Here is a 48639-nt window from a genome sequence, read left to right as displayed (position 1 = left end):
GATTCTTTTTACTCTTAAAGCGAGGATGCTTGGCTTGTTTTTTAAAGAATCGGCCATAAGCAGTGGAAAGGTTCTTTAAACTGTTCTGCAAGGCAAACTTATCTGGTTCTTTGAGCCATGGTAACGCGTGTTTTAGTTGTGTCAAGGCTTTACTGCAGGTGTTATAGGTTAAGCCCTTACCGGTTTGTTGATACGTCTTTTCCCAAGAATCTAAAAAATGATTATAGACAAACCGGCTGCATCCGATGGATTTATTGATCAGAACGGCTTGTTCTTCCGTAGGGAAAAGCCGAAATTTAAACGCTTTTTGGATGATCACAGCCGTTCCTCCTCGTCTGCAAAAATAGTATCTTTATTATAGCGTGTATGTTCGCTTTTTGTAAAAAAAGAGCGTCCTTACTCATGACTGAAGTCACGAGTGTGCGGACGCAGGAAATCAATCGCCTCATTCTTTAACAAAAGCATTATTTGATGTGCATCAAGCATTCCTTGAGCGGTTAGTCCCCTTGTTCGTTCATTTCGATCATTTTTCGGTGATTCACCATGCCGAACCATATAAACAACTGTTTTCATCTTAGCCTCGCATTTTGTGGTTGACCTAGTTTAGAAATCATACGTTCGACAATCGCTTCGGAGGTCAATAATCCCTCCTGTTTTTCAATTAAGATTTAACCGATTCTTCCTGTTCGGCTTGATACGCGGCAATTGCTTCCATAAACGCTTGTCCGTATTTTTCCAACTTCTGCTGACCGACACCTTTAATCATTAGGAAATCGTGATCGTTCGCCGGGAGTCGCGCACTCATCTCGCGCAATGACTGATCGGAGAAAATGATATATGGCGGAACAAATTCTTTTTGCGCCAGTTCTTTGCGCACCTGTTTCAATGATTCGAAGAGCGCATCGTCCACGGCTAAACGTTCCGCGCGCACGCGTCCTTTTTTGAGGACCTTTGCCTCGCCCTTAAGCACCGGCAGCGACCGTTCGCTCAGGGCAAGGACCGGGAAAGCACCGCCCTGCTGCATCAAATATTGCTCAGCAGTCAGAAAATCGATAAATTCACTGATTTGCTTCTGCGTCTGTTCCTTCATAATGCCATAGGTTGGAAGCTGATTGAGCCGGAATGACAAGACCTTCTGATCCGCCGCACCGGCAAGTACCTTGGCAACCATTGTTTTACCGTACCGCTCACGGAGCCTTTTTACACAGGACAGCACTTTTTGCGCGTCGACGGTCACATCCGATTTGTCGCGTGTGTCCAGACAATTGCCGCAATGTCCGCACGGCTCGGGATTCCGCTCACCAAAATAGCGCAGGATATAGCCTTGAAGACAGGTTTCCGTATGGCAGTAACCGATCATTTGATCCAATTTATGGTACTCTGCCTTCTTCAGTGCGTCATCCATTTCAGACTGATCAATAAAAAACTTCTGCAGCCGAATATCCTGCGGCGCAAACAAAAGAATACAGTCACTTTTTTCGCCGTCACGTCCCGCGCGCCCCGCCTCCTGGTAATAGGCTTCTATGTTGCGCGGCATATTGTAGTGAATCACAAAGCGGACATTCGATTTATTGATCCCCATTCCAAAGGCGTTGGTCGCGACAAGAACCGTCAAGTCATCGTAAAGGAACCGTTCCTGACTGGAGGCGCGCTCCTGTTCAGAAAGACCAGCGTGGTAGCGCCCAACAGCGAGCCCATTCTGCGCGAGCCTGGCGTAAAGCCGATCTACCTCCTTACGCGTCGCCGCATAAACAATCCCCGGCTGATCGCGGTTCGTCTTCAAATAATCAAGCAAAAAGGTATCCGCGTTCTGCCCACGAATCACCTGAAAGTTCAAATTTTCACGTGCAAAACCCGTTGCCACCACTCCGTCAGCCGCAATTCCCAGCAACTGGCGAATATCTGCTGTTACGTTCGGTGTGGCTGTTGCCGTCAGAGCAACAACCGTAGGCTTCTGTTCAAATCGAGTGATCATCGCTGGTATGGATCGATAACTCGGCCGGAAATCATGCCCCCACTGCGAGATGCAGTGCGCCTCATCAATGGCGATGAGTGATACACGCATGCGTTCCAGAGCACGAACAAAATCCGGAACTTCTAATCGTTCCGGCGCAATGTAGACCAGCGTATACTCGCCCCTTGACGAAGCAGCGAGCCGTTCTTTCCCTTCCGAAAAACTCAATGAACTGTTTATGTAAGTTGCGTGAATGCCCGCGTTTTCAAGCGCGTCGACCTGATCCTTCATCAAGGAAATGAGCGGCGAGATCACGAGTGTCACTCCTGAAAAAAGCAGTGCCGGAATCTGATAACAGAGCGATTTTCCGCCACCGGTCGGCATGATGCCGACCGTATCCTGACCATCCATCAACCGAGAGATGATTTGATCCTGCCCTTTTCGAAATTGATCATAGCCAAAATATTTTTTAAGCGCTTGATGAGCTGCGTCGACCATCAATGAAACCACCTTTTCGTCCAATAAAAACTAGTTTAAGTTTATCATAAAAAGAAGCGACAAAAAGACATGTTTGCGCATTGAAGGTCTGACCTATGATTAACTGCACTATAATGAAATGACCCATTTATGTATGATGTGCCCCTTCCGCTTCGCTCACAGCTCAATATCCGCCTGAGCTCGTGTATCCGCACGGAGCACATTGTGCATCATGCGCAGCGCATAATCATTGTCCTCTTCAACGTTCGACGCGCAGCAGTCCTTAGGAACAATAAGCTTGTAATCCCGCATGTACGCATCGTTCGCTGTAAAGAGCACACAAATATTCCCGGCAACGCCGGTAAGAATGAGCGTTTCGGCTCCCAGATCGTGTAAAAGTGCGTGAAGCGGTGTCGCGAAGAATCCGGAATGCTTCGGTTTAATAATGAAATAATCGGAGGAAGCAGGAAGAATTTGACGAACAACTGACGCTCCCGGCCCCTTCATCGCTTCGCTGATCAGGTAATCGCGATCCGATTCCCATCTGCCCGAATTGTCATTGACAAAGATGATGGGGATGGTTGATTGCCGCGCGCGAGCAATCAAATCGGCAAGTGGCCCAACCATTTGTCTCATTTCATTCAGTAAAAGATCCGCTCGACTGAACTGAAGCGGATTGATCATATCAATGATGAGCAATACCTTGTCACTTTTCACAACATCGCCCTCCTCTGCCCATTCATTATTGCCAAACAGGGTAGACGGCATTCGAGCTTGTCCTCATCGAAATTAATGAAACAAAATCCTTCCTGATTCATATGCTGATGTTAGCGAAACATTCAAGAGGAGGAATGGATGATGGACAACAAAGACCATCAAAAACCTGAGCAGCCGGTAAGGAGAAATTTAATGAACGATCTTGACGCGTTTTTCCAGAGCAATCCTTTTGGTGATGTGCTCAAATCGATTGATGATTTCTTCAGCAATCACTCATTCGCCGGATTTCCGGTCAGGCTCTATGACACCAAGAATGAATGGGTGGTTGAAGCTGAGCTGCCTGGAGCTGATCGTAAAAATATTCACATCGAACTCCTTGGCGATAAGGTGAAGATCGCTGTGGAAAATGACCTGGAGATGGAGTCGCAGCATCAAGAAACCGGTGCGTACAGCCATGAACGCCGCTTTGATCATGCCGAACGCGTTGTGACTTTACCGTACACGATTGATCGGTCCCGCACTCAGGCTTCTTACATCAACGGGATTCTTAAAATCCACGGGCCAAAATCTCCAAAAATCGGCCACAATCTTTCCATTAATTAAAAAGAGAATCGGAGAAAATGATATTCCCGGTTCTCTTTTTTTGCTATTTTATTTGAAAGATGCGACGAATCGCTCTAGACGATCCAAACCGTCTTTCAAAAGATCCATTGAGTATGCATAGGACAAGCGCAGGTAGCCTTCACCATAGGAAGAAAAAGCGCTGCCCGGAACCGCCGCGAGACGTTCCTTGTCAAGCAGCCGCAAAGCGAATTCCTCGGATGACAAACCGAATTTTTTAATGGACGGGAACACGTAAAATGCGCCTGACGGGCGTACCACATCAATTCCCATAGCCTCAAGACGGCTGATCACATAATCCAAGCGTTCTTTATACGCTTGCCGCATCGGTTCTGCGTCATCCTTCCCCACAGTTAACGCTTCAATAGCCGCATACTGGGTAATACTTGTGATGCACGAGATGCCGTATTGATGCACTTTAATCAGTTGATCGGCAATCGGCTTGTCCGCCAAAATGTAACCCATACGCCAACCAGTCATCGCATGTGATTTGGACAGCCCATTGATGACCAGTGTTTTTTCCTTCATGCCTGGGAATGTCGCAATTGAAACATGCTGCTGTCCATAGGTGAGTTCACTGTAGATTTCATCTGAGATGACAAATATGGATTTATTTTTTAACACTTTGGCAATTGCTGCGACCTCTGCTTCGCTAAGCACACATCCGGTTGGATTCGATGGGTACGGAATCACAATCGCTTTCGTTTTTTCCGTCAGATGTTCGGCAATTTGCTGCGCAGTCATTTTAAAGTCCGTCTCTCGCGTGTCAATGTAAACAGGAACACCGCCGGCAAGTGTGATTGGTGCGGCGTAACCCGGATAGGCCGGGCCCGGAAGAATAACCTCGTCACCATCCTCGATCAGCGTACGAAAAGCAAGGTCAATGGCTTCGCTTGCGCCAACGGTCGTAATAATTTCCGATTCTGGTCCATAATGCAGATCATATTTTTCTGCAACATAATCAGCGATTGCTTGTCGCAATTCAAGTAAGCCCGCATTCGCCGTATACGTTGTTTTATTTTGGTTGATCGCAGCTTTTCCGGCATCTTTTACATGCTCCGGTGTGGCAAAATCCGGCTGACCGATCGTCAGCGATACTGCCCCCGGATAATCTTTAACTTTATTAAAAAATTTCCGGATGCCGCTGATCTGAATCGCGCGGACTCGTCCGTTCACTAATTGTTCCATAGATGACATAACATTCACACACTCCCCGTAAAATACAGAAAAAGCCCGCGCGTCTTGATTCACGCGAAGGCTTCGGTTTTCCTGACTGTTAATCAGTAACCACTGCTTTTTCTTCTATTTTTGTTTTCTCTTCTGACTCTGCTTTTACTTTTGTTTTTTTGACTTCTTTATTTTCAAATTTAATCTCTTGGGTCCATCCTAATTTATCTTCTATTTTCCCGGTTTGGATGCCCGTCAGTGTGTCATACAGTTTTTGCGACAGCTTGCCTGTTTTTCCATTGGCGACCTTAATCACATGATCTTCCCATTTTAAGAAACCAACGGGTGAAATAACGGCTGCTGTACCCGTGCCGAAAACTTCTTTAAGCTTCTGCTTTTCCGCCTTCTTAAACAATTTATTCACGGAAATTTTCTTTTCCTTGACGGTTACACCCCAATGTTTCAGCAATCCGATTACAGAATCACGGGTTACGCCAGGAAGAATGCTTCCGTTCAGTGCCGGTGTCCAGACCTCATCATCAATTTTGAAGAAAATGTTCATACTGCCGACTTCTTCAATATATTTATGTTCCACACCGTCCAGCCACAGCACCTGATCAAAGCCCAATTCTTCCGACTTGGTCTGTGCCTTCAAACTTGCTGCATAATTTCCCGACGTTTTCGCATAGCCGACGCCGCCTTTTACCGCGCGGACATATTCGTCTTCAACATAGATCTTTACCGGACTCATGGAATTACCAAAGTAGGATCCGACAGGGGACAGAATGATTAACAGTTTGTACGTTGCAGAGGGATGCACGCCGAGTGCAGGATCTGTGCCAATGATGAACGGCCGGATGTAGAGCGATTGCCCGGGTTCGGAAGGAATCCATTTCTCTTCAATTGCGACCAGTTTCTTGATCGCTTTAATCACGAATTTCTCATCAATCTTCGGGATGTTAAGCCGCGCGCATGACTGATTCATCCGTTCCATGTTCTTGTCCGGACGGAACAGCAAGACGCGCTTGTCTTCCGTTCGATATGCTTTTAAGCCTTCAAACACTTCCTGACCATAATGAAAAATTGTTGCGGCAGGATCAAGCGAAATCGGGCCATATGGAACAATTTTCGGATCATGCCATCCTTCTTCCAAAGAATAGTCCATCTCGAACATGTAATCGGTAAAATACTTGCCAAACCCCAGCTCGCCGGCATTAGGCTTCGTTTTCAATTGATCTGCTTTTTGAAACGCGATCGACTGCCCCATGTTTCGAATCCTCCTAAAATTTGTTTTCCTAGTTTGATTATAGCAATCCGTTTCGTAACGCGCTACAATCCCCAGACAAATCGTGCAAAAGCAGCGAGTTCCATACCAAATTTGTTCATTGTTTTTTATTATTGTTTATGTTTGTCTTCATTACTATTCGATGCTTTGTTGGATTTTCTTGAATGCTGTTTATTTATGTAAAAAGGGGTGCAATTAAAGTGTAAAAAAAGTAATTCAAAACCCTTCTCTTGTTGGGCTGATCCTGCTACAATGTTCTGGTTGACTTAGGAACGCACGTGAACACGTGACAACCTTCTTTATTATTCTTTATTTCTGAAAGGAGCGCCATACCATGCGCCAATTTACCTTTGCCTCTTGTGCTCTTTATTTTCTGACCGGACTGACTGCTATTTCAATCGGATCTGTGATGCCTGAACTGTTGAACTATTACCATGTTTCTTACACGATTGGCGGAAGGCTGATTTTCGTTGGCGCGATGGGATTTCTTGCAGGCGTTCTGCTCACTTCATACCTAAATCGCCATTTCCATCCGAAACCGCTCTTAACCATTGCCGCCCTTGTGATCGCCTTTGCCCAGTTCAGCATTCTAATGCTCCCGCCGTTTCCGCTGTTTATGGCTCTCTATTTCATTAACAGTGTTGGATCAGCCTCGATCGGCATTGTTGTCGCTACGATGTTCATTGAGGTATTTATCGGCAGACAAGCGGTTGCGATGAGTTATTTGGAAGTATCATTTGGGCTCGGCGCCTTCACCATGCCGCTGCTTGCAAGCTTCTTTATCGCACACGGCATCTGGCGTTACCTGTTTGTAGTCACCGCTGTACTCGCAGTCGTACTTGCCGTTGTTTGGACACGAATTTCCTACTCGAAACAAATGGTGGATACCAGCGAACCGCTAGATGCTTCCGGTTCAAGCGACGCTCAGCGACCGCTGAGCGCGCACTTGAAATGGATTGTGCTTGGACTGTTCGGTTTCATCGTATTCCTGTACGGCGGATTTGAAGGCAGTTTAAACAATTTCATGTCGTCGATTTTTATGCAGTATCTGAACCAAGCCGCGTATTACGCTTCAATCAGTGTCGGCATATTCTGGGGTGCAATGGTTATTGGGCGCGCGGCAACTGCAATAATCATCCGCAGGCTTACCTACAGTACCTACTTGCTGATGAGTATATGCGGCTCGATTGTTTCACTGCTTTTGTTTATTTTTCTAAAAAACGCATTGATGGGTTATGTCTTTGTCGGCACGCTGGGACTGATGATGTCCGGCATCTATTCCATCACGCTTGTCTATGCGAACTATTCCATTCCGAATAGCGCGCATTTGGTCACACCGGTCATCTCCGGATTGTCCGGACTGGGTGCCGCAATCTTTCCGGCATTTACGGGATTCGCTATCGACCGCTCCGGCATGACCGTAACCCTGTGGTATATCGTTGGCATCGCTATGACCTACCTGATCTTTTTGCTTGTCATTAATCGACTACGCAGCGGACGTCCTTTAAAAATCACCAAGCACTTACGACGCGCGTATTCCGATTTCGCGGCGCGACGCCCCCGTTTTCGTTTTAAATAATAATTATTAATATAAGCCCATTCGGAACGAATCCGCATGGGCTTTTTGGTGTGATGAAATTTCGTCAATCATTGCATCTCTTTGAACAATGAATAAACTAGGCGTATAGAGGTCAGGGGGGAGCGATCAATGAACGAGCAAATGCTGGAGGCAGAATACACATTAATCAACGCGCTGGGCACAATCAGCGCGGCAATCAGCGCAACCCCAAGTGTAGCAGTCCCCGAGCATCTAAAAAATGGACTCGGTATTACCGGCAATACGCTTCAGGCAGCCGGAAGCGCACTAGACGCAACTATAAACGACGGACTGGACGCGATCGGCGGTGGCACCCAAGCCTTTGGCAACTCACTGGTTATCTATGGATTAATCGCCCAATGTTCTGACGAAGAAAATCTCCGCACAATCACGATCGGCAACTCGCTTCAAGCGCTTGGCGGCTCCCTTTCGCTATATTCGGATCTGGAATCAGAAGAGCGGAACCGTGCTGTTGCCCTTTCCATCATCGGCAATCTTCTGCAAATTGCCGGCAACTCGCTCCAGGCTGTTTCTACCATTTTTCAATTGAATCAAACGGTTGCTGAAACAAAATCAGACCAAATTAACACAACAGGAAGCTGGGTGCAAGCCCTAGGCGCATCGCTGTCTTTTTTGGCTGCATTTGATCGAGTAGAGATTGATGGGGATGAGACATTTAGGTGAACCATCTAGGTTGGAAAAATTTAACATGCGAAAAAATTAAACGTTGATCAGCTTACTCTTTTTGTCTGCAACATGCTGAACAATTTTTCAAACACACACGGAACAGCATAAAACAGAATTACTGTAAAAAATCGACTATCTGCATTTCCAACAATAAATAACGCGTACAACGTTATATTTGCAAACACTTCCACGATTGCATAGGTTTTGACCTTTACTAAACGCGACGGTTCAACGTTAGCTAATTCAACCTGAGTGATGATTAACGTTAAACTCGATTTAAAGTTCCCAATAAATATATGTATTAACGCTACGATCTGAATAATTGCCAAGATAATGAATATCAAAATTAAAATATAGTTCAGTACTTCATGCATGAATATCCCTCTCTACCATTTTTCTATTAGCCTTTTACAATTTCCGTTCACTTGATTTTAAATGTAACAGTGTCGGTAGAAAAGCAAGGGCAATAAGGATAATCATAACAATATCCGGAATTCTCGTACCCGTTACACTGTTAAAACAGACCAGTGCAATCGCAAGCAGGACCAACGCCAAGTTAACATATTTTTTTAGAGAATTCCCCTTAAAATCAGGCGTGTAAATGATGAAAACCATCAGAAAGAAAGTTAAAAAAAAGATAACAAACATGCAGATGTCTTCCTCTCAATCTAAATTATCCAATCTTTTCAAAATCACTTTCCATGGCGAATTGGTGTTTTTGAGGTCAATAATTTAAATAACCCGTCATCATCGATGATATTTATTGCTACAACCTTGCCATTACTAGTGGTGTTTATATCCCCAATAATGGTTGCCGCATTTGTTTTGCCATTTTTGGTGTAGTCCACATCGAATTTGAATGTGTACTCTCCGAATTTAGCTTTCCGCACGTTGATCGGCATTGCTGCTTTCAATTGATAACCAGCCATGAATGCAGTTTGCAGCCAAGTGGTTCCTTGATTCGAATTTATGAAATCCTGAAGATACCTTTTCGCGATGAGGGACTTATACTTTCTTTTAAATAGGGAGTCAATGCTTGAGGATCTTTTGTCACCTGTATCTTATACAATTTCTTTTGTTCTTCATCTGGACCGGTGAATATACTTTTCAAAACAGTTCGGATTGTTTCTTCACTTTTACTATTATCATGCCGACTCGTGTCTCCACTTGAACAACCGACAACGAAAATCAATAAAGATGCTAAAATTGCCAATTTGAGTAAAACACTTTTCATGAATTAGATCCTCCTTGCTTTCAGAAAAAGTTAGATATGAAGAAAATTGGTGGATGTAATGGTAAAAAAAGCTGCATGTTGAATCTTAGGTGTGGGCAATAGCAGATGAACAGATCGGATCAAAAAAACATGGTTATCGCAGAAAAGATTTAAGCTGGGGTTCGGTTTATTGCTGTTTTTGTGATGGGTCTTACAGAATATCTTTCTAAATAATAGCATTATAGGCAATAATAAGTAAACTAATCAATGTAAGGTGATTCGATGAGTGAGCAATTGTATTTACACAGTCCTACACTTTATGAACTCGATTATCGGCAAAAAATACTCGCACAGCCGGACACGATGTCATACAACAAAGGCTACGACCTACAGCTTGACAATTATGATCAGAAAACCGGATGCATCGATTTTAAAAAAGACTATTGGGCAGGCTGGCATTCACGATGGTGCGGCCAAGCAACAAAGCGTTATTATGCGTATATCGTTCGAAAAGATGATCAGATGCCTATAGGTGATGCATCCCTGCGCTACGATGAAGAACAACAGGCATACTGTGTCAGTTTAGTTATCGAGGCCAAATATAGAGGTTATGGATATAGTGAAGAAGCGTTACGTTTACTGCTTGATCTGGCATTTAATCAGTTAGATGCAGAAAAGGTATACGATGATTTTCCTAACACAAGAGTACCGGCAGAAAAAGCATTTCACAAAGTGGGTTTCAAAAGAATTTCTAATGACATTGTCGAGCTGACCAAGGATGATTATTGTAGTAAAAATTAATCCAACCGGCACATAAAAAATACAGCTAATTTTTTACCCATGCAGACATTCCGTAATTCACCTACACAATTCATGACAAAGAAGTTTTTTCTGCTCTATAATTAAGGAAAATGACTACTGCGTAGTTGACGTGAGATGCGCAGTAAACCTATAAGAGAAGGAGTTGACCGTCTATTGAAGTTCAACCTAACGAGGGAAAAGTTGAACCGAACACGATCAAAGTCGAACCGAACGCGACCAAAGTCGAACCCAAGAGCGGAGAAGTCGAACCCAAGACCAAAAGTCCAACCTAACGAGTGAAAGTTAAACCCAATTCTTGGAAAATTCAACCTAAGAGAGAAAAAGTAGTAACGAATTCCTAGACTCGTATCGAACCGAAGGAAAATCGTAACGAAAGACCTCAAAATCGTAACGAACTCACAGAAAGTTGTAGCGAATTCCCTAACTCGTAACGAATTTGCTGCGCAGTCTGTCCTTATTGCGCAACAAAAACGTCCTTAGAAAACAACTTTATTATTCAGGAAAGAACCTATTGCTATACATTGGCATGTATCATTGTTGCCAGCGGAAATTGAATCCCTTGAAGATTCAATTTGCTCATTCTACTTTCTTACCTTGAGATATCGTTTCAGTTCTTCATAAAAATTTTCACGCGAGCCAAACATAATAATCACAACAAGTTTCCCATTTCCGTCTTCTTCAAGTCGATATGCGAGCTCGTAGTTTATCCCTTTGTTATACAAATCCAATGATTGATATCCGACTAGATCACCTTTTTTCGACTCACCAATCGATGGATCATGACGAATTGCGTCTACAGCATCTCTGATTTGCTTATAAAAGTGTTTGTCCTGTTTTCTAATTTTTTTTAGTGTTCGTCCAGCCTTTGGCTCAATTCTGACATTTAGCATCGATTTTAGTTATCTTCCTCTTCTTCAGGAAGTTTATCTAAGTATTCGTCCAAAGACATGTCTGGAGTCATGATCGGTACCTTTTTGGCTTCATTTGTTTTATCTTCGAGCATTTGTTTCAGCGCACTTGGAATCTGGCTTTTTAACCGTGAAAATTCTGTAATCAGCTTTTGCCCTGTAAGTCCTTGATGGACAAGATCACTTAATAGTTCTTCGCTGAAATCATATCCTTCGTACGGCTTACTGGGCTTAATAATAATTCGTTTACCTATAGGATCAAATTCCAGCAATGCTTCATTGGAAAGTCCCGCCTTTGCAAAAAGATCAGCCGGAATCGTCAGTTGGTGCTTGCTCGATATTCTAACTCGTCTTGGTTCTACTGAATCCACCATTTTTGACGTATGCTCCTTTGGTGTTGCCGTTGCTTCCATAGTATGCCACTCCCCTTCCCAAAGATACATGTTTTTTACATTTTTACATTTTTACATTTTTACATTTTTACTTTCTATATAAAGTTTAAGCCTTAACATCCTACTCGTCAATCTGAATGGCTAGATCTGCAAAACATCGTTCATGAAAAGTCTCGTCCATCTCTGTATAATAGAGACAACTTGTCGAAATGAGATGTGAGCATGATGAACCCATTAACCGAAGAGGCACACCGCCGCCTGATTGAGACTGCGCGTAAAAAAGAGGCGGCATCCTTGTATTTTCCGGATGCCTCTGTGCTTCATGTCTATTCAGGAATCGTCCAAAAAGAAAATGTATGGATCAGTGGCGACCGGATTGCCTATGTCGGTCCGGATGAACCGCTGATCTCAGAAAAAACAGAGATTTACCATTTAAAAGAGAACCAGGTGATGGTGCCCGCCTATATCGAACCCCATGCTCACCCGTTCCTGCTCTATAACCCGCTCACTTTAGGCACTTATCTGACAGAGAAAGGAACAATGATCTCGGTCAATGACAATAGTTTCGCATCTGGGCATTTAAACGAGGAACAAATGCGTGCCTTTGTTGAAGAACTGGATCAAACAGGACGCCACACATGGCTTTGGTGGGCTTATTTCGAAGAACATCGCCCCGCAACCCGCGCGCTGGAAAAGTGGCTGGATCACCCATATGTAATGCAGGGAGGCGAGCTCAGCCACTGGCTGCCGTTCAAATTGGGTTCTCCTGATTTGTATGAGAAACTTTTCGCAGTCAGGTACTCTGGAAAACGGATGGAAAGCCACCTGCCCGGCTCGTCGGTCACTACATTAAACCTGTTCGCGTCCGCCGGCGTTTCGGCCGACCACGAATCGATGACTGCGCGTGATGTTATCAATCGGCTGAATCTCGGCTACTACACGGCGATTCGTTATTCGTCAATCCGTCCTGATCTTCCGGAGATCATGTGTGGATTAGCGGAACAACCGGGATTTGATTTATCCAAATTAATGTTCACCAATGACGGTGCGTCACTGCCATTTTTAAATCGAGCAACACACGCGTCGATGATCAAGCTCGCGATGAAAAGCGGAATTTCGGCTCCGGACGCGTATCGCATGGCCACCTTGAATCCCGCTGTTTACTACCGCATGGATGACACCATCGGAAGCATCTCCCCAGGAAGAATTGCGGACATCAATATCATCGAACGATTGGATGATCCGGAACCGACAAGCGTGCTCTTTGAAGGAAAATGGCTTGTGCGTGATGGGGAAAAAGTGGCGAAACCAGCAAGCTTTGCATTCGAACCTTATTTCAATCAAGCGAATCTCGCACATTTGCCGGATGAATGTCCCATTCATGAGACGACGTCCACTGGTCTTGAACTCCAGAACAGCGTCATCACCCGCCCGTACAACTTTGACCCGAACAGCGCTTTAGCGGAAAACGAGTGTTATTTAACGTATCTTTGCCGGACAACAGGCGCGCATCTAAGCACGCGAATCAAGAACTTTTCGCATTCCCTCTGCGCACTTGCAAGCACTTATTGCGCCTCCGGGGATATTTTGATTATTGGACGAGACAGAAAGGCAATGGCGCATGCTTACCAAACGATCCGTAATGGGTTCCAGGGTATCACCGCGCAATTTGATGAAAGCGGCGCATTCTCGATTAATCTCGATCTACTTGGTGTCATGAGTAAAAAGTCGATTAACGCACTGAGTTCCGAGGCCGAGCAATTCATCGAACACATGAAAAAGAACGGATTCGCCTTTGACGATCCGTTCTTCTGCCTGTTTTTCCTGACCGAACTGCATCTTCCTTTTATTCGTCTTACGTCAAAAGGAATCATCGAGATCAAATCAAACGAGATTATCGCTCCAACAATTAATAGTTAATTTTTTCCAAATACAGTCCGCAGGCTTCGGCCATGCGGCCTGTTTGTATGCGTTCATTTGACGCAAGAATTTGCGGGATCGCGGCTGCGTCAATCGTGCCGAGTCCGACCTCGATCAATGTACCGACCATTTTCCGCGCCATGTTGTAGAGAAATCCGTCGCCTGTTAATCGAATGTCGATGAATCCATCATACGCATCAATCGTTATCGCAGAAATTGTCCGTGTCATCGACTTTTTCTTTGATTTTGCGTTCGCGTAAGCAGTAAAATCATGTGTACCAATGAATGCTTCACTTGCCTGCTTCATCAGTGCCACATCCAGATTTTCAGCAACATGCATGCTGTATTTTCTCATAAAGGGATTGCTGATCGATCCGTTCCAAATTTTATATAAATAGGTCTTTTCCTTCGCATTATAGCGAGCGTGAAAACGTTCGGGTACACGTGACACGTCAATCACGCTGATATCCTGAGGCAGCTGATGATTCAAGTGCGTATAAATATCTTCCTCAGTCAACAATTTCTTCGTTTTAAAATTAGCAACCTGGCCTAGCGCGTGAACACCGGCATCTGTTCTGCTGCAACCGACGATCTCAACTGGTTCGCCGGCGAGCATCGTAAGTGACTGTTCGATTTTTCCTTGAATCGTATTCTTATCATCGCCTAGCCGTTGCCATCCTTTATAGCGGCCGCCGTCATACTGAATTGTTAATTTATAATTGTTCATGTTTGCTCCCTCTGCGATTTCAATGGTAACCGGCTCTCATGCTCGGTCTTCCGCATTGTCCCCCAATATCAACCTCCTGTCAATTTTCCCCCATTAGCGTCCATTTCTAAGTAAGCTCTTTAATCGGAAAAGCCTATGAGTTGTGCTACAATATGGATGTTACTTTTGTCAAAACGGTGACAAATTAACCTATTTCTGAGAAAGCCAGGTGAACTTATGTCCTCAATTGAGTGGCAAAAAGTGAAAGACTATGAAGATATTCTCTTCGAAACCTATGAAGGAATTGCAAAAATTACAATTAACCGACCGCATGTCCGCAATGCGTTTACACCGAATACAGTTGTTGAAATGATCGATGCATTTGCTTGGGCACGTGATGATGCATCGATCGGCGTCATTATCCTTACCGGTGCCGGTACAAAAGCGTTCTGCTCCGGCGGCGATCAGAAGGTGCGCGGCAACGGCGGTTATGTTGGAAAAGACAATATTCCGCGCCTGAATGTTCTTGATCTGCAGCACTTGATTCGAATCATTCCAAAGCCGGTCATCGCGATGGTTGCCGGCTACGCGATTGGCGGCGGAAATGTGCTCCAGGTCGTGTGCGACTTAACGATCGCTGCGGATAACGCAATCTTTGGCCAAACAGGACCAAAAGTCGGCAGCTTTGACGCAGGCTACGGTGCAGGCTACTTAGCGCGCATTGTCGGTCACAAAAAAGCACGTGAAATTTGGTACTTGTGCCGCCAGTATAACGCGCAGCAGGCTTTGGACATGGGACTTGTCAACACGGTTGTGCCTCTCGACCAGCTTGAAGAAGAAACCGTTAAATGGGCGAGCGAAATGCTGTCGAAGAGTGCCACAGCACTCCGATTCCTCAAAGCGTCGTTTAATGCGGATACGGACGGACTCGCGGGTCTCCAACAATTCGGCGGAGACGCGACGCTGCTTTATTACACGACTGACGAAGCGAAAGAAGGACGCGACGCCTTTAAGGAGAAACGCGATCCTGATTTCAGCAGATTTCCTAAGTTCCCATGATCTCGGAAACAAATCCGGCTATGCCGCAGTGGCTTAGCCAACGCGCGCGGCTGACTCCAAATCGGATCGCGTTCGAAACGAAGGATGAGCAGCTCACATTCAATCAATTGCTCGCGCGCGTCCGTCAAGCTGCATCAGCGCTTCGGTCAGCTGGGATTCATCCTTCTGATCACGTCGCGTCGCTTCAAGGCAACACACTCGCCTGTGCCGTCACGGTCCACGCACTCATGATGCTCGGTGCAGTTATGGTGCCTCTGAATACCCGATTATCGGTGGACGAGCTTGCCGGACAAATTCAGGACAGCGACTGCCGACTGCTGATTACGGATCAAAAGTTTGAACAAAAAGCATCGCAAGCCATCGGACGAATCAACTGCGCGCTCATTCATACAGAAAAGTGGACAGACTGCGAACCTTCGCCGGATGACTTCGATAAAGAAATCCAATTAGGCAATCCATGTACGATTATCTTCACATCAGGTACAACCGGACATCCGAAAGGCGTCGTGCTCACCTATGGGAATCACTGGTGGAATGCGAATGCATCGTTAATTAATCTCGGCCTTTCACCCGATGACAAGTGGCTGTGCTGCGTGCCGCTTTTCCACGTCAGCGGTCTGTCCATTTTAATGAAAAGTGTGATTTACGGCATGCCAGTGTATCTGCAGAAAAAATTTTATCCGCAGGGCGTCAATCAGTTAATTATGGACGGCGGTATCACACATATCTCTGTCGTCGCTTCGATGCTGCAGCGAATGATGGACGCACTCGGCAATCAAAATACTTATCCAAAAACATTGCGCTGCATCTTGCTCGGCGGCGGGCCTGTGCCCAAGTCACTGCTTCAGCGTTGTCTCGATCAAGAGATGCCCATCTATCAAACGTACGGCATGAGCGAAACTGCCTCGCAAGCGGTCACCTTGCCGCCTGACTATATGCTTGAAAAAGCAGGTTCGGCCGGACAGCCGCTTTTTCCGCTCCAAGTTCGCATCTCAGGGGCAACACCCCATGAGCCTGGAGAAATTTTGATTAAAGGACCAACCGTCTTCAGTCATTATTTAAATAATCCTGAAGCGACGCGCGAGGCTTTTAACGGTGAATGGTTTCATTCAGGTGATATCGGTTATCTCGATGAGGACGGATTTCTGTTCGTACTGGATCGCCGCAAAGATCTGATCATTTCCGGTGGGGAAAATGTTTATCCTGCTGAAATCGAATCCGTTTTAAATGGTTGCGCGGGGATTTCTCGCGCAGGAGTCATTGGCATTCCGGATACGCAATGGGGACGCGTTCCCATTGCTTTCGTCAGCCTTAAAGAAGGCGCAAACTTTTCTGAAACGGAATTAATCAACAGCTGCAAGGAACATTTAGCATCATACAAAGTGCCGAAACGTATTTTCACTCTGCCGTCGTTGCCTGAGAACGCATCGCATAAGCTGCTCAGGCGCAAGCTTTACAAGGACTATGAGAAAATGAATCGCGTCAAATGAAAACCGGGGATAAGCCCGGTTTTTTTTCAAGTTAAGAAAAGTTATTTTGCCCCCTGGGTACGACGATAAGAGGATGATTCCCAATCTGAACTTATCGGTTGGACGATCAGGTAAGCGCTCAACTGATAAATAGACGGAAAAATTACCCTTAATTAGAAAATGAGCGAAAAAATAGCTTAAATAGACGGAGAAATTCCGCTTATCAAATCGAAAAACGCGAAAATGGAGGGCTTTGCTTTGCATAACCGGAAAAATTACCCTTATTTACCGGAAAAACAAGCCCCAGAATGCATATAACCGGAAAATATCCGCTTATTTTACTCGTTTAAAATTAAGTCTTGTATGCAATGCGAAAACCAGCGCGTCCTGTAGAAGTAAGGACCGGGCTTACCCGGTTTTTTTTTATTGTCTAGGAAATTATAAAATATCGACTTATGGATAATAACCAGCGCACCGCCTATATAGGTACCTCCTGCGTAACCCAGAAGAAGGGTGTACCTTTTTTATTTTGACGACGGGGGCTCTCTAACCGTTGTGTTCTCACGGACAATGACTTCTATCTCGGCATGACATACCGGGCAGCGTACTTTTTTTACTGCCCACTCGCTTGAACGATGCACACAGATCTCCGCACTGCTTTGATAACCATTATAATGGCGACATGCATCCATAATGATCCCTCCCTTCATTATCTGCTATACCCGCATTAATCGGATTTTCATGGACAACAGGTTTATTCCCAGCAGTTCTCTTTTAAATAACATAAATACGCCATTAATTCCGCTTATTTCCTTTAAAAAACATTTATCTAGGCGTGTTATACTTTTACTAGATTGACAAAATTGACTGTTGCACGAGTCTTCCAAAAAGACTCAAATACTGCCTCAGTATCAATGAAAGGTGAGACTTATTGGAAAAAAGACAACTCAATCCTCGAATTCTTACGATCTGGCGCCAAAGAGCGATCATGACAAACATCATTTTCTGGCTGGGCATTGGCGGATTCATCACAAGTATTCTATTTTTTGACTGGCCGCATTTCCTGTTCTATATTGCCGGCGCACTTGCCGCGCTCAACATTCTCCAACTGATCCTTTATGTATTTATTTTTCCAAGCATTAATTACCGAACCTTTTTCTATGAAATCAGACAAGAGGATCTGTTAATACAAAACGGGATTTTTATTATTACCCAAACCGTTATTCCGTTTACGCGCGTGCAAAATGTAGAGACCAGCCAAGGACCGCTGCTGCGCAAGCACCGCCTAACTGCCGTTTCTGTTACAACGGCGGCAGGTGAGCATGAAATTCCGGCTTTGGAAGAGTCCGACGCGCTCGCTCTTCGCGACCAGATAGCCGAGCTGATCAAGGAGAATCCTGCCAATGAAATCTAACGGCAAGCATCTCCATTTCTTCGCCATAATCAGTGATGCCGTCTCAACACTGTGGAGCATCATCGTTCCGCTTGGCTTTGGCTTTGCATGGGGGATGCGTCATCTCGGCCAAATTGCCGGCTATGCTCTTATCATTCTGCTTGTTATTATTGTCTTCAACTTTTTTAAATGGCTGCGATTCAAGTATGAGTTCATTGATGATCAATTTCATATTCGTTCAGGGGTTCTCGTGCGCAGCGACCGCTACATTCGCATTCAGAGAATTCAATCGGTGCAGATCAAAACAAATCTGCTACTTCGTCTGCTCGGCGTAGTTCAATTAAAATTCGACACCGCAGATCAAGCGTCCAAAGGCGACATGGTCCTCTCCGCGCTCAAGCTGGAGGAAGCGGAACGAATCAAGGCGGAAGTCAGCCGCGGAAAAACGCAGAAGTCGATCATCTTTGCTGTAGAAGACCCTACCGAAGCTCCAAAGGTCGTCGATGATTCACCAAAAAAAGTCTACGCGCTCTCCGGAAAACGGCTGCTTGCCGCCTCGCTGCTTACGTCCAAAGTCGGTGTCGTGCTTGCGGCAGTATTCGGTCTTTGGTCTCAAGCAGATGACTTTATACCCGACAGCATTCAAGGGCGATCATTAAGCTACCTGGAACACGCTTCGCTTGTCGGAATGGTCATCATCATTGGAATGGCTATTCTTATGCTCTGGTTTGTTTCTTTAGTCAGCGCGCTGCTTCGATGGGGGTTTTTCAAACTATCCATACATGAGGGAGAATGGCGCATCCACCGTGGTGTGTGGGAGACAAGTGACGAAACCTATAAAACCGATCGCGTTCAAGCGATACGTATCAAAGAACAATGGGTGCAACAATTGTTTGGGTGGTGTACGGTCTATGCCGATTGCAGCGGCAGTATTGATTTGGAGAAAAGTGATGGCGGATCGGTACTCGTCTTTCCGCTCCTTAGGAAAAAGGAATTGCCTGATTTTCTTGAAACGGCCATTCCCAGGTTTGCCGGGCCGATCAAGCACCATCCATTGCCCGTGCGCGGTACGCTCTATCGCATGATCCTTCCGGCACTTTTTTGGATTGCCCTATGCTGCACGCTTACTTGGCGCTTGGATTGGGGCAAGTACACACTTATTGCTTTGCCGTTCATTCTCGCCTATTTCTGGTTTAAAAATCGCTCAGAGGGCTGGGCACTCATGGACAAGCGGCTCATTGTTATTAATCGATGGCTGACAAAAACAACAACTATTACGAGAAGAAACCATATTCAATCGTTTGCAAAAAAACAGTCGCGTATCCAAAAGAAGCTTAATCTATCCACATGCGCGGCAACCATTCGCGCATCTACTGCGGAAAGCATTACGATTCGTCAGCTCGATGAACAGGATGCGGACAAGCTCCTTCAATGGTTTCGTAAGAAATAAAAACAGCTTGCGCTTCGATTAGCGCGAGCTGTTTTTCTCTTTTTCTAATGAAAGATCTGGCTCATCGATGGAAACTTGCCAATTGATCGGCGCTTCGCCAACCGATTCCAAGTACTGATTAGTCCGCGAAAATGGATGGCTGCCAAAGAAGCCGTGCCGAGCAGAGAACGGGCTTGGATGCGTCGATTTTATAATAAAGTGTTGCTTATTCGTAATCAGCTCTTCTTTTGCCTGAGCATTCCGGCCCCACAAAATGAACACGATCGGCTGCTCGCGATCATTAAGGTCACGGATCACAGCATCGGTAAATTGTTCCCAACCCATGCCTTTATGTGAATTCGCGGCGCCGCGCCGAACGGAAAGAACCGTGTTCAGAAGCAATACGCCTTGACGCGCCCATTCAATCAAGCATCCGTGTTTTGGAATCTCACAGCCAAGGTCATCCTTTAATTCTTTGAAAATATTTTGCAGCGACGGCGGCTGACGAACCCCTGGCATGACGGAAAAACTGAGGCCGTGCGCCTGTCCCGGTTCATGATAAGGATCCTGACCCAGAATTACTACTTTTACTTTTTCATAGGGGGTGTAGTTGAGCGCGTTAAAAAGATCATACATATCCGGATAAATGGTCTTACTTGAATACTCTTCCTTTAGAAAGCCGCGCAGCTTCTGATAATAATCCTTTTCGAATTCCGGCTTCAGCAAAGGATTCCAATCATTTTTCAAAATGTGCTTTTCCACGTTCGCGCACCTCTCTCATTTAGATGAATGGCAATCGCCAACTATTTTTTCTCAATAAACGATCTTCCAATTATGGTCAACGGTCGCTTTGATTACGTTCTTCTCGAGCACTTCGTTTGCGATCAGCTCTGTCACGTCAATCGGAATATCTTTGATGACCGTCTTGTTGCAGAACATGAAATAATCACCGCCGCCGACCGCTCGGTAATTGTTCATCACCACATCGTACAGTCCGTCCATTTTTACCGGAGCCCCATGATAGTCCAACTTCGTGATACGGTGTCCTGCCGAACGCGAAATATCGATAATATAGTCAATGCCTTCCCACATATCATAATTATAATGCTGAGGCTTCGGATTCGTAAACGCATCGCTGACCTCAATCGAATCGCCGGCATATGTTCTGAAATAAGACGCCGAGCGTTCAAGAGCATCAAGCATATCCCGTCCGCTGATTCGAAGCACACGCAACGTATTCGGATAAATATAGTTTGCGACGATATCTCGCATCGTGACATTAGCCGGCATTCCCGGAGACTCGTTATTGAAAAGAGCGGTGGAACTGATATCCGCGCCTGAGGCTTTCATTTGCAGACGATTGATAAATTCGATCAGCGGATGATCCTGCGTCCGCACCTTCATCGGATCATGCACAAGCATGTCGCCTTCGATCTTGCCAAGCGGCTGGTCAAGCCAAGTTTGCGCATCTTTTTCATACCCATCAACAGTTCGAAGCAACGCAACATCTGTCTCAACATCATTCACCGGAAGAAGCTCAGTCCTTCTGTTTATAATCCGCCAATTCCCCTGGGATTTTTCCAGTTCAAGCGTCACCTTGCCGAGATGTGTACCGTTGCAGCCCGGCTGGATCACAGCGATTCCGTTAATGGTTTCGCCTGCAATCAACCGGTGCTGATGCCCGGTAAGCAGTACATCGATACCCGGGACGTCCTGACAAATCCGATATGCCTGATTTTCACCTTTAAGCTCTTCAATCGCATCACCGGTTTCCAGATCGCGCCCGAATCCTCCATGGTACGACACTATAACAACATCTGCTTTTTTTTCATTTCTTAAGAACGGCACCCACTTGTTTGCCGTATCCACAGGATCTTCAAAATGCATCCCTTTAATATTTTCAGCTTTTTCCCAATTTGGCACATATTTTGTCGTCAATCCCAAGACTGCAGCACGCAATCCCTGGTCAAAATCCTTGATGATATACGGCTTGCCAAAGAACGGTTCACCTGTCGATTCATCGACAATATTGGCGGCAAGCCATGGGAAGTCGGAGGAAGTGACCACCCGATCGAGCACATCTCGCCCAAAATTAAATTCATGGTTGCCAAACACAGCGCAATCATAACCCAAGCTGTTTGCAACAACAGCCATCGGGTTGGGACGCGTGTGGTCAAACCGCGCGTAATAATAGAGAAGCGGTGTCCCCTGTGTCATATCGCCGTTATCAATCAACAGCGTATACGGATTGCCGGCACGCTCCTTACGAATGAGCGTAGCAATTTTTCCCATGCCAACATCTTTCGGGCTATTATCCGCATAATTAATTGGGTAAATACTTCCATGTACATCGCTTGTCTCCAAAATAACCAGTTTCATTGTCTCACCATTCACCTCATTCCTCTATCATACTAACATGCTATGCGGGTTTTGGGCGTTAAAAAATATCCCCCTATGCAAAGTCGTCAGAAAATGGGCTGGAAATTACATAATGATGTAATATTTTTGAAAACTTTGTCATATGCGGTGTTCTTTTGTGAAAAAAAGAATTATGATAAACACGGACATTGCCTGTCCAATTCAAACCCTCGGAGGCGATTATTTTTATGTTTAAAAAAAGTTTCGCTCTGTTTCTCGCACTTGGTCTCATTGTTGGCATTTTAGCAGGATGCGGAAACAGTAGCAGCTCTGCAGGAAAGTCCAAGTCATATGTACCTAAGAAACTAGTCATTGGATTTGTTCCTTCATCAAATGCAGACACACTAGAAGCAAAGGCGAAACCCCTCGGCGATCTTCTCTCTAAGAAACTTGGTATTCCGGTTAAAGTTCAAGTAACAACCGACTATAACGGTGTTATTGAAGCCATGGCTTCAAAGAAAATGGATATCGGATTCTTGCCTCCTACCAGCTATGTACTCGCACATGAAAAAGGGTACGCAGATGTTTTGCTGCAAGCGCAACGCTACGGCGTAAATCCTAAAGACGGTTCAAATACATCTGAAAAAGTAGACTACTACTATTCGGGTATGCTCGTCAGAAATGATTCGGGCATCAAGACAATCAAGGATTTGAAAGGTAAAAAGATTGGTTGGCAAGATGCTACTTCTACAGCAGGCTATGTATTCCCTGCCGTTGCAATGAAAAAAGCAGGAATCGATCCGCAGAAGGATGTTACCGGCGTAACTCTTCAAGGTCATGATAAAGGGGTATTGGCCGTTTTGAATAAAGATGTTGATGCAGCGCCGGTATTCGTTGACGCGCGCAATATTGTCAAGGCCGAAAACCCGAATGTATTCAAGGAAACACACTATCTCTTCCAAACGGAAAAAATTCCTAACGATACAATCAGTGTTCGTCCGGATATGTCGAAGAAATGGCAGAAAAAAATCTCCGATGCCTTCGTTTCGATCGGTAAAGACCCTGCAGGCGAAAAAGTCATCTACGCCATTTACAGCCATGTCGGTTATGCGCCTTCCAAGGATTCGAACTTTGATACTGTTCGTAAATACAACAAAGAAATCGGCGAATAAGTTACTAAACCAAAAATAACCTCGGTACCCGCTTATGCAGCTCACCGGGGTTATTTTTATATTCAATTCAAGATAGCAACTTAAACCAAGAGAAATGCACTATAACAGCAAGGTCAAAGACGGTTCATCGTTAATGACCTTTCTTTTGTCGTGATAAAAATCGTTTCGCTGCATAAAAAGCCACTGTTTCGAAGTAAAGACGGAGTGCGCAGCAAATTCGTTACGACTTTGCTGCGTCGTTCGATACGAGTTTGGGAATTCGCTACTACTTTCTGTGAGTTCGATACGATTTTGAGCTCCTTCGTTACGATTTTCCTTCGGTTCGTTACGAGTTTGAGAATTCGTTACAACTTTCTGTGAGTTCGATACGATTTTGAGGTCCTTCGTTACGATTTTCCTTCGGTTCGATACGAGTCTGGGAATTCGCTACGACTTTCTGTGAGTTCGATACGATTTTGAGGTCCTTCGTTACGATTTTCCTTCGGTTCGATACGAGTCTGGGAATTCGCTACAACTTTTTCGCTCTTGGGTTGGACTTTGGTCGCGTTCGGTTCGACTTTCCGATGGTTCGGTTCAACTTCGGGGATTGGGTTCAACTTCTCCTCTCTTGGGTTCGACTTTGATCGTGTTCGGTTCAACTTTTCCCTCGTTAGGTTGAACTTCAATATTCGGGTCAACTCCTTCTCTTATAGGTTTACTGCGCATCTTCCGTCTACTGCGCCACACTGTATTTTCTTTAGTTATAAAGAAACAAGGCATTATCCAGCAAACAACTTTTTTGTCATGAACTATTTAGAAAGTTTATACAGTTGCCGCACAAGTATACATCTATGCTCTTTAATCGTTTCTACGGAGGAATGAAACTTGGCGCTGCTGTGAGTAAACAATCAATGCGAAAAAGAGCCCTAGACAAGGGGCTCTCTTATAGCATCAAGGATTTTTAAGAGTTATATTATGATCACCGACATTTCGAAGGACAATATAATTTGGATTGACAAAATGAAAAGTAATCCGATATTGCATTGTTGGTGAGGCTTCAAACACAAACCGATGTCCTTTCATTTTCTGAACTCTTAATGACTTAGGATAAGGCCGACCTTTGACTAAAACCCTTATCGCATCATCTACGGTTTCTTGGACATCGGGCGGAAGTTTTTTGTAGGCTCTTTTGAAACGATTGGGTACATCTAATTGGTAGGCCAAGGAATCATTACTCGCTTTTCAAAAATTTAATAGCATCATCTACGTCAGTAAAAGAGTGAACGTGTCCATGCTCAATGTCCGAGTCTGCTTCTCTTTCAGCTTCCTGCCATTCTTTCGTCCAAAACCACATTTGATCTTTTGCAATCGTAATTACAGGCCGTAGAATAATTTTCCCACCCGCAACAGAAAATTCCAACTCATCATTTTCCTTTAGATCAAGCATTTTCCGTACTTCTTTAGGTATCGTTAATTGTCCTTTTTTCTTCAAAACTGATTTTGCAATAATCTTTTCGTCTGAGTGTTCAGTTTCCACGGTAGACACACCCCCATTAACATGGTTTAAGGTTGCTTCTGCCATTGTATGATTCCCCCTCTCAGATATTCCATACATTCGTACTATAATAAAGAATAACTTTCCTACTTTCACACTTATATACTATGACAGTAATTGCAAAATGTAAATAAACCAATGCACTGAATTGCAAAGACCATTTTAAGCAACCTAGAATTCATTACTGAAATGAATCAACGTCTAGGTGCTTCGCTATTTGTTTGAACTAATTTAACTTGTTTTATAGAACGTGCATTCTATAACCAAGCTATGAAAAGAGGTGAAATCATGACCTTTGAAAAGGCTTAAAGTACGCATCTACCCAAACGAAAAGTAGGAAAATAATTTTTCAAATTAACTTTGTGCGAAATAAAAATGCGTGAGTAAAAGAGACCATCAATTTTGCATCGTTCAAGCAAAAGTATAAGCGTTCATTCGTTACGACTTTTTCCCAGTTCGTTACGAGGTATCGGTTCTACTGTCCTATCAAAGAAACAGGTTGCTGCGCTTTATCCGTCCACGCAATACCGTATTGCTTATCTATTATTTATCGAACACAGCCATTAAACCAGCCGTTTACGGATCACTCCTGAGATCAGATCTATTATTGAGACCATAACGATAATGCCAAGCAAAATAACGCCGACACGATCCCAGCGGTGCGCGTTCAGTGCGAAAATGAGTGGAGCACCGATTCCGCCGGCGCCGACCATGCCGAGAATTGCGGCAGAGCGGACACTGATCTCAAAGCGATAGAGTGTGTACGAGAAAAACTGCGGCATAACCTGCGGAACAATCGCGAACCATAAAGTTTGAAATTTATTTGCGCCGCATGCGCGTAATGCTTCAGCAGCGCTAAAATCCATATCTTCAATTGATTCACCAAACAACTTTCCTAACATGCCGATTGAGTGAAAGCCGAGCGCGAGCACACCGGCAAAAGCGCCCAGACCAACGGCTTTAATAAACAGAAGCGCCATGATTAATTCTGGAAACACACGAATCGCGCTCAAAAATATCTTTCCTGCCGAGGAAATCATACGATAGCGGTTCATGTTTCTTGCTGCCCAGAACGCGAAAGGAACGCAAACGATCGCAGAGATAAATGTACCAAGTACGGCGATATTAAAGGTTTCAAGCAACGCGTGCAGTAAATCTTCACCGCCCGGCTGGCTGACATAACCCCAATCCGGATGAGACATTCCGGCAAAAATTGCTTTTGCTGCTTGCAAAGCGGTCGGTTTCAATTCGAAGTTTTTAAAGAATCCTGTAAATGCCCAAGCATAGATAATAAGAACAATAAGAGCAATCGTCCAATTTCTTAGACGCTTCATGAGCGGTTTTTTCATCGTTGCATTCATCATATCAGCTTCTCCCGGATTCTATTGCTGAGTCCGTCAATGATCAGGACAACAACAAAGGTATAAAGGATGATCGACATGACCCGGTCATATTGAAGAAAACCGAGTGTCCGGCTGAGATACAGCCCGATGCCACCAGCACCGACATAGCCGAGAATCGTTGCCGCGCGGACATTAATTTCAAAGCAGTAGAGGAAGTAGGACATATACGGGGCAACAACTTGCGGAATAACGCCAAGAAAAATCCACTGTACTTTATTTGCACCAACGGCGGTCATCGCTTCAAGCGGTCCGTTGTCAATTGCCTCGATCGACTCATAAGCGAGCTTAGCTATAACCCCAAAGGAAAAGACCGCTAAAGCGAAAATTCCGGAAACAAAACCAATGCCGAAGATCGGAACGAACAATGCCGCAAGAAGCAATTCGGGAATTGTCCTTATTAAGTTCATAACAAATCGAAAGGGAACGGCAATCCATCCGGTTTTAACAATATTTCGTGAAGCAAACAGAGCAAAAGGAATCGCCGCAATCCCGCCGAATGTCGTCCCAAGAACCGCCATCCGGATCGTCTCCAGCATGGCCGAGGTTACATAGTTAAAATAGCTCCAATCAGGCGGAAACATTTGTACAAGCAATGCACCCATATTCGATAGATTGGAGAAAAGTTCAACCAGCGACACGCCCGTCTGCTTCGAAGCACTCCAAATGATCAGAATAAAAAAGAGTATGATTAGACTTAACTTGAGTTTCGCCACTCTCCGTTTTGCTAGATTCACAGGCCACTCGCCTCCGCTCCTTGCTCTTTGCCGGAGCGTTGATAGATTTGATCGAACGTTTTATCAACCGCCTCATCTACAGGGCCGTCAAAGACGACTTCTCCGGCACGGATGCCGATAATACGCGTCGCGTACTTCTTCGCCAAATCTACGGAGTGCAAATTAACAACAGTCGTGATGCCTAATTCTTGATTCACATGCTGCAGGTCATCAAGAACCTGAACCGTTGTCACTGGGTCAAGGGACGCAACCGGTTCGTCAGCAAGAATGATGGTCGCTTCCTGAGCCAATGCACGGGCAATCGAGACACGCTGCTGCTGCCCACCGGAGAGTTCATCTGCTCGAGAATAGGCCTTCTCTTTAATATTCACGCGGTCCAGCGCCGACAATGCCAGTGCAACATCCGGTTTCGGCCATAGTCCCAGGATCGTCCTTAAGGTTGAATGGTAGCCTACCCTCCCCGACAAGACATTCTTCAAAACTGAGGAACGTTTTACGAGATTAAAATTTTGGAAGATCATGCCGATATCGCGCCTCATACGCAAGAGTTGCTTACCTTTTGCCTTCGTGATCGAATTTCCTTTAATCACAATTTCACCTTCAGTGATTTCATTCAGACGGTTAATTGAGCGTAACAGTGTCGATTTCCCGGCACCCGACAAACCGACGATAACAACAAATTCACCTTTTTCAATTGACAGATTGACATGCTTTAGTCCTTGAGTACCGTCTGGATATGTTTTCGATACATTCTTGAACTCGATCACTTTCTCCATATTGCTCGATCACTCACTTCCATTTTCATTTAGAACCGACAGAATATAATGACTATTCATGTCAAAATCATGATAATTATACGCAATGTACCTGATAAAATCTATGTTTTCATCCAGATTATACAAATTTTACAGACTTTTTAATTTTTTTATTATTCGTTTTATCGGCATTTCGACATTAAATCCTATATAATAAGAACTGAATTGTTCATTGGACAGCCTGCATGGAATAAGCAGTGCTGGAATATATTTGTGATTAGTTGACCCCGTCCCAGACCTTATGGAGGTGTATCTTTAAATGAATAGAAGCAAATTCAAGCTTTCCATTCTCTTCATCTTTTTTCTTGTCTCACTCCTCATGCTCTCATCCTGCGGCAGCAATCAGCCGACGGCAAAGGACCGTATGGAAGACTATGTCAAAGCGTGGCAAAAACAAGATTTTTCCAAAATGTACAGTCTTCTCTCAAAGAAATCACAAAAGAGCGTCAGCAAGACGGATTTTATTTCCCGATACAAGCGAATCTATGAAGGAATAGAGGCTGGAAAAGTAAAAGCGAGCGTTAAAGAAAACGCTAAAAAAGAAGGCACTGTACAGCTGAAAGCAACACTTGATACAGTGGCCGGACCGGTGAAATTCTCCCAATCGGTACAACTAAAAGAAGAGAAACGAAAAGAGAAACAGAATTGGTATATCAGCTGGAAACCGGGAATGATCCTTCCGGGAATGAAAGCTGATTCCAAAGTCCGCGTCGACACATTGTCAAGCACGCGCGGCGAGATTGTCGACCGCAACGGTAAACCTCTTGCGATAAATGGCTCAGCAGCACGCATTGATCTCATTCCCGGAAAAATGGGTACCGATAGCGAAAAGGCGCAGACCATTAATAAGTTGACGGATCTGCTCGGCGTCAGCAAAGAACAGATTGATCAAGCACTTGCCGCTTCTTGGGTTAAGGTAGACAGTCTTGTACCGATTACGACAATCGACGCGACAAAAACCGATCTCGTAAAGCAAGCAACTCAATTACCCGGTGTCGTTAAAACCAATGTCGAAAGCAGAGTGTACCCCGATAAAAATGCCAGTGCACATTTAACCGGATATGTTGGAAAAATGACTGCCGAACTTTTGAAGAAACACCAGAACGAAGGCTACAATGCCAACTCAGTCATTGGTAAGACAGGACTCGAACTGCTGTTTGAGAAGCAGCTTCGTCAACGCGACGGTGCTTCAATCATCCTACTTGATTCGGCCGGTGCCGAGGTCGGAACAATTGCCAAGAAAGCTCCGGTTAACGGTCAGAATATCCAACTGACTATTGACCGAAATGTTCAGGACGCGCTCTATAGCCAGCTCAAGAAGGATGCCGGAACCGGGGTAGCCATTGATCCAAGAAATGGCGATATTCTTGGTCTTGTCAGTGCTCCTGCCTACAATCCGAATGACTTTGTTCTCGGTATTTCGTCAAGCGCTTATAACAAGCTAAGCAATAACGCGAAGCAGCCGTTAATGAACCGTTTTACGTCAGCATCCGCACCCGGCTCCACATTTAAGCCATTGACGGCAGCGATTGCGTTGACTCATAAAGCAATTGATCCGCAGCAGCAGATCGCTATTAAAGGGACAAAGTGGCAGGCAAATAAATCGTGGGGCGATTACTACGTCACCCGCCTTGATCACGATCCTGAAGTAAATCTTGAAGAAGCCTTATTCCGCTCAGACAACATCTACTTCGCTCAGGCTGCGCTCAAGATCGGCGGCTCAACCTTTGCCGCGGACGCCAAGAAATTTGGTTTTGGTGAATCACTGCCGATACAGTATCCGATGCGCAAATCCACGATTTCAAACGATGGCAAGCTGGACAGTGATTCGCTTCTTGCCAACTCCGGTTACGGTCAGGGCCAGGTCAGCGTCAATCCGCTGCATTTGTCATTGATTTATTCTGCATTCGTTAATGACGGCAGCATGATCAAGCCGAGGCTGATCAAAACCAATGATCCGCCAACCTTCTGGAAGAAAAATGTCATGTCTGCCGATATCGCTCAATTGCTGAACAAGGATCTGATCCAAGTTATCGACAATCCTGCCGGAACAGCGCATGACGCGAAAATAAACGGCTTAACGATTGCGGGTAAAACCGGTACACCAGAATTCAAAAAGAAGCAAGGAAAATCCGGACGCGAAAACGGATGGTTTGTCGCCTACAATACAGACGATCCTCGATTGATGGTTACCATGATCGTCGAAAACACACAAAAACATGGTGGCAGCCACTATGTTACGCCGAAAGTAAAAAACGTTTTTGAAAAAGTGTTGAACAAATAATCATGATATGAGGTGTCTCAACAGTCGTTAGACTGCGGGACGCCTCTTTATGTGTGCGCAAATAAAAATAAAATTAGTTACCGGAGAAAGAGCCCATAATGACAACAGATGATGTTGCGCTGTAAAGACAAACGGCGAAGTATGTCCAGAACGGTGAAGGAAAGCAGAAACGCAAAGTTTAAAAAACAAACTCGAAAAAAGTAACGGCTAGCTGTGGAATACCTGAACCTACGGAAATGGATACCGAGCTCGAGCTTTATCCCGGCAGGTTGGGCCTTAATCAGGGAAATTTGGCCTTTTATCCGGGAAAAATCCTGGACCATCCCGGAAAACTGCGTCCTTATCCGGAAAATGGACGCCGAGCTCGAGCTTTATCCCGGCAAGTTGGGACTTAATCAGGGAAACTTGGCCTTTAATCCGGGAAAAATCTTGGACTATCCCGGAAAACTGTGGCCTTATCCGGAAATGGATACCGAGCTCGAGCTTTATCCCGGCAAGTTGGGACTTAATCAGGAAAACTTGGCCTTTAATCCGGGAAAAATCCTGGACTATCCCGGAAAACTGCGTCCTTATCCGGAAATGGACGCCGAGCCCGAGCTTTATCCCGGCAGGTTGGGCCTTAATCTTGTAATTTTTGCGCAACGTGTTGTTGCGCATCTCACGTCAGTTGCATAAAAATCCATTTCTTTAATCAACAAAAAAAACCGGACAGACTCCTCACTTTCGAGGTCCTGTCCGGTTTCTCTTTATTTTTGAAATCAGATCATTTTCGTTTTTACGTAGTCAAGCACTTCTTCAGCCGTATCGAGGTTGAGGAATGCTTCTTTGTGTTTTGCCAAGTCTTCCTTGGACAATTTCAGCAGCTGGCTTCTTGCCGGCAGGATTGATGTTGCGCTCATGCTGAATTCATCAAGACCAAGTGCGAGCAAGAGTGGAATCGCAGTTGCGTCACCGGCCATTTCACCGCACATACCTGCCCAGTGTCCTTCTTTGTGAGCTGCATCAATGATGTTGCTGACAAGGCGAAGAATGGACGGGTTACATGGCTGATACAGATAAGATACATGTTCGTTCATCCGGTCTGCAGCCATCGTATATTGAATGAGGTCGTTCGTGCCGATACTGAAGAAGTCAGCTTCTTTAGCAAAGCGATCAGCTGAAACTGCAGCAGCAGGAATTTCCATCATCATGCCGACCTGCAGATCATCCGATACCTTTGTTCCCGCGGCAACGAGCTTCTCTTTTTCTTCAAGGAGAATCGCTTTTGCCTGACGGAATTCGTCGATCGTCGCAATCATAGGGAACATGATCCGCAACTTGCCATAAGAACTTGCCCTCAGCAAAGCACGTAATTGTGTGCGGAAGATGTCCTGACGTTCCAAACATAGACGAATCGCACGGAAGCCAAGGAATGGGTTCATTTCTTCAGGAAGCGGAAGGTAAGAGAGCTTCTTGTCACCGCCGATATCGAGCGTACGGATAACAACCGGCTTGTTCTCCATCTTTTCAAGAACTTCTTTATAAGCGTCGAATTGTTCGTCTTCCGTTGGCAGCTTGTCACGGCCCATGTACAAGAATTCGGTACGATACAGACCAACAGCTTCACCGCCGTTGTTCAGCACACCGGTAACATCGCCCGGATTACCAATGTTCGCCCCAAGAATGACATGTGCGTCATCCTTTGTTTTCGTTGTTTCATGAACAAGCTTCTTCCATTCCTCTTGTTGCTCTTTATAGGCAGCTTGTTTTGCCTTGTATTCAGCAACTTCTGCTTCAGAAGGGTCAAGGATGACTTCGCCGTTCAATCCGTCAATAATAGCAAGTTGTCCCTCTTTAGCCTGTGCCATAACGGTTTTTGTTCCGACTACAGCAGGAATTTCCATCGAGCGGGACATGATTGCCGAGTGTGAGGTACGTCCGCCAATATCGGTTGCGAAGCCCTTAACATAGTTACGGTTCAATTGAGCCGTATCTGAAGGCGTCAAATCTTCGGCGATAATTACCGTTTCTTCAGTTATGCTCGCAGGGGATGTAAAGGAGACCCCGAGCAAGTGAGCCAGTAGACGTTTGGACACGTCGCGAACATCAGCGGCGCGTTCTCTCATGTAATCGTTATCTGTCATACTTTCAAACATTTGAATGAAGAAGCTTGATACATCGTCAAGCGCAGATTCCGCGCTCAAGCCTTCATCATCAATTTTGGAAGCAACTTGACCGACAAATTCCGGGTCGCTGAGGAACATCAGATGTGCGGCGAATACTTCAGCCTTGTCTTTCCCCAATTCTCTCTCAGCGGTTTCTTTAATCGTTGTCAATTCTTTTTTAGAAATTTCAAGTGCATCGTTAAGCTTTTTCTTCTCTGCTTCTTTATCGGCGACTGTACTTCTTTCGAAAGACAGATCCGGATTCTTCAGGATGAAAGTCTTGGCAATGGCAATACCTGCAGAAGCAGCAATACCTGTAATTTTTTCTGACATACTTTCGTTCACCCAACCCTTCAGATATAAAAATTCCACGAATCATTAAACTGCTTACGTCCTTGTAATTAAAGAGAATGCGACCACCTGCGTTAACACGCTCACTTGGGGTTTCATTTTGATGGAACGTTCCCTCTGATCACATTTAACGTAACACTCATATAGCCAAACGCTCCGCAACAGTCGTTTCAACGACCTGTTTTCCTCATTCAATAAATGTTAGGAAAACGTAACAGTTATTATTATATCAAGAGTTTTTTTAAATTGAAAGCGAGTACAATCATTATGCTTTAATTGTCATAATTTATTGTCATTCTTACTTTCTTCAAACGGCAATTTGGTCAGGCGTTTTTCTTATCCTCAAGCGGCTTTTTCCAAATACCGTAAAGAATGGCCGTAACAATGGTTCCGATAATAATCGCGAGTGCGTAAAGCAGCGGATTACCGTTGCTGACAAGCGGGATAACAAAGATACCGCCATGCGGTGTACGCAGACCGACGCCGAATAAAAGAGCCAACCCGCCGGCAAGCGCGGACCCGATTGCCGAGGACACCATAACGCGCAGTGGATCGGCAGCGCCAAACGGAATTGCACCTTCAGAAACGAACGCGGCGCCAAGTACGTAGGCTACCTTTCCTGCATCTCTCTGTGCGCGATTGAACTTATAAGGGAACAGTGTTGTTGCCAGTGCCATGCCAAGTGGCGGAACCATGCCGCCGGCCATTACGGCTGCCTGCGGATAAAAGTTACCCGCACTGATCATCGCAATCCCAAATGTAAAAGCGATTTTATTGAACGGGCCACCAAGATCGATCCCCATCATACAACCGAGGATCAGGCCAAGGAAGACCAGGTTTCCTGTACCCATGCCATTAAGCGTATGGGTCATCATCTCAACAAAGGCACTGATCGGCTGGTTAATCAAGAACATCAATGCGCCGGTAATAAAGATACCGAATACCGGGTAAATCAGGACTGGCTTTAAACCATCAAGCGATTGTGGCCATTTTTGAAATGCCCATTTGACCAGTTCAACAGCGTAACCTGCAAGGAATCCGGCAATGAGCCCGCCAAGGAATCCGGCGTTGCTTGTCAAAGCCATTAAACCGCCAACCATACCTGGAGCGAGGCCGGGGCGATCAGCAATACTCATCGCAATAAAACCGGCGAGGATTGGAATCATTAAATACATGGCATTGCCGCTTCCAATAAAGCTGAGTAATTCGGCGAAGCTATGAACATCAGTTACACTAGAAACCGGTCTGAGTTCAATGCCCATAATGGAAGCGATCATGTATGAAACAGCAATCAGAATACCGCCGCCGACAACAAATGGCAGCATATACGTAACACCGTTCATCAAGTTCTTATAAATATTGATTTTTTTCTCACCGGATCCGTCGTTTTCAGCAGTCTGGGACTTGGAATTGCTTCCATTACTTTGATAAACAGGTGCCTTTCCTTCCAAGACCTCGTTGATCAACGCCTCAGGTCTGCGAATACCATCCGTAACCGGCACTTGAACGAGCGGCTTGCCATTGAACGGTTCGACATCAATATTAATACTTGCCGCAACAATAATTCCTTTCGCCTTCGCAATTTCATCAGCCTGCAGCTTGTTTTTGATACCGGTTGAACCATTCGTCTGGACCTTAATCGACACGCCCATTTCTTTTGCCTTTTGCTTCAGCGCATCAGCCGCCATATAGGTATGAGCGATACCGGTCGGGCAACCCGTGACCGCTAAAATTTCATAGCCGTCCGTATTGCTTTCCGCAGCTTTTTTCTCTTCGGCAGCTACATTTTCACTTGTTTCTTCTTGTTGATCAAAGGCTGCGACAATTTCTTCCGGTGTCGCTGCGTTCATCAGTTTCTCACGGAAATCCGGTTTGATCAAAAAGGTCGACAGCGTCGATAGCGCTTCAAGGTGCGTCGCGTTTGCGCCGTCTGTAGCCGCGATCATGAAGAACAGATGCGCCGGCTGGCCATCCAGGGATTGGAAGTCGACGCCTTCCTTTGAACGTCCGAAAGCAATCGCAGCCTCTTTAACTGCCGCTGTTTTCGAGTGAGGGATCGCGACGCCGTCGCCAATACCCGTCGTACTTTGTTCCTCACGTTTATCAAGTGCCGCGCGGTATCCCGCGAGGTCATTCAGCTTGCCGGCCTTTTCCAGTGTCGCTGCCAGTTCATCTAACACGTCCTTTTTTGACGTGCTTTTTAAATCCAAATTAACGGTAGCTGCCGTTAACAGGTCCGTCACTTTCATTATGTCTTCCCATCCTCTCTTATTACCCAAGGGGTTCCCAGTTAGTTTCTATAAATGGCGGAGTCCTGACGGTTCACATTCATTCTTCCTCAACCATATTGAGATCTTCGATTCAGATATTGCTAATTTCAATCTGTGGTAACATTTCTTCAACTTTTTCTTTCGTACATAGATCTACAGAGAAAGCCGTTGCACTGCCCGATGCGGCGCCTTTTTGGAATGCTTTACGGAAATTGCCGCTTACCGCATATTCAGATAGGAATCCGCCCACTAGCGAATCACCTGCACCCACCGAATTTTTCAAGACACCTTTAGCCGGAGGAGCATACAGATATTCATCCTTATCTATGTAGATTGCGCCCTTACCACCCATCGAAACGATGACATGATCAATCCCTTTTTCAACAAGTTTCTTTCCATATGTTTTCACTTCATCAAAGCTGTCGATCGTAACGCCAAAATATTCACCCAGTTCATGGTGATTCGGTTTTACGAGAAACGGCTTTGCCTCAACGATCTCACGGAACGCCTTGCCGCTCGTGTCGACAACGACCTTAGCCCCGCTCGCACTTACGTGATCCATCATATCTTTGTAGATGGTTACAGGTAAAGTAGCCGGAACGCTGCCTGAGAGCACAAGAATATCGTCTGCTGTCAGTTTTTCCAGCTTCGCAAAAAGCGCGTTCAACTGTTCATCTGTAATTTGCGGTGCCACTCCGTTAATTTCTGTTTCCGTGTCGCTTTTCAGTTTGACATTAATACGGGTGTCGCCATCGACAGGAACGAAGTCGGCTTCGATTCCCTCTTCAGCCAGCTTTCCTTTAATAAATTCTCCTGTGAAACCACCGATAAATCCAAGACACTTGGATGTCTGTCCAAGATGTTTCAAAACTCTAGAGACATTAATCCCTTTGCCACCCGGCATTTTCCGGTCAGCTTTGACATGGTTCAATTCGCCGGCTTTGAAATTGTCCACTTGCAGAAAATAATCAATCGCCGGGTTCAGTGTACATGTATAGATCATGAGTGATCAGCTCCTAAGTAAGATTGTGTAATTATCATATCAGTGGTTTGTCAAAGCACCCAAATAGAGAGCGGATTCATTACCGAGATCGACTACTATTTTGTATTGTCTGCCGCTTGACACAGATCCATACAAAGAGAAAATGATCATCTCAGGGAATCGGTTGCATCTTTCAGAGCGCCAAAAATTCAGGACATAATAATACCCCTCAAGTTCTTAATTATAAAGTGAAAAACATTCATTATCAATCAAATAAATTCACAAATAGTCATTATATGAAGCTTTTTGACCGATTTATGAACGTAGCCACATAGAAAAGGCGGAGCACAACAGGCTCCACCTTAATCCTAACATTAAATTAACTTGTTTTCACAGAGCATAGGCCAAAATCCATAATGTTCCTGCAACAACAACAAAAGCGACATAGATACCAAAAAGAATGCCTATAAGCTGGTGTACCGGCTCGGTTCCCTCAGTCACATGCATGAACATAAACAGTTGAATGAACGCCTGAACTATTGCCAAACCGACAATAATGGTGATGGTGACAGGCACCGGCAACGATAGGCCAACTGCAATCCACAGCGCGAAAAATGTCAGCGCGAGAGACATGAACAATCCAATCACTTGTTTCCATGGGAAAGCGGCGTGTGTCTGCTTCGTTACCTGATTTTGATTTTCATTCATATTAAATCACCAACCCTGTCAAATAAACAGCTGTGAAGATGAAGATCCAAACAACATCAAGGAAATGCCAGTACAAACCGACCATGAACGCCTTACGAGCGGTTACCGGTGTAATACCACGCCGTGCCAGCTGCAGCAAGATACCAATGATCCACACAATACCAAGCGACACGTGACAGCCGTGTGTACCAAGCAAAACAAAGAATCCGGAAAGAAAGGCGCTTCGTGATAGTGGCGCTCCTTCGTGCACCGCATAGGTATAAAACTCATTTACTTCGAGTCCAACGAATACAAGTCCAAGCAGAATGGTTACGATCAGCCAGCCAATCAGGCCTTTCTTGTTATGACGACGCAGCTCAATGGTGCTCAGTCCACAAGTAAAACTGCTGACCAAAAGAACAATAGTTTCAGCCATAACCGGACCGATTTCAAACAAATCTTTTGCAGTTGGTCCGCCGGCCGTATGACTCTGCAACACAAGATATGTCCCGAATAGAGTACCGAACAACACCAATTCAGCTGCGAGGAAGATCCAGAAACCAACAATACGCAGATCTCCCTCTTCTGTCGAATATTCCAGCGGCATTTTGCTTCGATCTTTTTCATTCAAGCTAAGCAGTGAATGTGTCATTAGGATAACCTCCCCGTGCCGGCTTCGGTTCGTTTTATTTCATTCACTGAAATATAATGGTGGTCATCATAAACAAAGGAGCGAGCGATCATACAGATCACAATCCCGATCAAACCGGGAACAGCCATCCAATACCATTCGAACACGCAGCCAAACCCGGCAATAAACATGAACGTTGCCATGATAACCGGAATCCCCGTGTTATTCGGCATATGAATCGGTTCATATGGCTTAGCCGTTTTTGTCGTGAATACACCTTTGTCTTCCTTCATCGCCGCGAAAGCGTCACGCGTAGAAACTTCAGGAATATGAGCAAAATTATATTCAGCGGCAGGGGAAGCAGTCGCCCACTCCAAGGTGCGACCGCCCCATGGATCACCGGTTTTGTCTTTATTTCCATGAATCGCGCTCCAGACAATATTGTAGGCGATCAAGGCGAAGCCGACGCCCATACCCACAGCGCCAATCGTCATGACAACATTGATCGGTGTCCATCCGAGTCCGGCGGGATACGTGTACATACGACGTGTCATCCCCATCAGGCCAAGGAAATACATCGGCATGAAGCAGATATTAAAGGAGATCATGAAAATCCAGAATGACCATTTACCCTTCGTTTCATCCAGCATGTAACCGAACATTTTCGGCCACCAGTAATGCAGTCCGCAGAAAATACCAAATACAGTGCCCGCGATCAACGTACTGTGAAAATGCGCCACAAGGAAATAGCTGTTGTGGTATTGATAATCTGCCGGCGCCATCGCAAGCATGACGCCTGTAACCCCGCCAATGGTGAAGTTCGGGATAAATGCCAGCGCCCAAAGCATCGGCGTCGTAAATTGAATACGTCCTTTATTTAAGGTGAACAGCCAATTAAAAATTTTGACACCGGTTGGAATCGCGATAAGCATTGTTGAAATCGAGAAAAACGCGTTGACCGGAGCGGTATTGCCCATTGTGAAGAAATGGTGCAGCCAGGTAATAAAACTCAGCAGGGAGATCGCCACCATTGACCAAACCATGACCGCGTAGCCAAACAAAGTCTTATGTGCGAATGTAGCAATGACTTCAGAAAAAATTCCGAATACCGGTAAAAGAACAATATAGACTTCCGGGTGCCCCCAGAACCAGAACAAGTTGGCCCATAACATTGGAGACCCACCCGCCGCAATTGTGAAAAAGTGCGCGCCGAAAAGCCGATCAATGGTCATCAGCGCAAGAGCAACTGTAAAAGCCGGGAACGCGAAGACAACAATTACCGAAGTAATGAGAATCGACCACGTAAACATCGGCATTTTAAATAGCGTCATTCCCGGAGCACGCATTTTTAAAATTGTGACTAGGAAGTTAATCCCTGTTGCGAGCGAACCGATCCCGGAAATCTGCACGCCAAGTAAATAGTAGTTTTGCCCGACACCTGGATTCATTTCCGCACCAGCATAGGGCGCATAGCTTGACCATCCGGCATCCGGCGATCCGCCGATAACAAAGGACAGGTTAAATAGCATGGCTCCCATAAAGAACAGCCAAAAGCTGAGTGCGTTCAGAAATGGGTACGCGACATCGCGCGCGCCGATCTGCAGTGGCACCGCAATGTTCATTAATCCAAAAATAAAAGGCATGGCGACAAAGATAATCATAATGGTGCCATGTGTCGTGAACACTTGATTGTAATGCTCCGCATCGAGAAAATGCATATTGGGAAGCGTCAGTTGCGCGCGCATCATCAAGGCGTCAATACCGCCTCGGAAAAGCATTAATAAAGCCGCTAAGATATACATAATACCGATTTTTTTATGATCGACACTGGTCAACCATTCGTCCCACAGCCACTTCCATTTCTTAAAATAAGTTAGGACAGCAACAATACCGATCGAAACCAAGGCAATGGATGCGTCTGCCCCATAGATCATCGGATCGCCGGTAACAAAAAACCATCCCATAAACGATTTAATGGACTCAATCATTGTTATGTCCCCCTTTCCAGCTATCATCATCCATATTCATACCGTCCATAGAGGAGTCGGTATCAATGGATTCACCATTCATTAACGCTTTCATCTGCGCCTCATTCAAATTCTTCGAAACAATTTCCGGATAAGACGAAAAAGCTTGCGCTTTAACCGTGTCCGGTTTCAAAAGTTCCATATATTTTTCATGTGTTAATGCAGGTTTGTTATCTTTCACGTTGCGTGCCCAGCTGTCGAAATCATTTGCTTTCCTTGCCATAACGGTAAAAGTCATATGTGCAAATCCACGGCCGGAATAGTTCGAGCTTCTTCCCGTGTAATTACCGGGCTTATCAGCCTGCAACCATAATTTCATTGGCATATCTGTCATGGTATATTGCTGACCGCCCAGTTCTGGAACCCAAAATGCATTCATCGCATCATAGGCATGAAGACGAAATTTAACTGGAGTCCCCGCAGGAATCACAACATAATTAACCGTTTCTATTTTCTGATCAGGGTAACGGAACAACCATTTCCACTGAACAGATGTAACGTCAATTGTGAGCGTTTTTCCGGCGATTGCTGATGATGCCGCTGTCGCCTTAGGAGGATGATTCAATGTAAAAAGGGTCTTTACGGTTGGAACAGCTAATAGTACGCAAATAACGACCGGAACAATCATCCAAATGATTTCCAGTTTTCGATTTCCCGTATCATTAGGATCATAACCATCACCTTTTTTACGACCAAACCGGGCAAGTACATAAACAAATAGTATAAGAACAATAGCGAGAACCAAGCTCATCATAATTAACGACCAAATAATCAAATGATATTGTGATCTAGCCACTGGCCCCTGTGGATTCAGTACAGCAATTTTATCTGAACATCCGGTCAGCATCGAAATGACGCCTATGAGTAAAAATGGCTTTATAAGTGCCTTCAGATTCTTCATGCTCTCTCTTCCTCCCCTCTTTTTCTCTCATTCTCTTCACTCGTAAAGCAAACATTCACATTATAGCATAAACTTTTAATTATAACTTTATATTATCTAATCAAATACGGAATTTGTTACAATTTAGTGATAAAACGTAAATATAGCCATTATGTGCATTTTATTTCACTTATTGTTCACCGTTTATTCACATTATAAAAAGAATAGCAACAATAATAAAGCGTTTACACTTAATTTTGATTGTCAATTTACATTAGTCGATAGTTAGAGATTGATTCAAAACAATAACTGACTGCGGTTGGTCGTTTTTCGAGAGAACACAAAAAAGCCGGGCAAAAAGCGTCCGGTCCTTACTTCCGCAGAATGCGGTGACTTTCGCGTTGCATACAGGACATATGCGTGATTAGCGAAAGCTCCTTTTGCTCCAAATGCGGTTTTGAATCATCAACCTTGTCTTGAACAAACCGTTCTCTTTCATTAATCATTTTGATTCTTAATTCAGTATCGCGGCCGGAATAAAATAAGCGGAGATTTTCCGGTTATATGCATCCTGGCGCTTGTTTCATAGGTACATAAGGGTAATTTCTCCGCTTATGCACGGAAAAACCCTCTATTTTCACGTCTTTCGATGCGATAAGCGGAATTTCTCCGTCTATTTAAGCAATTTTTTCATTTATTTTCTAATTAAGCGGAATTTTTCCGTTTATTTTTCAGATTGGGCGCTAGCCTGATCACCAAATGGAATCTTATGATGCTTATCGTACCAGCAAGGCAAAACGCTATGCTTTCTTAAATTGCAAAAAAAAACCGGAACGAAATCAATCGTGTTCCGGCTCTTCTTTAATTCTTATTTCTGCTTGATTATACGAATGATCCTGGGATGTCCAATTGCTGCCCCGGATAAATTAATGTGGAGGATAGATTATTTGCCCGCATCAGTTGATTTACGGTAATTCCATGGAGCATCGCTATCTCCCACAGGCTGTCACCTTTTTTGACCTTATAGTCGCTTGCTGAAAGTGATGATGCTTTTTCTGACTTCGAGTTATATGAGGTCTGTTTAACAGTGACAGAAGATGATGACGGTGCAGAACCAGACAGTTTCAAACTTTGTCCCGGATAGATCACGTCAGATTTTAAACCATTGGCAGATTTCAAGGCGCTTACCGTGATTCCATTTTCACTCGCAATCTTCCACAGGCTGTCGCCGCTTCTAACTGTGTACGTCGTCGCGCTTGCGCTTGAAGAAGCGCTTGAATTATCCGGTGAGGAGGATGCCGAAGCGGCCGTTTGCGTCTTCGCAGGCGCAGTTCCTGAGAGCTTGAGTACTTGCCCAGGATAAATAGTATTCGATTTTAGTCCATTCAGAGATTTCAATTTAGAAACCGACATACCGTTATGATTGGCAATCAACCACAGGCTGTCGCCACTTTTCACTGTATAGGATGAAGCTGAAGTTGAAGCCGTTTTCTCTTGTGTTGCCGGCGACGCGGAATTAGAAGTCTGAGCAGGCGCTGACGCGTTTACCGCGCTTTCCGCCACCCGACGTGCAGTCTTGAATTTTGATTCCCAGTACGACTGAGAACCTCCACCGCTAAATACATTAGTTATATGTACACCAACTGTGATTTCCGAACTAATCATTTGCCCGTTGCCAATATAGATACCAACATGGTGGATTCCGCCGTCACCCGTTGTGTCAAAGAAAAGCAAATCGCCTGGCTGCACTTGACTTTTGGATACCTCGGTGCCGACTGTCGCCTGCGCTGCAGAATTTCTCGGCAATGAAACGTTTAACGCTTTACTGAAAATAAACTGCGTAAATGACGAGCAATCAAACTCGGATTCCGAAAAGGCAGCTGCGCCATATTTGTAGGGTTTGCCTTGATAGTTCATCGCTTGATTTACGACATCCTGGCCACTTGCCGCTAAAGCCTGCTGACTGGTCACCGATAATAAAAGTCCGCTCACAAGAGCAGTAGGCACAATCATTTTTTTCATGAAAACCGCCTCCAAATTATCTTTCTTCGTGATTGAACAATCCAAAATAAAACTGTGCGACGTGAGACTTTCCATTCAAATCCCGGGTGTAATTGTTTCTCTTATTTGATGTTGAATCGGATTCAGCTGTTCAATAAAGCGTTCAGCCGATAAAGGGCGGGCAAACAGATAGCCCTGTGCAAGCGCGCAATTTGTCTGTTTCAGGAACTGCACATGTTCTGGCGTCTCAACTCCTTCGGCGACCACTTGCAGGTCAAGTTCTTGGGCAAGCGCGACAATCATGCGGACGAGCGCTACATCATGATGATCATGGCGATTGCCGCGTATAAACGACTGATCAATTTTGAGCTGGCTCAAGGGCAATTGTTTCAAGTAATTTAACGAATTGTAGCCCGTCCCGAAATCATCAATGCTGATCCTTACACCCAACTCCTCCAACGCCTGCAATTTCTGTGACATCAAGAATAAGTCGGCGCCCGCAGTCTCCGTAATTTCGAGCTGCAAATGTTCCGCCATGAGTCCTGATTCTGTCAGAACCGATTGGACCAGACCAACCAAATTCTCTTGGAATAACTGTCTTGGCGATATATTCACCGAGACATCGAACGAATACCCCTGGTCGTTCCACTGCTTCGTTTGCCGGCAAGCCGTCCTCAGGACCCATTCACCGATTTCCTCAATCAGTCCCAATTCCTCCGCCATCGGAATAAAAACACCTGGAGATATAATGCCTCGAACAGGATGAATCCAACGAATCAGCGCCTCAGATCCAACAACTGCCCCCGCTCTAAGGTCAATTTGCGGTTGATAATGCAAGGTGAACTCGTTGCGTTTCACAGCGTGGCGCAGATCCATCTCCATCTCAAGACGTTTACGCAAGCCATTGATAATTCCCGGATTGTAAAATTCATATTTTCCCCTGCTGTTCTTCTTCGCATAGTGAATCGACGCGATGGCGCAATCAATCAGCTTGCCGCCATTGTCAGCGTCCTCCGGAAAGAAGCTGACGCCCATAGTAATTGTTTCGTACCATGGTGTGTCATGGATCCGGATCGGCGCTGTGAATGAGTTCATGATGCGCTTGATATGCATTTTTACATCTGCCCGCGTTCGGTTTTTGAATAGAATAGCGAATTCGTCACCCCTGTAATGGTAAACGCGCTCCCCTTCACATTCTTTCAGCCGTTTTGCCGCCTCTTGCAGCAGCCTGTCTCCGGCATCTCTACCAATAGTGTCGTTCACTCTGTTCATGCTGTCAATATCGACGAACACCAGGGCAAGCGATAGAGCAGGGTTTTCAAGTATCTCATGTTCCAATCGCTTGCGAAGCGCGAGACTGCCCGGAAGTTCCGTTACCGGGTCTATCAGGCTTTCTTTACGCTCATCGTTCTTAAAATAGGCACGTTCCTCAACATCTGCCGTTCCCACATAAACGGAGGAATTACGCTGTCCCATAGTCCTCTGACATTTGACAATCAAGGGCATCCTTGCTCCGTCTCCCCTTATGAGGACGAGCCGCTCATCCATTTCCAGAATGCGCCCTTCCCGCAAATCTTGGATGACCGTCGCGGTACCCTCAGCGTTCTGGAGAGAGACGACATCCTGCCACTTCATCTGCTTCAATGTTTCAGCAGAATATCCCGTCAATTCACAAAGGCGGTTGTTAACGTAAATAAATGAATCACCTTTTATGATATATGCTCCGATATGCAGGCTATCGGTTATTTTCCTTATGATTTTCTCGCTTTCCTCCTTGACGCGAAGTCCCTGGATGCGGAAAAACATCATCAGAGAAACAGCGCAAAGAAGAGTTGCCAAGATTGCGGCGACAATAATCAGCCACCCGCTATTAACAGACATTAAAGAAAGCACCTGCCTTCCAATCCATCCATCGCTAATCACTAATTAGCGACAATACTCTTCATCTTTTTATCGGTCTGTATGCCCCTCAATTTAATGAAATTTTGTAAATTTTTTTCGACACAAAGCATGGCAAACCCTATGTGACGGAAACCGGCAATGTCTAACATAGTTTTTTCAGCGGTGACTCATTATAATAGAAAGCAACAGGAATCATCATTTCAGAGGAGATGGCTTATGAGCTCAATTTATAAAGCGATGACGATTGCCGGGTCAGATACAAGCGGCGGTGCCGGCATGCAGGCAGATTTAAAAACGTTTCAGGAACTCGGGGTTTACGGAATGACCGCATTGACTTGTATCGTGACTATGGATCCTTATAAACATTGGTCGCATCGCGTGACCACATTAGACACAGACCTATTAAAGAAACAATTAGACACTATTGTCGTTGGTATTGGCGTTGACGCGCTGAAAACCGGAATGCTCGGCTCTCCGGAAATTATCAAAATCGCTTCGGACACGATTGAAAAAAATCATTTGGAGCGTACTGTGATCGATCCTGTAATGGTATGCAAAGGCGCTGAAGAAGAAATACAGCCGGAACTACAGCCGGAAAATACGGCGGCGATGCTCAAGCTGCTGATCCCTAAAGCCCTTGTCACTACGCCTAATCTGTATGAAGCGGCTAGACTGACAGGAATGCCGCGAATCACGACCATTGAGCAGATGAAGGAAGCGGCAGCAAAGATTGTCGCACTCGGCGCAAAAAATGCTTTGGTTAAAGGCGGCAGCAGATTGCCGGAAACAGATCAGGCAATCGACGTTCTCTATGATGGTAAGGACTTCCATATCATCGCTGACGAGCGCGTGGACACACCGAATATTCATGGAGCAGGCTGCACCTATGCGGCGGCAGTCACGGCCGGACTTGCCAAAGGAAAATCCGTTCTTGAGGCTGTCACAGTTGCTAAAGCATTTGTCACCGCCGGGATCCGAGCTTCGTTCAGTCTGAATCAGTACACCGGGCCGACCGATCATAGTGCTTACAAGAAGGAATTGGCCGCAAAAAGATAAGCCGAACATCCTGAGACTAAGACAGCAAACTTGAGAAATGCCCCATAGCAAAAAGAATCGCTCACAATGTGACGAGCGGTTCTTTTTTTGCGTGTTATGCCTTAAATGAGAAGCCGAGCGCGCGAAGCGGTCCTCGAGTGAAAATGAGAAAAATTCTCTGCGCCACTTCCTCTTCAGGGATACGCATGTGCTGTTCAAGCCACCAGCTGACCAACCCGATCATCGCTGAGGAAAGGAAAATTGGCAATATTTCAAGCATCAGCGGATCAACAGAACCATTTGGAAAGGCGAGCTGACGAACCTCGGCCTGAAACTTGTCTAAAAAACGCTTCTGCATTCGCTGGCGGAACATGGGAATACCTTCATTGAAAAACATTGCCTTAAAGAAGCGCGCATTCTTTTTGAAGTGGCGGAAAATACTCTGAATGAATGCAGTGATGCGCTCAGGAATTGCCTGTCCATCAAGAAAATAGTCATGGGGATGAAAATGATCGATTGTTTCAGAAAGTCCTTTTTCAATCACCATTTCCAGCAACTCATATTTATCCACATAGTGAAGATAAAAGGTGCCGCGACCAATCTTGGCCGCAGATGCAATATCCTTAATGGTCAGTACATTAAAGCTTTTCTCCTGCAACAAGTCAAGAAACGCAGATTGAATCGCTGCGCGCGTTTTCATGACTCGCAAATCGGTCGATTCGGATCCCATCATCTTGCCCCCACTTCGTTCTGCAACATTTTCATGTTCGTCTCGATAAATAATCGACGTTTTCAGCCGATGTGTTCAATAATGAGCATAAGAAAAACATTTGGCTATTGATCATTTGTTGTTTCCATTTTATCATAATTAGTGAACACAGTGTTCAATATCTTCATCTCATAAAGGATGTGATGACAGTGAGTTATCCTGTAAAAGGAGAGCATCTTCACAAACGGTACAAAAACCAGGTCGTACTGAACGATGTTTCACTCACGCTTCAAGAAGGTGAGATCTACGGTTTGATCGGTCCGTCCGGCGCCGGGAAAACGACGCTTGTCCGGATTTTGCTCGGCTTAGAAAAAGCGGACAGCGGAACAGTCGAGCTGTTTGAAAAACGACCGACTTTGAACGCCTTTCGGTCGCTTGGTTATATGGCTCAGTCCGACGCATTATATAACGAATTAAGTGCTTATCATAACCTTGAATTTTTTGCTTCCATCCAGGGGATGCACGGTAAGGAAAAAAAGCAGCGAATTGACGAAGTCGCCAAAGCGGTCGATTTGGATAAGGATCTTAAGAAAAATGTATCCAATTTTTCCGGAGGCATGAAGCGTCGCTTATCGCTTGCGGCGGCTCTTGTCCATAGTCCTCGTCTTTATCTGCTTGACGAACCTACCGTTGGGCTTGACCCGATGATCAGGCGCAAGCTTTGGACCCTTTTTCATTATCTGAAGGGAAAAGGTGCAACCATTATCGTGACCACTCATGTGATGGATGAGGTGGCCCAATGTGATCGAGTCGGACTTCTCAGTGAGGGGAAAATTATCGCTGAAGGCGCGCCTAAAGAACTGATCGAACACTATGGCGTCTCATCGGTTGAAGACATTTTTATCGTAAATGAAAAGGAGGCGGCAAAGAAATGAGAAATTTGTTTGCAATGGCGCGACGTATCATTCGACAAATTGTCAATGATAAGCGCACTTTAGCACTGCTGATTATCGCGCCGCTTCTGATTCTCACGCTCGTCTGGTATATCTTCGGCGCAAAAACGTCTGAACCAAATCTTGCAATTATTCACTATGAATCATCTGATTATCTCTCCGCATTTAAATCGAGCGACTACGATCGAATGAGTCCTCTTCAAGCGAGGCAAGCGTTGGCTGACAAGAAAATTGACGCCTACGTAGATTTGGAAAAGCCGGTTAAAGTGCATCTGGAAGGCAGCGACCCGTCGCGAAACGGTCTGGCCATGAACACGATTCAAAAGTCGATGCAGAAGATCCAACAAATGACTATTAAGAGAATGAAAAACGAACTCACCGGTGTGATTAAGGCGCAGCAAAAAGGCATTCAAGCGCAGCAGCAAACTCTGCGGCAAATGTCTGAGGCCATGCAGCGGTACGCGCCGGGAGCACTAGCTGCGATTATGCAGACAGCGCCAAAAACCGAACAACCGAAAGCACCGCAGGCAGCAGAAAAAGTCGCCCTGGACATCTCTTATCTTCATGGCAATGGTGATTTAAACACATTTGATGCCTTTGGTCCTGCTATGGTCGGGATATTCGTGTTCCTGTTCATTTTCATGATCGGCGGCGTGTCCTTCCTGCGCGAGCGGACAACCGGAACGTTGGACCGGCTGATGGCATCCCCAATAAAGAATTATCAGATCATCTGGGGTTATATGCTTGGGTTCGGTACCTTTGTTATCATTCAATCATTCGTACTCACCTGTTATATCATTTACGTCCTGAACATTTACACAATCGGACATCTGCTGGATGTTCTGATCATAGTGTTCATTCTGTCATTCAGCGCGTTGTCGCTTAGCATTTTACTATCAACCTTGGCGTCGAACGAACTGCAGATGTTCCAGTTCATCCCGATCGTTATTGTACCGCAAGTCTTTTTATCCGGGCTATTCCCGATCGACACCCTGCCCGGTTGGGTGCAGGCAATCGGCAAACTGATGCCGATTCACTATTCGACCGAGGCGCTGCGAGACATCATGATCCGCGGCATCGGGTTCTCCGGATGGTGGTTTGACGGGTTGATTTTGATCCTTTTCTCCATTATCTTCATCGTAATCAATGTTCTCGTCATCCGCCGCGCACGACCGGTGACTGATTAGCGAAAATTAATCAAAACCACCCGTGTGAACGGGTGGTTTGCTCTGCGGCTGAAAGCCTTTGTTACTGGCCAGCCCTTAAAAGGGCACCGAGGCGTCCGCCAACCGCACTACTTCCCCGGCACCCCTAAAGGGTGACTTCTACTTTTTCTTTTTTGAGCGTTTGACCTCTTCTCCGGTAAACGGATCAATATGTTCAAACATGCTTAGTTGCTCTGCGACTACATCCTCTTGTATCTGATTACGAATGTATTCTGCAATCACTTTCTTATTTCTTCCTACTGTATCCACATAATATCCCTTGCACCAAAATTTTCGATTTCCATATCGATATTTTAAGTTCGCATGTCGATCAAAGATCATTAAACTGCTTTTTCCTTTGAGATAGCCGATAAAAGATGCAACGCTTATCTTAGGCGGTATACTGACCATCATGTGAATGTGATCTTTACATGCTTGGGCTTCGATAATTTCTACACCTTTTCGTTCACTTAACTGTCTTAAAATCATGCCTATATCTTGTTTTAACTTTCCATAGATAATTTGTCTCCGATACTTTGGTGCAAAAACAACATGATACTTACAATTCCATTTTGTATGTGCTAAACTGTTAACATCAGATGGCATAAAAGAGTCTCCCTTTGGCTGATAAATTTGGTTGGCGAACCAAAATTTATCTTAACACGAAGTGAGGCTTTTTTTGATACATCGCTTGAAGCTCTCCGGAACCCTAGGCATAGCCTAGGGTTTTCAAAACATGAATAAAA

General features: G+C 45.1%; 45 protein-coding genes and 1 pseudogene. 15 read left to right on the top strand and 31 right to left on the bottom strand.

All coding sequences use genetic code 11. From position 1 onward, the window contains the following. The 4 genes and pseudogenes from BM003_RS15450 to BM003_RS15440 form a co-directional block, all read right to left on the bottom strand. Window positions 1-313, bottom strand: a 313-nt coding sequence (locus BM003_RS15450; protein WP_425441056.1) for a helix-turn-helix domain-containing protein, incomplete at its 3' end; no start/stop codon positions are given. A gap of 122 nt (window positions 314-435) precedes the next feature. After that, a pseudogene (locus BM003_RS17745) lies at window positions 436-573 on the bottom strand (histidine phosphatase family protein); the annotation flags it as partial. A gap of 88 nt (window positions 574-661) precedes the next feature. Beyond that, entirely contained in the window at window positions 662-2452 is a 1791-nt protein-coding gene (gene recQ / locus BM003_RS15445; RefSeq protein WP_093674546.1) for a DNA helicase RecQ, read from the bottom strand. A gap of 156 nt (window positions 2453-2608) precedes the next feature. Beyond that, on the bottom strand, window positions 2609-3199 hold the full coding sequence (locus BM003_RS15440; RefSeq protein WP_093674545.1) for a cysteine hydrolase family protein: 591 nt from the start codon (window positions 3197-3199) through the stop codon (window positions 2609-2611). 90 nt (window positions 3200-3289) lie between these two features. On the opposite strand from BM003_RS15440, the gene BM003_RS15435 reads away from it, so the two are divergent. Next, complete coding sequence (locus tag BM003_RS15435; protein ID WP_245734310.1) at window positions 3290-3751, top strand: Hsp20/alpha crystallin family protein; 462 nt, start codon at window positions 3290-3292, stop codon at window positions 3749-3751. Window positions 3752-3799: 48 nt separating this feature from the next. Here the strand turns inward: BM003_RS15435 and BM003_RS15430 are convergent, their stop codons facing one another. Both BM003_RS15430 and BM003_RS15425 read right to left on the bottom strand, forming a co-directional pair. Continuing rightward, window positions 3800-4957, bottom strand: coding sequence for an aminotransferase A (locus tag BM003_RS15430; protein ID WP_093674552.1), 1158 nt, complete (start codon window positions 4955-4957; stop codon window positions 3800-3802). A gap of 88 nt (window positions 4958-5045) precedes the next feature. Continuing rightward, complete coding sequence (locus tag BM003_RS15425; protein ID WP_093674543.1) at window positions 5046-6203, bottom strand: branched-chain amino acid aminotransferase; 1158 nt, start codon at window positions 6201-6203, stop codon at window positions 5046-5048. Between the two features lie 352 nt (window positions 6204-6555). Between BM003_RS15425 and BM003_RS15420 the strand changes: the two genes are divergently transcribed. Further along, window positions 6556-7800 carry an MFS transporter gene (locus BM003_RS15420; RefSeq protein WP_093674542.1) on the top strand — a complete coding sequence of 415 codons (1245 nt, stop codon included), beginning with the start codon at window positions 6556-6558 and terminating at the stop codon, window positions 7798-7800. 129 nt (window positions 7801-7929) lie between these two features. Then, complete coding sequence (locus BM003_RS15415; protein WP_093674541.1) at window positions 7930-8502, top strand: DUF6944 family repetitive protein; 573 nt, start codon at window positions 7930-7932, stop codon at window positions 8500-8502. A gap of 411 nt (window positions 8503-8913) precedes the next feature. Here the strand turns inward: BM003_RS15415 and BM003_RS15405 are convergent, their stop codons facing one another. Genes BM003_RS15405 through BM003_RS15395 form a run of 3 tightly spaced genes read right to left on the bottom strand, consistent with a single transcriptional unit; the run spans window position 8914 to window position 9739 of the window. Next, on the bottom strand, window positions 8914-9153 hold the full coding sequence (locus BM003_RS15405; RefSeq protein ID WP_093674539.1) for a hypothetical protein: 240 nt from the start codon (window positions 9151-9153) through the stop codon (window positions 8914-8916). Window positions 9154-9197: 44 nt separating this feature from the next. Beyond that, window positions 9198-9434, bottom strand: a complete 237-nt coding sequence (locus tag BM003_RS15400; RefSeq protein ID WP_093674538.1) for a hypothetical protein — start codon at window positions 9432-9434, stop codon at window positions 9198-9200. Window positions 9435-9472: 38 nt separating this feature from the next. Further along, window positions 9473-9739, bottom strand: coding sequence for a hypothetical protein (locus tag BM003_RS15395; protein WP_093674537.1), 267 nt, complete (start codon window positions 9737-9739; stop codon window positions 9473-9475). Window positions 9740-10000: 261 nt separating this feature from the next. Here BM003_RS15395 and BM003_RS15390 point away from each other — a divergent pair, with 261 nt between their 5' ends. Next, complete coding sequence (locus tag BM003_RS15390; RefSeq protein WP_093674536.1) at window positions 10001-10519, top strand: GNAT family N-acetyltransferase; 519 nt, start codon at window positions 10001-10003, stop codon at window positions 10517-10519. Window positions 10520-11121: 602 nt separating this feature from the next. On the opposite strand, the gene BM003_RS15385 is transcribed toward BM003_RS15390, so the two are convergent. Together BM003_RS15385 and BM003_RS15380 are read right to left on the bottom strand one after the other, a co-directional pair. Then, a complete protein-coding gene (locus tag BM003_RS15385; RefSeq protein WP_093674535.1) occupies window positions 11122-11430 on the bottom strand; it encodes a type II toxin-antitoxin system RelE/ParE family toxin in 309 nt (102 codons plus the stop codon). A 5-nt stretch (window positions 11431-11435) separates the two neighbouring features. Continuing rightward, window positions 11436-11861 (bottom strand): AbrB/MazE/SpoVT family DNA-binding domain-containing protein, encoded by a 426-nt coding sequence (locus BM003_RS15380; protein WP_093674534.1) that lies wholly within the window; start codon window positions 11859-11861, stop codon window positions 11436-11438. Window positions 11862-12065: 204 nt separating this feature from the next. Here BM003_RS15380 and BM003_RS15375 point away from each other — a divergent pair, with 204 nt between their 5' ends. After that, complete coding sequence (locus BM003_RS15375; RefSeq protein ID WP_093674551.1) at window positions 12066-13760, top strand: adenine deaminase C-terminal domain-containing protein; 1695 nt, start codon at window positions 12066-12068, stop codon at window positions 13758-13760. On the opposite strand, the gene truA is transcribed toward BM003_RS15375, so the two are convergent. Beyond that, window positions 13750-14487: a tRNA pseudouridine(38-40) synthase TruA gene (gene truA / locus BM003_RS15370; protein ID WP_093674533.1), complete on the bottom strand. Its 738-nt coding sequence runs from the start codon at window positions 14485-14487 to the stop codon at window positions 13750-13752. The two genes, BM003_RS15375 and truA, sit on opposite strands and share 11 nt — an antisense overlap. Before the next feature lie 216 nt (window positions 14488-14703). On the opposite strand from truA, the gene menB reads away from it, so the two are divergent. Together menB and BM003_RS15360 are read left to right on the top strand one after the other, a co-directional pair. After that, a complete protein-coding gene (gene menB / locus BM003_RS15365; protein ID WP_093674532.1) occupies window positions 14704-15525 on the top strand; it encodes a 1,4-dihydroxy-2-naphthoyl-CoA synthase in 822 nt (273 codons plus the stop codon). Window positions 15526-15545: 20 nt separating this feature from the next. Continuing rightward, window positions 15546-17015: an o-succinylbenzoate--CoA ligase gene (locus BM003_RS15360; protein WP_093674550.1), complete on the top strand. Its 1470-nt coding sequence runs from the start codon at window positions 15546-15548 to the stop codon at window positions 17013-17015. 503 nt (window positions 17016-17518) lie between these two features. Here the strand turns inward: BM003_RS15360 and BM003_RS17740 are convergent. After that, window positions 17519-17686: a hypothetical protein gene (locus tag BM003_RS17740; RefSeq protein ID WP_177184831.1), complete on the bottom strand. Its 168-nt coding sequence runs from the start codon at window positions 17684-17686 to the stop codon at window positions 17519-17521. 239 nt (window positions 17687-17925) lie between these two features. On the opposite strand from BM003_RS17740, the gene BM003_RS15355 reads away from it, so the two are divergent. Both BM003_RS15355 and BM003_RS15350 read left to right on the top strand, forming a co-directional pair. Then, complete coding sequence (locus BM003_RS15355; protein WP_093674531.1) at window positions 17926-18408, top strand: PH domain-containing protein; 483 nt, start codon at window positions 17926-17928, stop codon at window positions 18406-18408. Further along, window positions 18398-19837 carry a PH domain-containing protein gene (locus BM003_RS15350; RefSeq protein ID WP_093674530.1) on the top strand — a complete coding sequence of 480 codons (1440 nt, stop codon included), beginning with the start codon at window positions 18398-18400 and terminating at the stop codon, window positions 19835-19837. The genes BM003_RS15355 and BM003_RS15350 overlap by 11 nt, the downstream gene beginning before the upstream one ends. Before the next feature lie 18 nt (window positions 19838-19855). On the opposite strand, the gene BM003_RS15345 is transcribed toward BM003_RS15350, so the two are convergent. Together BM003_RS15345 and BM003_RS15340 are read right to left on the bottom strand one after the other, a co-directional pair. After that, complete coding sequence (locus tag BM003_RS15345) at window positions 19856-20578, bottom strand: uracil-DNA glycosylase (RefSeq protein ID WP_093674529.1); 723 nt, start codon at window positions 20576-20578, stop codon at window positions 19856-19858. Window positions 20579-20629: 51 nt separating this feature from the next. Continuing rightward, window positions 20630-22195: a bifunctional metallophosphatase/5'-nucleotidase gene (locus BM003_RS15340; RefSeq protein ID WP_093674549.1), complete on the bottom strand. Its 1566-nt coding sequence runs from the start codon at window positions 22193-22195 to the stop codon at window positions 20630-20632. A gap of 227 nt (window positions 22196-22422) precedes the next feature. Between BM003_RS15340 and BM003_RS15335 the strand changes: the two genes are divergently transcribed. Further along, a complete protein-coding gene (locus BM003_RS15335; RefSeq protein WP_093674528.1) occupies window positions 22423-23346 on the top strand; it encodes a phosphate/phosphite/phosphonate ABC transporter substrate-binding protein in 924 nt (307 codons plus the stop codon). A gap of 386 nt (window positions 23347-23732) precedes the next feature. Here BM003_RS15335 and BM003_RS15330 read toward each other — a convergent pair whose 3' ends face one another. From BM003_RS15330 to phnC, 5 genes are all read right to left on the bottom strand, one after another. Beyond that, window positions 23733-23984, bottom strand: coding sequence for a hypothetical protein (locus BM003_RS15330; protein WP_143128484.1), 252 nt, complete (start codon window positions 23982-23984; stop codon window positions 23733-23735). Between the two features lie 572 nt (window positions 23985-24556). After that, window positions 24557-24907: an AbrB/MazE/SpoVT family DNA-binding domain-containing protein gene (locus BM003_RS15325; protein WP_093674526.1), complete on the bottom strand. Its 351-nt coding sequence runs from the start codon at window positions 24905-24907 to the stop codon at window positions 24557-24559. Between the two features lie 536 nt (window positions 24908-25443). Further along, on the bottom strand, window positions 25444-26244 hold the full coding sequence (gene phnE, locus BM003_RS15320) for a phosphonate ABC transporter, permease protein PhnE (protein WP_093674525.1): 801 nt from the start codon (window positions 26242-26244) through the stop codon (window positions 25444-25446). Continuing rightward, complete coding sequence (gene phnE / locus BM003_RS15315; RefSeq protein WP_093674524.1) at window positions 26241-27017, bottom strand: phosphonate ABC transporter, permease protein PhnE; 777 nt, start codon at window positions 27015-27017, stop codon at window positions 26241-26243. The genes phnE (BM003_RS15320) and phnE (BM003_RS15315) overlap by 4 nt, the downstream gene beginning before the upstream one ends. Beyond that, entirely contained in the window at window positions 27014-27784 is a 771-nt protein-coding gene (phnC, locus tag BM003_RS15310; RefSeq protein WP_093674548.1) for a phosphonate ABC transporter ATP-binding protein, read from the bottom strand. The genes phnE (BM003_RS15315) and phnC overlap by 4 nt, the downstream gene beginning before the upstream one ends. 307 nt (window positions 27785-28091) lie before the next feature. Between phnC and BM003_RS15305 the strand changes: the two genes are divergently transcribed. Then, on the top strand, window positions 28092-30116 hold the full coding sequence (locus BM003_RS15305) for a penicillin-binding transpeptidase domain-containing protein (protein ID WP_093674523.1): 2025 nt from the start codon (window positions 28092-28094) through the stop codon (window positions 30114-30116). Between the two features lie 213 nt (window positions 30117-30329). Beyond that, a complete protein-coding gene (locus tag BM003_RS15300) occupies window positions 30330-30791 on the top strand; it encodes a hypothetical protein (RefSeq protein WP_093674522.1) in 462 nt (153 codons plus the stop codon). An 83-nt stretch (window positions 30792-30874) separates the two neighbouring features. Here BM003_RS15300 and ptsP read toward each other — a convergent pair whose 3' ends face one another. From ptsP to BM003_RS15255, 9 genes are all read right to left on the bottom strand, one after another. Beyond that, a complete protein-coding gene (gene ptsP, locus BM003_RS15295; RefSeq protein ID WP_093674521.1) occupies window positions 30875-32593 on the bottom strand; it encodes a phosphoenolpyruvate--protein phosphotransferase in 1719 nt (572 codons plus the stop codon). A 341-nt stretch (window positions 32594-32934) separates the two neighbouring features. Further along, complete coding sequence (locus BM003_RS15290; RefSeq protein ID WP_093674520.1) at window positions 32935-34860, bottom strand: PTS fructose transporter subunit IIABC; 1926 nt, start codon at window positions 34858-34860, stop codon at window positions 32935-32937. Window positions 34861-34972: 112 nt separating this feature from the next. Continuing rightward, the gene (gene pfkB, locus BM003_RS15285) at window positions 34973-35884 is read right to left on the bottom strand and encodes a 1-phosphofructokinase (protein WP_093674519.1); all 912 of its coding nucleotides are present in this window, start codon (window positions 35882-35884) and stop codon (window positions 34973-34975) included. 369 nt (window positions 35885-36253) lie between these two features. After that, the gene (gene qoxD / locus BM003_RS15280; protein ID WP_093674518.1) at window positions 36254-36571 is read right to left on the bottom strand and encodes a cytochrome aa3 quinol oxidase subunit IV; all 318 of its coding nucleotides are present in this window, start codon (window positions 36569-36571) and stop codon (window positions 36254-36256) included. Between the two features lies 1 nt (window position 36572). Then, window positions 36573-37202, bottom strand: a complete 630-nt coding sequence (qoxC, locus tag BM003_RS15275; RefSeq protein WP_093674517.1) for a cytochrome aa3 quinol oxidase subunit III — start codon at window positions 37200-37202, stop codon at window positions 36573-36575. Then, a complete protein-coding gene (gene qoxB, locus BM003_RS15270; RefSeq protein WP_143128485.1) occupies window positions 37202-39145 on the bottom strand; it encodes a cytochrome aa3 quinol oxidase subunit I in 1944 nt (647 codons plus the stop codon). Before qoxB ends, qoxC begins: the two co-directional genes overlap by 1 nt. A gap of 16 nt (window positions 39146-39161) precedes the next feature. Beyond that, window positions 39162-40109 carry a cytochrome aa3 quinol oxidase subunit II gene (qoxA, locus tag BM003_RS15265; protein WP_093674516.1) on the bottom strand — a complete coding sequence of 316 codons (948 nt, stop codon included), beginning with the start codon at window positions 40107-40109 and terminating at the stop codon, window positions 39162-39164. Window positions 40110-40970: 861 nt separating this feature from the next. Further along, complete coding sequence (locus BM003_RS15260) at window positions 40971-42110, bottom strand: LysM peptidoglycan-binding domain-containing protein (protein WP_093674515.1); 1140 nt, start codon at window positions 42108-42110, stop codon at window positions 40971-40973. A 75-nt stretch (window positions 42111-42185) separates the two neighbouring features. Further along, window positions 42186-43970 carry a putative bifunctional diguanylate cyclase/phosphodiesterase gene (locus BM003_RS15255; RefSeq protein WP_093674514.1) on the bottom strand — a complete coding sequence of 595 codons (1785 nt, stop codon included), beginning with the start codon at window positions 43968-43970 and terminating at the stop codon, window positions 42186-42188. Window positions 43971-44207: 237 nt separating this feature from the next. On the opposite strand from BM003_RS15255, the gene pdxK reads away from it, so the two are divergent. Continuing rightward, window positions 44208-45047 carry a pyridoxine/pyridoxal/pyridoxamine kinase gene (gene pdxK, locus BM003_RS15250; RefSeq protein ID WP_093674513.1) on the top strand — a complete coding sequence of 280 codons (840 nt, stop codon included), beginning with the start codon at window positions 44208-44210 and terminating at the stop codon, window positions 45045-45047. 94 nt (window positions 45048-45141) lie between these two features. On the opposite strand, the gene BM003_RS15245 is transcribed toward pdxK, so the two are convergent. Next, window positions 45142-45756 (bottom strand): TetR/AcrR family transcriptional regulator, encoded by a 615-nt coding sequence (locus BM003_RS15245; protein ID WP_093674512.1) that lies wholly within the window; start codon window positions 45754-45756, stop codon window positions 45142-45144. Window positions 45757-45944: 188 nt separating this feature from the next. On the opposite strand from BM003_RS15245, the gene BM003_RS15240 reads away from it, so the two are divergent. Next, window positions 45945-46670, top strand: a complete 726-nt coding sequence (locus BM003_RS15240) for an ABC transporter ATP-binding protein (protein WP_093674511.1) — start codon at window positions 45945-45947, stop codon at window positions 46668-46670. After that, complete coding sequence (locus BM003_RS15235) at window positions 46667-47875, top strand: ABC transporter permease (protein ID WP_093674510.1); 1209 nt, start codon at window positions 46667-46669, stop codon at window positions 47873-47875. Before BM003_RS15240 ends, BM003_RS15235 begins: the two co-directional genes overlap by 4 nt. Window positions 47876-48013: 138 nt before the next feature. Here the strand turns inward: BM003_RS15235 and tnpA are convergent, their stop codons facing one another. Next, the gene (tnpA, locus tag BM003_RS15230; RefSeq protein WP_093672372.1) at window positions 48014-48499 is read right to left on the bottom strand and encodes an IS200/IS605 family transposase; all 486 of its coding nucleotides are present in this window, start codon (window positions 48497-48499) and stop codon (window positions 48014-48016) included. Window positions 48500-48639 lie beyond the last annotated feature (140 nt).

Origin of the sequence: Sporolactobacillus nakayamae, assembly GCF_900113325.1 — a bacterium.
In the GTDB taxonomy this organism is placed as follows: domain Bacteria; phylum Bacillota; class Bacilli; order Bacillales; family Sporolactobacillaceae; genus Sporolactobacillus; species Sporolactobacillus nakayamae.
The sequence above is the reverse complement of the archived record's forward strand: the minus strand, read 5'-3'. Positions and strand labels throughout refer to the sequence as shown.

Bases quoted from the DNA above. Each gene is read 5' to 3' on its own strand.
- BM003_RS15405 (WP_093674539.1), bottom strand. From the start codon at position 9,153: ATGTTTGTTATCTTTTTTTTAACTTTCTTTCTGATGGTTTTCATCATT.
- BM003_RS15380 (WP_093674534.1), bottom strand. From the start codon at position 11,861: ATGGAAGCAACGGCAACACCAAAGGAGCATACGTCAAAAATGGTGGAT.
- BM003_RS15350 (WP_093674530.1), top strand. From the start codon at position 18,398: ATGAAATCTAACGGCAAGCATCTCCATTTCTTCGCCATAATCAGTGAT.
- BM003_RS15425 (WP_093674543.1), bottom strand. From the start codon at position 6,203: ATGGGGCAGTCGATCGCGTTTCAAAAAGCAGATCAATTGAAAACGAAG.
- qoxC (WP_093674517.1), bottom strand. From the start codon at position 37,202: ATGACACATTCACTGCTTAGCTTGAATGAAAAAGATCGAAGCAAAATG.
- menB (WP_093674532.1), top strand. From the start codon at position 14,704: ATGTCCTCAATTGAGTGGCAAAAAGTGAAAGACTATGAAGATATTCTC.
- BM003_RS15235 (WP_093674510.1), top strand. From the start codon at position 46,667: ATGAGAAATTTGTTTGCAATGGCGCGACGTATCATTCGACAAATTGTC.
- BM003_RS15435 (WP_245734310.1), top strand. From the start codon at position 3,290: ATGGACAACAAAGACCATCAAAAACCTGAGCAGCCGGTAAGGAGAAAT.
- tnpA (WP_093672372.1), bottom strand. From the start codon at position 48,499: ATGCCATCTGATGTTAACAGTTTAGCACATACAAAATGGAATTGTAAG.
- BM003_RS15385 (WP_093674535.1), bottom strand. From the start codon at position 11,430: ATGCTAAATGTCAGAATTGAGCCAAAGGCTGGACGAACACTAAAAAAA.
- BM003_RS15375 (WP_093674551.1), top strand. From the start codon at position 12,066: ATGAACCCATTAACCGAAGAGGCACACCGCCGCCTGATTGAGACTGCG.
- BM003_RS15325 (WP_093674526.1), bottom strand. From the start codon at position 24,907: ATGGCAGAAGCAACCTTAAACCATGTTAATGGGGGTGTGTCTACCGTG.
- BM003_RS15260 (WP_093674515.1), bottom strand. From the start codon at position 42,110: ATGAAAAAAATGATTGTGCCTACTGCTCTTGTGAGCGGACTTTTATTA.
- BM003_RS15395 (WP_093674537.1), bottom strand. From the start codon at position 9,739: ATGAAAAGTGTTTTACTCAAATTGGCAATTTTAGCATCTTTATTGATT.
- BM003_RS15245 (WP_093674512.1), bottom strand. From the start codon at position 45,756: ATGGGATCCGAATCGACCGATTTGCGAGTCATGAAAACGCGCGCAGCG.
- BM003_RS15390 (WP_093674536.1), top strand. From the start codon at position 10,001: ATGAGTGAGCAATTGTATTTACACAGTCCTACACTTTATGAACTCGAT.
- BM003_RS15335 (WP_093674528.1), top strand. From the start codon at position 22,423: ATGTTTAAAAAAAGTTTCGCTCTGTTTCTCGCACTTGGTCTCATTGTT.
- qoxB (WP_143128485.1), bottom strand. From the start codon at position 39,145: ATGGGATGGTTTTTTGTTACCGGCGATCCGATGATCTATGGGGCAGAC.
- qoxA (WP_093674516.1), bottom strand. From the start codon at position 40,109: ATGAAGAATCTGAAGGCACTTATAAAGCCATTTTTACTCATAGGCGTC.
- BM003_RS15440 (WP_093674545.1), bottom strand. From the start codon at position 3,199: ATGCCGTCTACCCTGTTTGGCAATAATGAATGGGCAGAGGAGGGCGAT.
- BM003_RS15360 (WP_093674550.1), top strand. From the start codon at position 15,546: ATGCCGCAGTGGCTTAGCCAACGCGCGCGGCTGACTCCAAATCGGATC.
- ptsP (WP_093674521.1), bottom strand. From the start codon at position 32,593: ATGTCAGAAAAAATTACAGGTATTGCTGCTTCTGCAGGTATTGCCATT.
- BM003_RS15430 (WP_093674552.1), bottom strand. From the start codon at position 4,957: ATGGAACAATTAGTGAACGGACGAGTCCGCGCGATTCAGATCAGCGGC.
- qoxD (WP_093674518.1), bottom strand. From the start codon at position 36,571: ATGAATGAAAATCAAAATCAGGTAACGAAGCAGACACACGCCGCTTTC.
- recQ (WP_093674546.1), bottom strand. From the start codon at position 2,452: ATGGTCGACGCAGCTCATCAAGCGCTTAAAAAATATTTTGGCTATGAT.
- BM003_RS17740 (WP_177184831.1), bottom strand. From the start codon at position 17,686: ATGGATGCATGTCGCCATTATAATGGTTATCAAAGCAGTGCGGAGATC.
- BM003_RS15340 (WP_093674549.1), bottom strand. From the start codon at position 22,195: ATGAAACTGGTTATTTTGGAGACAAGCGATGTACATGGAAGTATTTAC.
- truA (WP_093674533.1), bottom strand. From the start codon at position 14,487: ATGAACAATTATAAATTAACAATTCAGTATGACGGCGGCCGCTATAAA.
- phnE (WP_093674525.1), bottom strand. From the start codon at position 26,244: ATGATGAATGCAACGATGAAAAAACCGCTCATGAAGCGTCTAAGAAAT.
- pfkB (WP_093674519.1), bottom strand. From the start codon at position 35,884: ATGATCTATACATGTACACTGAACCCGGCGATTGATTATTTTCTGCAA.
- BM003_RS15255 (WP_093674514.1), bottom strand. From the start codon at position 43,970: ATGTCTGTTAATAGCGGGTGGCTGATTATTGTCGCCGCAATCTTGGCA.
- BM003_RS15305 (WP_093674523.1), top strand. From the start codon at position 28,092: ATGAATAGAAGCAAATTCAAGCTTTCCATTCTCTTCATCTTTTTTCTT.
- pdxK (WP_093674513.1), top strand. From the start codon at position 44,208: ATGAGCTCAATTTATAAAGCGATGACGATTGCCGGGTCAGATACAAGC.
- BM003_RS15400 (WP_093674538.1), bottom strand. From the start codon at position 9,434: ATGGCTGGTTATCAATTGAAAGCAGCAATGCCGATCAACGTGCGGAAA.
- BM003_RS15420 (WP_093674542.1), top strand. From the start codon at position 6,556: ATGCGCCAATTTACCTTTGCCTCTTGTGCTCTTTATTTTCTGACCGGA.
- BM003_RS15415 (WP_093674541.1), top strand. From the start codon at position 7,930: ATGAACGAGCAAATGCTGGAGGCAGAATACACATTAATCAACGCGCTG.
- BM003_RS15290 (WP_093674520.1), bottom strand. From the start codon at position 34,860: ATGAAAGTGACGGACCTGTTAACGGCAGCTACCGTTAATTTGGATTTA.